We start from the raw sequence: 45,468 nt of genomic DNA on the forward strand, positions 1-45,468 counted from the left end.
GACGGGGGAGTCCCGGCGTGCGGCCGTCTCCTCCTTCGGCGTCAGCGGCACCAACGCCCATGTGATCCTCGAACAGGCCCCGAGCCTGCCGGATCCCGAACACCCGGCGGGCCCCCCGTCCTCCGTGCTGCCGTGGATCGTCTCGGCGCCGGACCCGCAGCAGCTCCGTACCGTGGCCGACCGGCTGCGGGCCCACGTGGAGCGCCGCCCGGAACTCACGACGGCCGCTACGGCTGCCACGCTCGCCTCCCACCGAACCTTCCTCGACCAGCGCGCGGTGGTGGTGGGGGCCGATCGGTCGGCTCTGTTGTCGGGTCTGGCTTCGGTCGCTGCGGGTGAGCCGCACGCGGCGGTCGTCACAGGTACGCCGAACGGCCCGGGGAAGGCGGTGTTCGTGTTCCCCGGGCAGGGTGCGCAGTGGGCCCGTATGGGGTTGGAACTCGCTGATGCCTTCCCGGTGTTCGATACATCGTTGCGGGAGTGTGCTGCGGCTCTTGCACCGTTCGTGGGGTGGGATCTGCGGGTGGAGTTGGCGGGTGGTCTGGGCCGGGTCGATGTGGTGCAGCCCGCGTCCTGGGCGGTGATGGTCTCCCTGGCCCGGTTGTGGGAGTCGTTCGGTGTTTCCCCGGCTGCGGTGGTGGGTCATTCGCAGGGTGAGATAGCCGCGGCTGTGGTGGCGGGTGCGTTGTCGTTGGAGGACGGCGCCCGGATCGTCGCTGAGCGCAGTCGGGTGATCGGTGAGCGTCTGGCGGGGCGTGGGGGTATGGCGTCGGTCGCGCTGCCCGCCGAGACGGTACGCGAGCGGGTTGCGGGCTTCGGCGAGCGCCTCGCGGTCGCCGCCGTCAACGGGCCCTCCTCCACAGTCGTTTCGGGTGAGCCGACTGCGCTGGACGAGCTGCTGGCAGCTCTGGAAGGCGAGGAGGTACGCGTCCGGCGTATCGCGGTGGACTACGCGTCGCATTCCTCGCACGTGGAGTCGATCCGTGAGGAACTCCTCAACGTTCTTGCCCCGATCGTTCCGCGTTCGTCGACGGTCCCGTTCTACTCGACGGTGACCGGTGGTCTGCTGGACACCGAGCAGCTCGACGCCGCGTACTGGGTGCGGAACCTCCGGCAGACCGTCGAGTTCGAGGCCACGACGCGGGCGCTGATAGCCGACGGGCTGTCCGCCTTCGTCGAGTGCAGCGCCCACCCCGTCCTCGCCGTGGGGATCCAGGAATCCGGCGCCACCGGAGCCGTCGGTTCCCTCCGGCGCGACGACGGTGGAGCGCACCGCTTCGTCACGTCGCTAGCCGAGGCCTTCGTCGCCGGACTGCCCATCGACTGGACGCCGCTCCTCGGCGGCGCGGAACCCGCCGAGCTGCCCACCTACCCCTTCAGGGGAACCCGCTACTGGCTGGAAGCGGCAGAGTCCGACGCTCCCGAAGCCGAGCCCGTCGACGCGGCCGAGGCCGGGTTCTGGGAGGCCGTCGAACGGGAGGACGCCGCCTCGATCTCCACCTCCCTCGGGCTCGACCTCGACGGCGACGGTCTGAGCGCCCTCCTCCCCGCCCTCGCGTCCTGGCGGCGGCGCAGCCGTGAGGAGTCCGTGATCGACTCCTGGCGCTACAAGACCGCCTGGCGGCCCGTCGCCACGTCGGAGGCCGTGCTCTCGGGCACCTGGCTGCTCGTCGTCCCCGCATCGCCCTCGGACCCCGCCGGCGTCTGGGCCGACACCGTCGAGACGGCCGTGCGCGACGCCGGGGCCGCCACGCTCCGCGTCGCCCTCCACCCGGGCGCCGAGCGCGCGGAGCACGCGGCGCTGCTCTCCGCGGCCCGGGCGGGGGTCACGGACGTCGTCGGAGTGCTGTCGCTGCTGGCGCTCGCCGAGGACCCGCTGCCCGGCCTCCCCTCGACCCCCGCCGGGCTGGCCGGAACCCTCACCCTGGTGCAGGCGCTCGGCGACGCCGGGATCGACGCGCCCCTGTGGTGCGCGACCCGCGGCGCGGTCTCCACCGCCCCGTCCGATCCGCTCACCAGCCCCTCCCAGGCCCAGGTCTGGGGGCTCGGCCGGGTCGTCGCCGAGGAGAACCCGCACCGCTGGGGCGGACTCGTCGACCTGCCCGAACACCCGGACGCACGGGCGCTCGCCCGGCTCGCCGCCGTACTGGGCGGGACGGACGACGAGGACCAGGTCGCGGTCCGCCGGTCGGGGGTCCTCGCCCACCGGCTGGTCCGGGCGCCCTGGGGCGACGGCCGGGAGCCTCGTGCCTGGCGGCCCGAGGGCACCGCGCTCATCACCGGGGGCACCGGCGCGCTCGGAGGGCACGTCGCCCGCCACTTCGCCACCCAGGGCGCGCCGCACCTCCTGCTGCTCAGCGGGCGCGGACCGGACGCACCCGGCGCTGCCGAACTGGAGCGCGAACTCACCGGCCTGGGCGCCAGGGTCACCCTCGTCGCCTGCGACGTCGCCGACCGCGACGCTCTCGCCCGCGTGCTCGACAGCGTGCCCGACGACCTGCCCCTGCGGGCGGTCGTGCACACGGCCGCCGTGCTGGACGACGCGATCGTCGACGCCCTGACGCCCGCCCAGCTCGACCGTGTCCTGCACGTCAAGGCACGGGGCGCGCACCACCTCGACGAGCTGACCCGCGATGCCGAGCTGACGGCGTTCGTCCTCTTCTCGTCCTTCGCCGGCACCTTCGGTGTGGCCGGGCAGGGCAACTACGCACCCGGCAACGCCTACCTGGACGCGCTGGCCCGCGCCCGGCGCTCGCAGGGCCTGCCCGCCACCTCCGTCGCCTGGGGGCACTGGTCCGGCGGCGGCATCGCCTCCGGCACCGCCGAGGCGCAGCTCCGCCGCCGCGGCGGCTCGGAGATCGAGCCGCACACCGCGCTGCGCGCCCTCCAGCACGTCCTCGACCACGACGAGACCGTGGTGGCGCTCGCACTGATCGAATGGGACCGCATCGCCGCCGGCGCGGCCCACGGCGCGGAAAGCCGGACCCGTCCGTTCCTGCGGGAGTTGGAGGACGTACGGCGTCTGCTGCGGTCCGCGCGCAACGAACCCGCCGCCGACGACACCGGGGGCGGACTCCCCGCGGCGCGCGACCTGGCCGCACTGCCCCGGGCGGAACGCGAACGGGCGCTGGTCGACCTGGTGCGCACGCACGCCGCCGCCGTCCTCGGCCACGCGTCGCCCGACGTCCTGGACGCCGAACGCCCCTTCCGCGAGCTGGGGTTCGACTCGCTCACCTCCGTCGAACTGCGCAACCGGCTCGGGGCGGCGACGGGGGTCACCCTCCCCGCCACGGTGGTCTTCGACCACCCCACGCCCCGCGACCTGGCAGCTCACCTGCGCGGCACACTCCTCGGTGACGAGACCACCGGCACCGACGGCGGGCCCGACGTCGCCGCGCCCGCCCCCGCTTCCGGGGCGGAAGCCGACGCGAGCGACCCGGTGGTCGTCGTCGGCATGGGCTGCCGACTGCCCGGCGGCGTCGACACGCCCGAGGACCTGTGGCAGCTGGTCGTGGAGGAGCGCGAAGCGGTCGGCGGGCTCCCCGACGACCGGGGCTGGGACGTCGAGGCCCTGGTCACGGCAGGGATCGACGTACCCGGCATGCAGTACGTGCGACAGGGCGGCTTCCTGCGGGAGGCGTCCCGGTTCGATGCGTCGTTCTTCGGCATCGGCGACGACGAGGCCCTCGCCATGGACCCGCAGCACCGGCTGCTGCTGGAACTGGCCTGGGAGGCCCTGGAGCGGTCCGGCACCGCGCCGGGCTCCCTGCGCGGTGCGCCCGTCGGCGTCTTCCTGGGCACCTTCTCGCAGGGCTACTGGACGGGCATGCAGGAGGTCCCCGAGGCGACCCGGCCGTATCTGAGCGGCGGCATCTCCCCGGCGCTCGCCGCCGGACGGATCGCCTACGCGCTCGGCCTCGAAGGGCCGGTGCTCACCCTCGACACCGGCTGCTCCTCCTCCGCGCTCGCCCTGCACCTCGCCTGCCAGTCGGTACGCAGCGGCGAGTGCGAACAGGCGCTCGCGGGCGGGGCGTCCGTGCTCGCCAACCCGGCCGTCTCGCCGGGCATGGGCATCGGCGCGGCGAGCGACGGACGTTGCAAGTCGTACGCCGAAGGCGCCGACGGCACCGGCTGGGGCGAAGGCGCCGGCATGCTGCTGGTCGAGCGCCTGTCGACCGCCCGGGCCCGGGGCCACCGCGTGCTGGCCGTGATCCGGGGCAGCGCCGTCAACCACAACGGCACCGGCAACGGCATGGGCGCGCCCAACGGCCCCTCCCAGCAGCGGGTCATCCGGCAGGCCCTCGCCAACGCGGGACTCACGCCCGCCGATGTGGACGTGGTCGAAGGACACGGCACCGGGACCGCCCTCGGCGACCCGATCGAGGCGCAGGCCCTCATGGCGGTCTACGGACAGGACCGCGACCCGGCGCAGCCGCTCTGGCTCGGCACGGTCAAGTCCAACATCGGCCACCCGCAGGCCGCCTCCGGCGTCATCGGCGTCATCAAGACGGTGCTGTCCCTGACGCACGGCAGCCTGCCCCGGTCCCTGCACTCGGACGAGCCGAGCAGCCACGTCGACTGGGAGACCGGGGGAGTGCGGCTGGTGCAGAAGAGCGCCCCGTGGCCGGAGACCGGCCGGCCCCGCCGCGCCGGAGTGTCGTCCTTCGGTGCCAGTGGCACCAAGGTCCACGTCCTGCTCGAACAGCCCGCCGCCGACGACGCCGAGCCCGCCGCGCGGGGCAGCCGCACGGGCGGCCTGCCCGTGGCACCGGTCGTGCTGTCGGCGCGCGGGGCGGAAGCGCTGCGCGAGCAGGCCGCCCGGCTGCGCACGCACCTCACCGCCCGGCCCGGCACCGACGTCGCCGACGTGGCGTGGACCCAGGCGGTGGGCCGCTCGGCCTTCACCGACCGGGCCGTCGTCCTCGCAGCCGACCGGGACGCGCTCATCGAAGGACTGGCCGCCGTGGAACGGGGACAGGAGGGCGACTCCGTGGTCCTCGGAACGCCGGCCACCGGCGACCGGCCGGTCGCCGTCACCTTCGGCGGCGCACCCGTGCCCCCGGGGGCGGCACGCCGGCTCCATGCCGCCCTGCCCGCGTTCGCCGACGCGCTCGACGCGCTCTGCGCCCGGCTCGAACCGCTGCTGGAGCAGTCGCCGCTCGACCTGTTGCTGGCCGAAAGGGCCGAAAGCCCCGGTGCGGCCGACAGTCCCGAGCCCGGGGCCGACGCACCCGCGACGCCCGGGACGGCCGGGACCGGTGCGGTCGCACCGGCGACCGCGCACGCCGCGTCCTACGCGTTCGGGCTCGCCCTGTTCCGGCAGCTGTCCTCCTGGGGCGTACGACCGGTGGCCACCGGCGGGCAGGGCCCGGGGGCGGTGGCCGCGGCCGTCGCAGCCGGGGCCCTGGACGAGGCCGAGGCGGCACCGCTCGTGCTCGCCCTCGCTACGGGCGAGCACCTGGAGGCCGCCGTCGCGGCACTGACACCGCCGCCGTCCGGGGCCGCACTGCCGCCGGTCGACACCGAGGGCGTGGAACCGGGTTCGGCCGCCTACTGGGCCGCCGCCTGGGACGGCGGCAGCGGTGCGGCACCCGCCGGGGCCGTGGTCCTCGACCTCGGTGGCGCCCCGTCGCCGGAGCCGGCGCGGGACCGTGTCGCGCTGCCCGTCACCGGAGACGGTACGGCGGACGCCCTGCCGGCCGCCCTCGCCCGGCTGCACACACACGGTGCCGCCGTCGCCTGGGACCGGGTCTGCGGCGAGGCCGCACACCGGCTGGCCGACCTGCCGACCTACGCGTTCCAGCGCTCCGGCTACTGGCTGCGCACCCCGGTGCACCTCTTCACGGCCGGAGCCGCCGCCGGAGCCGTCGGCGCAACCGAGGCCGGCGGAACCGCGGCCGGCTGACCCTCCCCCCTGCGCCCTCGCCGGTGCCCGCGGGTGCCGAAGCCGGCGGGCACCGGCGAGGGCGCACACCGCACGACGTCAACACGCAACGCACGACGCACGACGACAGCCACCACGCACGACGCACAAGGCGCACGACACGCACAAGGCGCACGACACGCACGACACGCACCACAACCAGGAGGCACCACCGACCATGCCGTCCACCGACACGCACACGGACCTGTGGATCCGCAGGTTCGCCCCCGCCTCGGCCACCCCGCCCGGAGTCCGTCTGATCTGCTTCCCGCACGCCGGTGGGTCGGCCTCGTTCTACCACCCGCTGCACCGGGCGCTCGGGTCCACGGCCGAGGTCCTCGGCGTGCAGTATCCGGGCCGCCAGGAACGCCGGGCCGAGGTCCCGCCCGCCGATCTCGCCGTCCTCGTGGACGGCGTCCGCAAGGAACTGGAGGAATGGACCGACCAGCCGTACGTCTTCTTCGGGCACAGCATGGGCGCGGTGATCGCCTACGAAGTGGCCCGTCGGCTGGAGCAGGAGACCGGGGCGGGACCGCTCGGGCTGATCGCTTCGGGGCGCCGCGCCCCCGGCGTACTGGTCGAGGAGACCGTCCACCTGCGGGACGACTCCGGCCTGGTCGCGGAGGTGCGGGCGCTGAGTGGCACCGCCGCGAGCCTGCTGGACGACGCGGAGGTCCGCGAGATGATCCTGCCGTCCCTGCGCGCCGACTACACGGCCGTCGAGACGTATCGCCATGTCCCCGGGCGCGAACTGGGCTGCCCCGTCACCGTGATGGTCGGCGACGCCGACCCGCGGGTCGACGCGGACCACGCCCGCGCCTGGTCACATCACACCACCGGTGCCTTCACGCTGCGCACCTTCCCCGGCGGCCACTTCTACCTCGGGGACCAGTGGCCCGCCGTCGGCGCGGCCGTGAGCGCCTGTCTGACGGCGTTCGGCGCGGAACCGCGCTGACCCGCCGCGCGGCCGGCACCCGCCGGGCGCGCCCCGACCCACCCCCACACATCCCCACCATCCGAGACGGAGAGTGATGCCGTATGAGTTCAGCCCAGCCCGAGGTCCTGCCCGCGCACGCGCCCAACATCGTCCTGCGCGGCGGTCCGGCCTGGCTGCCGGACGAGCAGCGCACCCGCTACGCGACCGACGTCGAGGGGAACCTGAAGGTTCTCTTCGGCAATGCGTACGAGCACTTCCTCCCGACGGCCGAGACCGTGGAGCAGGAGGGGGTGCGGCTGAGGGTGTTCGAGTGGTCGCGTCGCACCTACGTCGCCGAGTGAACGGCCACGGAGCGCACGGGAACGGAGCGCACGGGAACGGAGCGCACCGGGACCGGATCGGCCGGGACCGGGTGGACCGGGAACGGATGGACCGGGACCCGCTGAGCCCGGACCGCGCGAATCCGCGCCGTGTGAACCCGCGTCCGCTGTGACGTCAGGAGGGGCCGAGCCCATCGGGCTCGGCCCCTCCCCGCGTGTCACCGCCGTCGCGGCGGGCGTCCCGTCAGCTCTCGCGGGCCGTCGCCGGTTCCGGCTCCTCCGCCTTCTCGACGCTCTCCGGCTGCCGCGCCTTCCCGGTCCGCTTCATCCCCGGCCGCCACCACGCCCGGTCGCCCATCAGGCTCATCACGGCCGGTACCAGCACCATCCGGATCACGGTCGCATCCATGATCACGGCTGTCGCCAGTCCGATGCCGATCATCTGGATCAGCGTCTCCGGTACCGAGACGAAGCTGAGGAAGACCACCGCCATGATGATGGCCGCCGTGGTGATCACCCGGGCTGTCGAACCGATGCCGCGCACCACGGCCCGCTGCGCGTTCCCGTCACGGTCGTACGCCTCCCGGACGGCGGACAGCAGGAACACCTCGTAGTCCATGGAGAGTCCGAACAGGACCGCGAACAGCAGCATCGGCACGGCCGACATGATGGGCACCGTCTTGTCCAGGCCCAGCAGGTCAAGGCCCCAGCCCCACTGGAACATCGCGATGATGACCCCGAACGACACGCCGATCGACAGCAGCGTCATCACCGCGGCCTTGAGCGCGATCAGCGGCGCCCGGAACATGCCGTACAACAGCAGCATGCCCGCGCCGACCACCGCGAGGATCACCCACGGCAGACGTTCGCCCACCACGTCCGCCATGTCGATGACCACGGCGGTCGCGCCGCCGACCATCGCCGTGCCGCCGGTCGGGCCGAGCGCCTGGGGGGCGAGGTCGTCGCGGATCCGGTGCACCAGCTCGCTGACCTGCTCGTCCTGCGGTGCGTGACGCGGGATCACGGTCACCACGGCGGCCTCGCCGTCCTCGCTCGGCGCGGGCGGCATGACGATCTCCGCCTCCTTGTCCGACTCCAGCGCCTCCTTGAGCCGCCCGAGTCCGGCCTCGTCGGCGCCGTCGACCGTGATGACCAACGGGGCGTTCCAGCCCGGCCCGTAGTGCTCGGCCACCAGGTCGTACGCCTTGCGCTGGGTGAGTTCGGCCGGCTGGATGCCGTCGTCGGGCGTTCCGAGGCGCAGACTCAGCACGGGGATCGTCAGCAGCAGCAGGACGGCGGTGGAGCCCACCGCGTACTGCACCCGGTGCCGATGCACATGACTGCCCCAGCGGTACGTCAGGGTGTTCTCGTCGTCGGGATCGGGCCGGGGCGTGCCGCGCTTGCGCAGCCGCGGCACGGGGAGGGCGTCCACCCGGTGGCCGAGCAGACCGAGGAGTGCCGGGAGCAGCGTCACCGCGGCGACGACCATCACGCCCACCGTCAGGGCCCCCGCGATACCCATGGCGCCGACGAAGGGGATGCCGGCGAACATCAGGCCGAGGATGGCGACGACGACGGTCCCGCCGGCGAACACCACGGCGTGTCCCGCCGCCGCCGTGGCATGCCCGGCGGCCTTCACCGGTGGGTGCCCGTGGGCCAGTTCGACCCGGAAGCGGCTGAGCACGAAGAGGGCGTAGTCGATGCCCGCGCCCAGGCCGAGCATCACCGCCACGATCGGCGCCGAGGTCGGGATGTCCATCACGAGGCCGACCAGCAGCACCAGCGCGGTGCCGGCGACGATGCCGATGAGCGCCACCGCGAGCGGCAGACCGGCGGCGACGACCGAGCCGAAGGCCACGATCAGGACGATGAGCGCCGTGCCCACGCCGATGATCTCGGCGCCGCTGGTGGACGGTTCGGTGCCGAGGTCCACCACCATGCCGCGGAACTCCACGGTGAGACCGGCCTTCTGGGCCGGCTCGGCGGCCTCCCGCAGCCGCTCGTAGTGCGAGGCGTCGAGTTCGCCCAGCTCCTTGTCGTAGTCCACGTTGACCATGGCGGCTTCCCCGTCGGGACTGGGGAAGGGATCGTCCACGCCCGCCACGTCGGGCTGTTCCCGGATGTCCGCGAGCATCCCCTTGACGGCCGCGGTGTTCGCCGGGTCCTCCAGTTTGCCCCCGGACGCCTTCCAGACGACCTGGGCGTTGACCACGCCGTAGTCGGGGAAGTGCTCACGAGCCACGTCGGTGGCTTCCTGAGACTCGGCGTTCGGCACCCGGAAATCGTTGACGAAGGTGCTGCCGGCTGCCTGTCCGACGACCAGCAGGGCCGCGGCCATCAGCAGCCAGGCGGAGATCGTGCGCCACGGGCGCCGGGCGCAGAGCGCACCGAGCCGTTCCAGTAAGCGTTCCATGCGTCCATCAAATCGCACTCAATGCAATTTTTCAACGCGTGCGAATATGCGGCAGCTGTAGATAAAATGTGCCCATGACAGACATCCCCGCCACCATCGCTCCGCACGCGACCTCGCCGCACACCACGAGCTCCGGAGAGCAGGTGCCCGCCCCCGGACTGCGCGAACGCAAGAAACAGCGGACACGTGCCACGCTGATCGCCGCCGCGGTGGAACTCATGTACGCCAAGGGGTACGACGAGACGACGGTCGCCGAGATCGCCGCCGCGGCCGAGGTCTCCACCCGCACCTTCTTCGCGTACTTCCCCAGCAAGGAGGACATCCTGTTCGCCGAGTCCGGCGTGCGGATCGATGACGCCGTACGGCGCGTGACGGAGCGCCGAACCGGCGAGGGACCGGCCGACGCGCTGCTGCGCGCCCTGCGGGACACGGTCGACAGCGGGGCCGCCGGACAGGACCTCTCCGGCGAGCTCGCCTCCCGGCGCATCCGGCTGGTGCTCTCCACACCCGCGCTCCAGGCGGGTGCCATGCGCCGTATCACCGGCGCCCAGCGCGCACTCACCGACGCCCTGCGGCGCACCTTCCCGGACGAGATCACCCCGGCGGAAGCGGCTGCCGCGGTCGGGGCCCTCGTCGGGGCGCTCGTCAACACCGCGCTCACCGTGCTGCCGGACGACCCGGCCTCTGAGGAGCTCCTCCACGCGATCGGCACCGCTGCCGCCGTGGCCCTGCGGGGCATCGGCACGCTCGGTGCCGCTCACCCCGCCCCGGGCCGGCCGGCCGTCTGACGCGCCGCCGGACCGCCCCGGAGACCTGCGGCGTCCCCACCCCGGGGGCGAGGGCGCCGAAGACCCCCGGAAAAGTCTGGGGGTGTGGCCGGGGGAGACCACGGGGGCCGTGCCGCAGGTACCCGCACACAATGACGAGCGGTGCCCGAAGGGTGCCGTACGGCGTCAGAAAGCCGCACCACCAACGGAACCACCTGGTCAGCGGGGGCTGAAGGCATGAGGAACGACGAGTCGACGGCGCACGGATCCGGCCCGCGGACCACGGCGGACCGACCCGCCCCGGGGCCCGGGGAGCCGACGGCCGGGGCACCGGCGCCGCAGGCGGCGATGCCCGAGGCGTCGACGGCAGTGGCCCCGACCCTCGGGGCCACTCCGGGGACATCGGCTTCAGGGACGTCGGCTCTCAGGGCATCGGCCCCCGAAGCGCCGGCCCCCGAGACGTCGACCGCCACGCCCCCGCCCGTACCGCACGAGCACGACGCGCCCGTCGCCGTGATCGGCGTGGCCTGCCGCCTGCCCGGTGCCGACGGCCCCGACGCCTTCTGGGAACTGCTCCGCACCGGCCGCGACGCCGTACGCGAACTCCCCGCCGGCCGCCGAACCGAGGGCGCCCCCGCGGTCGCCGGCTACCTCGACCGCATCGACACCTTCGACGCGGAGTTCTTCGGCATCTCCCCCCGTGAGGCCGCCGCCACCGACCCCCAGCAGCGACTGCTCCTCGAACTCGGCTGGGAGGCCCTGGAGAACGCGGGCACCCTCCCCGCGGGCCTGCGCGGCAGCCGGACGGCCGTGCTGGCCGCAGCGATCTGGGACGACTACGCCGAACTCACCCACGGGGGAGGCCCCGACGCCCTTACCCACCACTCGTTCACCGGGACCCGGCGGGCGATGCTGGCCAACCGCCTCTCCCACACCCTCGGGCTGACCGGCCCCAGCCTCACCGTCGACACCGGGCAGTCGTCCTCGCTCGTCGCCGTGCACCTCGCGTGCGAACTGCTCAGGAAGAACGAGGCCACCACCGCGCTCGTGGGCGGCGTCAACCTGATCGCCGGACCCGGCTCCACCGCCGCCTCGCAGCGCATGGGCGGTCTCTCTCCCACCGGCCGCTGCCACACCTTCGACGAGCGTGCCGACGGCTACGTGCGCGGAGAGGGCGGCGCCGTCCTCGTCCTCAAGCCGCTCGACCTGGCCCGCGCCGACGGGGACCGGGTCCTCGGCGTCATCCGCGGCAGCGCCGTCAACAACGACGGCGGCGGCGACGCGCTCGGCGTGCCACGCCGCGAGACCCAGGAGGACGTTCTCCGCCTCGCCCACCGGCGGGCCGGCACCGTCCCCGCCGACCTGCACTACGTCGAACTCCACGGAACCGGGACGCCGGTGGGCGACCCGGTCGAGGCCGCGGCCCTCGGCGCCGCCCTCGGTACGGGGCGACCGGACGGCGACCCGCTCACCGTCGGCAGCGTCAAGACCAACATCGGCCACCTGGAAGGCGCGGCCGGCATCGTCGGCCTGCTCAAGGTCCTGCTGAGCGCGGGCCACCGCCAGGTTCCCCCGACGCTGCACCACGCCACCCCCAACCCCCGCATCCCCCTCGACGCGCTCAACCTGCGCGTTCAGACGGACCTGACGCCCTGGCCCGGCACCGGACGCCCCCCGTTGGCCGGGGTGTCCTCCTTCGGCCTCGGCGGCACCAACTGCCATGTGGTCGTGGAAGGCCCCGCCCTCGCGGAACCCGCCGAACCCGGCCCCGCCCTCGCCGCCGACCGCGTGCTGTGGCCGCTCTCCGCCACCAGCCCGGCCGCCCTGCGCGCCCAGGCGGCACGTCTGCGCGACCACCTGGCGCGCCACCCGGACGCCGCACCCGCGGAGGTCGGCCACTCCCTCGCCACCACCCGAACCGCCTTCCGCCACCGCGCCGTCGCGTGCGGCGACGACCTCGGCCGCCTCACAGCCGCCGTCACCGCCCTGGCGGAGGACCTGCCCGACCCCGACCTCGTCATGGGCGCGCCGGCCGGCGCGCCGTCCCCCGTCTTCGTGTTTCCGGGGCAGGGTGCGCAGTGGTCGCGTATGGGGTTGGAACTCGCCGATGCCTTCCCGGTGTTCGATGACGCTCTCCGGGAGTGTGCTGCGGCTCTTGCGCCGTTTGTGGGGCGGGATCTGCGGGTGGAGTTGGCGGGTGGTCTGGGCCGGGTGGATGTGGTGCAGCCGGCGTCGTGGGCGGTGATGGTCTCCCTGGCCCGGCTCTGGGAGTCGTTCGGTGTTTCCCCGGCTGCGGTGGTGGGTCATTCGCAGGGTGAGATAGCCGCGGCCGTCGTCGCCGGTGCGCTCTCCCTGGAGGACGGTGCCCGGATCGTCGCTGAGCGCAGTCGGGTGATCGGTGAGCGTCTGGCGGGGCGTGGGGGTATGGCCTCGGTCGCGCTGCCCGCCGAGACGGTACGGGAGAGGGTTGCGGGCTTCGGTGACCGCTTGGCGGTCGCCGCCGTCAACGGGCCTTCCTCCACGGTCGTTTCGGGTGAGCCGACTGCGCTGGACGAGCTGCTGGCGGCCCTGGAAGGCGAGGAGGTGCGGGTCCGGCGTATCGCGGTGGACTATGCCTCGCATTCCTCGCACGTGGAGTCGATCCGTGAGGAACTCCTCGACGTCCTGGCCCCGATCGTTCCGCGTTCGGCGACGGTCCCGTTCTACTCGACGGTGACCGGTGGTCTGCTGGACACCGAGCAGCTCGATGCCGCGTACTGGGTGCGGAATCTGCGGCAGACCGTCGAGTTCGAGGCGACGACGCGGGCGCTGATAGCCGACGGGCTGTCGGCCTTCGTGGAGTGCAGCGCCCACCCCGTCCTCGCCGTGGGGATCCAGGACTCCGGCGCCACCGCCGTGATCGGGTCACTGAAGCGGCACGACGGCGGCCGGGACCGCTTCCTCGCCGGGGTCGCAGCCGCGTGGGCGAGCGGGCTGACCGTGGCGGCCGACGCCCTGTTCCATCGGCCGGGCGCCCGACGCCACCCCCTGCCGACCTACGCCTTCCAGCGGCAGAGCCACTGGCTCCCGACAGCCGGCACCACCGCGCCCACCACCGCGCCCCCCGCCCCCGGCCCGCTCGCGGAGACCGCGCCCGACCCCGACGTCACCCCCACCCGCACGTCCGCCACCACCCTCGCCGGGCGGACGCCCCAGCAACAGCGCCGCGCCCTGCTGGACCTCGTGCGCCGCCACGCCGCCGTCGTCCTCGGCCACACCGACGCCACACACGTCGAGAACGACCGGACCTTCAAGGACACCGGGTTCGACTCCCACATGAGCCTGGAGCTCCAGCAGAGCCTGTCGCGCGCCACCGGCCTCGCGCTCCCCTCCGGCGTGCTGTTCTCCCATCCCACCCCGCACGCCCTCGCCGACCGGATCCACCAGGACCTCCTCGGCACCACGGCCCCGGGCACGCGCCCCGGCGACGCCGACGCCCCGGGGGCGAAGGGCGACGCGGTCGCCGTCGTCGGCATGGCCTGCCGTTTCCCCGGCGGGATCGCCTCGCCCGAGGACCTCTGGCGCCTCGTGGACCAGGGCGGCGACGCCATCGGCCCGTTCCCCACCGACCGGGGCTGGGACCTCGACGCGCTGTACCACCCGGACCCCGAGCACCCCGGCACCTCCTACGTCCGCAAGGGCGGATTCCTCGACGGGGCAGGCGACTTCGACGCCACGTTCTTCGGCATCTCGCCCCGCGAGGCCCGGACGATGGACCCGCAGCAGCGGCTCCTGCTGGAGACCTCCTGGGAGGCCGTCGAACGCGCGGGAATCCTCCCGGCCGCCCTGCGCGGCACCCCGACCGGAGTCTTCGCGGGCGCCATGGCCATGGAGTACGGCACCCGCCTCCACGAAGCACCCCAGGACTTCCAGGGCCAGATGCTCACCGGCACGGCGGGCAGCGTCCTCTCCGGGCGCGTGGCCTACGGTCTCGGCCTGCGCGGCCCCGCCGTCACCGTGGACACCGCCTGCTCCTCCTCACTCGTCGCCCTCCACCTGGCCGCCCAGGCGCTCCGCCAGGGCGACTGCTCCCTCGCCCTCGCCGGCGGGGTCACCGTCATGCCGCACCCCGGCATGTTCCTGGAGTTCAGCCGGCAGCGCGGGCTGTCGCCCGACGGCCGCTGCAAGGCGTTCGGCTCCGGGGCCGACGGCACCGGATGGGCCGAGGGCGTCGGTGTCGTCGTCCTCGAACGGCTCGCGGACGCCCGCCGCAACGGGCACCGGGTCCTCGCCGTGCTCCGTGGCTCCGCCGTCAACCAGGACGGTGCCAGCAACGGCCTCACCGCGCCCAACGGCGACGCCCAGCAGCAGGTGATCCGGCAGGCGTTGCGCGGGGCGGGACTCGCCCCGGACGACGTGGACGCCGTCGAGGCGCACGGCACCGGCACCCGGCTCGGCGACCCCATCGAGGCCCAGGCGCTGCTCGCCACGTACGGCAGCGACCGCGACCCCGAGCACCCCCTGCGGCTCGGCTCCCTCAAGTCCAACATCGGCCACGCCCAGGCAGCAGCGGGCGTCGGCGGCGTCATCAAGACCGTCATGGCCCTGCGCCACCGCACCCTCCCGAAGACGCTCCACGCCGACGAGCCGTCCCCGTACATCGACTGGGACGCGGGCGCCGTGTCCCTGCTGACCGAGGCCATGGCCTGGCCCGAGCGCGGCCGCCCCCGCCGCGCCGCCGTGTCGTCCTTCGGGATCAGCGGCACCAACGCCCACGTCATCCTGGAAGAGGCCCCGCCGGGACCGGACGACGGCCCCGCCCGGCGACGCACCGACGCCCCCGTCGCCTGGAGCCTCTCCGCCCGCACCGCCCCGGCGCTCGCCGCCCAGGCCCGGCGCCTGCACACCAGCCTCGGCGCCGACGACGCCCCCCACCCGGCCGACATCGGGTTCTCCCTCGCCACCACCCGGGCCGCCCTCGACCACCGCGCCGTCCTGATCGGCGACGGCCCGGACGAACTGCTGCCCGCCCTCGCCGCGCTCGCCGACGGCACACCGGCCGGCACCACGGTCACCGGGACCGTCGGTTCCCCCGCCGCCGGACCCGTCTTCGTCTTCCCCGGACAGGGCGCCCAGTGGTCCGGCATGGGACGGGAACTGGCCGCCGCGTTCCCCGTCTTCGACGCGTCGCTCGGCGCCTGCGCCCGGGCGCTCGCGCCCTACACGGACTGGGACCTGCGGGCCGAACTCGCCGGAGACCTGTCCCGCGTGGACGTGCTGCAACCCGCGACCTGGGCGGTGATGGTGTCGCTGGCCCGCCTCTGGCAGTCGTTCGGCGTCACCCCGGCCGCGGTGGTCGGCCACTCGCAGGGTGAGATAGCCGCGGCCGTCGTCGCCGGTGCGCTCTCCCTGGAGGACGGCGCCCGCGTCGTCGCCGAACGCAGCAGGATCATCCGCCGCAGCCTCGCCGGGCGCGGTGGCATGGCGTCCGTGGGGCTGCCCGCCGACACCGTACGGGCGCGCCTCGCCGAAGTGGGGGAGGGGCTGGAGGTCGCCGCCGTCAACGGGCCCCGGTCCACGGTCGTCTCCGGCGACCCCGCCGCCCTCGACCGCCTCCTGGCGCTGCTCGAACCCGAGGACGTCCGGGTCCGCCGCATCGCGGTCGACTACGCCTCCCACTCCTCGCACGTCGACTCGGTGCGCGACGAGCTCCTGGAGGTGCTGGCCCCCGTCCGGCCGCGCCCCGGCGACGTACCGTTCCACTCGACCGTCACCGGGGAGGCCCTTCGCACCACGGAGCTCGACGCCGCCTACTGGGTGCGCAACCTGCGCAGGACCGTCGAGTTCACCACCGCCGTCGAAGGACTCGCCGCCGAAGGCCACAGCCTGTTCGTGGAGATGAGCCCGCACCCCGTGCTCACCATGGCCGTGGAGGAGACCGCCGACGGCTCCCTCTCGGCCGTCGGCTCCCTGCGCCGCGACGACGGCGGGCCCCGGCGCTTCCTCACCTCGCTCGCCGAAGCGCACGTCCACGGCACGGACATCGACTGGGCGCCCGCCTTTCCCGGCGCGAACGTCGTGGACCTGCCCACCTACGCCTTCCAGCACCGGCACCACTGGCTCGACGGCGCCACAGCGCGCCCCACCGTCGCCGACCACCCGCTCGCCGCGACCGTGGAACGCCTCGCCGACGGCGACGGCGCCCTGCTGACCGGACTCCTCTCCCGCTCCACCACGCCCTGGATCCCGGATCACGCCGTCGCCGGCGAGGTCCTGCTGCCCGGCACCGCCTTCGTCGAACTGCTGCTGCGCGCCGGTGAACAGGTCGGCTGCGCCCGCCTGGAGGACCTCACGCTCCAGGCCCCGCTGCCCCTGCCCGGCGACGGGTCCGCGGTACGCCTCCAGATCTCCGTCCGCGAAGCGGAGGAGGGCACCGGCTCCCGCCCCTTCACCGTGCACACCCGCCCGGCGGGCAGCGCGCCCGACTCCCCCTGGACCCGCCACGCCACCGGCACCCTCGCCCCCGCCCGGGCCGCCGCCCAGGCGCCCGACCCGGGCCTCACCAACTGGCCGCCCCCGGGCTCCGAACCGGTCGCCCTGGAGAAGCTGTACGGCGAACTCGCCTCCCTCGGCTACGCGTACGGTCCGGCGTTCCGCGGGCTCACCGCCGCCTGGCGCCAGGGCCGCACCGTCTACGCGGAAGTCGCCCTGCCCGCCGACCGGCATCCCGAGACGGCCGGCTACGGCATCCACCCGGCCCTCCTGGACGCCTGCCTGCACGCCGCGCTGCTGGACCGCCTCGACACCGACGCGGCCCGGCCGGCCCTGCCCTTCGCCTGGTCCGGCGTCGAACTGCACGCCACCGGCGCCACCGCGGCCCGCGTCCGCGTCGTCCCGGCCGAGCCCGGGTCCGACACCGTCGCGGTCACCGTCGCCGACGCGAGCGGCCAGCCGCTCGTCGGGGTCGAAGCCCTGGTGCTCCGCGAGGCGCCCGTCGCACCCGGCCCCGCCGACGCCCTCCCGGAAGGGCTGTACCGCGTCACCTGGACGCCCGCGCCCACCCCCGCACCCGCCGCCGCCCCGCCCGGCGAGTGGTGTGCGTACGGCGACGAACTGCCCGACCCCGTCCCGCCGACCGTCGTCGCCCGGGTCCAGACCGGGCCCGACGTGGCCGACGCCGTCAACCACGCGCTGCGGACGGTCCAGCGGTGGCTCGCCGACGAACGGTGCGCCCGCTCCCGGCTCGTCCTCGCCGTCCGCGGCGACACCCCGGCCGAGGCCGCCGTCGCCGGTCTCGTCCGCTCCGCCAGGACCGAGCACCCCGGCCGCTTCGTCCTCGTCCACCTGCCCGCCGACGCGTCCGACGCGGACGCCGCCTCCGCCGCATCCGGCGACGAACCGGAGATCCGGTCCGGCGCGGGCGGCCCGACCGTGCCGCGGCTCGCCCGCGTCGGCGCCGACGGCGTCCTCGCCCCGCCCGCCGAAGGGCCCTGGCGGCTGGACGTCACCGACACCGGCGGCCTCGACCGGCTCGCCCTGCTCCCCTCACCGGCCGCCGCCCGCACCCTGGCACCCGGCGAGGTGCGGGTGAGGATGGCCGCGGCGGGGCTCAACTTCCGGGACGTCGTCGTCTCCCTCGGCATGGTGCCCGGGCTGGAGGGCGTCGGAGTGGAAGGCGCCGGGGTCGTCGCGGAGACCGGACCGGGCGTCACCCGCCTCGCCGTCGGCGACCGGGTCATGGGCCTGCTCCCGCAGGCCATGGCCCCCGTCGCCGTGGCCGACGCCCGCACCCTCGTACGCGTCCCCGACGGCTGGACCCTGCGCCAGGCCGCATCCGTCCCCGTCGCCTTCCTCACCGCCGAACTCGGCCTCGTCGAGGGCGCGGGCCTCGGGCCCGGCGACCGCGTGCTGGTCCACACCGCCACCGGCGGACTGGGCCTCGCCGCCCTCCAGTTGGCTCGCCGCGCCGGCGCCGAGGTCTTCGCCACCGCCAGCCCGGGCAAACACGCCCTCCTGCGCCGGCTCGGCCTCGACGACGACCACATCGCCTCCAGCCGCGACCTCGGCTTCCGCGAACGGTTCCTGGACGCCACCGGCGGCGCCGGCCTGGACGTCGTCATGAACACCCTCAGCGGCGAGTTCACCGACGCCTCCCTCGACCTCCTGCCGCGCGGCGGCCGGTTCGTCGAGATGGGCAAGACCGACATCCGCGACCCCGGCACGGTCGCCGCCGACCACCCGGGCGTCGACTACCTCTACTTCGACCTGCTGGCCGAAGCACCCGACCGGATCCGCGACGGCCTCGACCGGCTGGCCGCCCCCCTCGCCGACGGCGACCTGACCCCGCCGCTCAGCAGCAGCCGGGACATCCGGCACGCCCCCGAGGCATTCGCCACCCTCCGCGCCGCCACCCACCTCGGCAAGATCGTGCTCACCCTCCCGCACACCTGGGACGCCGAGCGGACCGTCCTGGTCACCGGCGGCACCGGGACCCTGGGCAGGCTCCTCGCCCGGCACCTCGTCACCCGGCACGGCGTGCGCCACCTGCTCCTCACCAGCAGGCGCGGACCCGAAGCCGAAGGGGCCGGCGAGCTCGTCGACGACCTGCGCGGACTCGGCGCCCACGCCACCGTCGTCGGCTGCGACGCCGCCGACCGCGACGCGCTCGCCGCCCTGCTCGCCGGCATCCCCGCCGACCGGCCGCTCGGCGCGGTCGTGCACACGGCGGGTCTCCTGGACGACGCCACCGTGGAGGGCATGACGCCCGCGCAGGTGGAACGGGTCCTGCGGGCCAAGGTCCGGTCCGCCGAACTGCTCGACGAGCTGACCGAGGGCATCGACCTCGACGCGTTCGTCCTCTTCTCCTCCGTCGCCGGGGTGCTGGGCACCGCGGGGCAGGCCAACTACGCCGCCGCCAACGCGGCCCTGGACGCCCTCGCCGTCCGCCGCAGGCGGCAGGGGCGTGCGGCGGTGTCGGTCGCCTGGGGGCTGTGGGAGCAGTCCAGCGGCATGACCGGGCACCTGGACGGGCAGGACATCGGGCGGCTCGCCCGCACCGGAACGGCCCCCCTCGCCTCCGCCGACGGACTGGCCCTGTTCGACGCGGCCCTCGCCGTGGACGAGCCCGGTGTGGTCGCGACCCGCCTCGACCACGCGGTCCTGCGGGAGCAGAGCCCCGCCACCCTGCCGGCCGTGCTGCGCACCCTGGCCGGCACCGGACGCCGCCGCGCCACCGCACCCGCCCCGGGCGTCGAGAGCGACGACGCGACCCTCGCGCGGCGTCTCGCGGACGCCGCCCCCGCCGAGCGCCGGCACACCCTGCTGGAGCTCGTCCGCAACCAGACGGCGACCGTCCTGCGGCTCTCCGGGGCCCACGATGTGGAGGACGAACGGCCGTTCCGGGAGGTCGGATTCGACTCGCTCACCGCGGTGGAGCTGCGGAACCGGATCAACGCCGCCACCGGACTGCGGCTGCCGAGCACCGTCGTCTTCCGCCACCCCACCCCCGCGCAGCTCGCCGACCGGCTGCACACCGAGCTGGTGCCGGAGCAGGACACCGACGGGGCCGCCACGACCGTCCTCGCCGACATCGGCCGCCTGCGCACGGCGGTCGCCGGCATCACCGACGAGGAGAGGACGGCCGTGGCCGAGGAGCTGAGCCGGCTCCTCACGGAGGTCGGCGGCGTCGAGGACCTGCTGAACTCCGCGGGACAGAGCGACCTCGCCGCCGCGACCGACGACGAGATGTTCGCGCTGATCGACAAGGAGCTGGAGATGGAGTGAGGGCGCCGCCGCCCGGGCCCGCGGCCGTACGAACCCGCGGTCGTGCGCTGCCGTGCCTGCCCGCGGCCGTACGCGCCGCCGCCCGGGCCCGCGACACGGCACCGCTTTCCGGGCTGCGCGAGCCCGGAACGCCGCCGCCCGGGCTCCCGGGCGGCGCCGTCGCCGGTCACGCCCCGCCCGGCACCCCCCGCTCGCCCTCCGCGTCGCCCGCGGTCGTCGGCACCGGCCGCTCGTCCTTCATATGGGCGGGAGCCATCACGCGCAGGGCGTGGTAGCCGGTGATCACGACGATCGTGCCGAGCGCGATGCCGCCCAGCTCGAAGTTGTCGGTGATCTTCAGGCTCACCCCGCCGACGCCGATGATGATGCCCGCGGCCGCGGGGACGAGATTGAGCGGATTACGCAGGTCCACCCGGCCGTTCAGCCAGATCTGCGCCCCGAGCAGCCCGATCATCCCGTACAGGATCACGGTGATCCCGCCGAGGACCCCGCCGGGGATCGCGGCGACGACCGCGCCGAACTTGGGGCACAGGCCGAACAGCAGCGCGAAGCAGGCCGCCGCCCAGTACGCGGCGGTGGAGTAGACGCGGGTCGCGGCCATCACGCCGATGTTCTCGGAGTAGGTGGTGTTGGGCGGCCCGCCCACGGCGGTGGAGAGCATCGACGCGGCCCCGTCCGCCGCGATGGCGGTGCCGAGCTTGTCGTCCAGGGAGTCGCCGGTCATCTCGCCCACGGCCTTGACGTGTCCGGCGTTCTCCGCGATCAGGGCGATCACCACCGGCAGCGCCACCAGGATCGCGGACAGCTCGAAGCTCGGCGCGTGGAAGGACGGCAGCCCGATCCAGTCGGCCGAGCCCACGGCGGACAGGTCGAGGCGCCAGTGGTCGGTGGCGTCGCCACCGCCCACCGGCGAGTGGATCTTGCCGAACGCCAGGTCGAGGACCCAGGACAGCAGGTATCCGAAGATCAGCCCCAGGAAGATCGCGATCCGGGCGAGGAAGCCGCGCAGGCACACCACGGCGAGGCCGGTGAACAGCATCACCGCCAGCGCCGTCCACTGGTCCTGCGGCCAGTACGTCGACGCGGTCACCGGCGCCAGGTTGAAGCCGATCAGCATCACCACCGCGCCCGTCACCACCGGCGGCATCGCCGCGTGGATGATCCGCGCGCCGAACCGCTGCACGGCGAGACCCACGAGGAACAGGGCCACCGCGACCACGAAGACCGCGCCCGTGATGGTGGCGGCGTCGCCACCGCTCGCCCGGATCGCGGCCGCGACGCCGACGAAGGAGAGCGAGCAGCCCAGATAGCTGGGCACCCGGCCCCTGGTCGCCAGCAGGAAGATCACGGTCGCGATGCCGGACATCATGATCGCGAGGTTCGGATCGAGGCCCATCAGGACCGGAGCGACGAACGACGCCCCGAACATCGCCACCACGTGCTGTGCGCCGAGTCCGAACGTACGGGGCCAGGAGAGCCGCTCGTCGGGGCGGACCACCGCCCCGGGCGCCGGTGTCTTCCCGTCGCCGTGCAAGGTCCAGCGCACGCCGAGGCTCATGGATGCTCCCTGAAGGTCTGCTCGGTGTGCCGGCCGGTCTGCGACCCGGTCTTCGGTGTTCACCTGCGGAAAAGATCAGCGCCATGGTAGTGGTGCGCCGAGCGGCGGTCGCGCGGAGGTCTCCCACCGCGCGACCGCCGCACCGCGTTCCGCCCCGGGCGCCGGTTCCGCACCGGGTCCCGGGCGGCCGTACGGAGGAGCTGCGCCCCGTCCCGCCGCCCGGCCCCGTCAGCTCCCGGCCGTGCTTTTCGCCGTCGTACCGCTCCCGGCCGCCGAGCCGGTGACCTTGCGGTCGGCCGACCGCAGCACCCCGGCGCCCAGCACCAGGCCGAAGGCCAGCGCCGTCACCACGCCGAACGACACCACCAGCGAGGTGGCCTCGGCCAGCGAGCCGATCGCGGAGGGGGCGATCAGGCTGGAGGTGTACGTGATGGTGGCGACGCCCGCGATGGCCTGGCTCGGGTTCGGCCCGCTGCGCCCGGCCGCCGCGAAGGCCAGCGGGACCACGACCGCCACACCGAGGCCCAGCAGGACGAAGCCGCACATCGCGGCGGCGGGGGAGGGCGAGAACACGACCAGCAGCCCGCCCGCGGTGGCCATCAGCCCGCCGGTCCGTACCGTGCGGACCGCCCCGAACCGGTCGACGATCCGGTCCCCGGCGATCCGGGCCAGCGCCATCGTCAGGGTGAACGCCGTGGTGGACGCCGCGGCGAGACCGTCCGAGCTGTCCAGCACATCCCGCAGGTAGACCGCGGACCAGTCCAGGCTCGCGCCCTCGGCGAACACCGCGCAGAAGCCGACCGCCCCGATGATCAGGGCCGACTTCGGTGGCAGCGTGAAACGCGGCGGCGGGTCCTCGTCCGGGCTGCTCTGGAGATCGAGGACGTCCCGGCAGGCGATCAGCCCCAGGGTGGTGAGCGCCAGGGCCGCTACCGCGTGGTGCAGCCGGGCGTCGGTCGCGGTGTGCGCCGCGACGGTGCCCGCCGCCGAACCGATCAGCGCGCCCACGCTCCACATGCCGTGCAGCCCCGACATGATCGACTTGTCGAGGCGGTTCTCCACCTCGATGCCCAGGGCGTTCATCGCCACGTCGGACATCCCGGCCGTCGCCCCGTAGACGAACAGCGCCGCGCACAGCGTGACCAGGCTCGGCGCGAGCGCCGGCAGGACCAGCGCCAGCGTCCACAGCGCCAGCAACCCCCGCAGGGCGGTCCGCGCGCCGAACCGGTGGCTGATCCGGCCGGCGAGCGGCATCGCGATCGACGCGCCGATCGCCGGGAAGGCCAGCGCCAGACCGAGCTGGCCGGCGCTCACCCCGGCATGGTCCTGGATCCACGGCACCCGGGTCGCGAAACTGCCGGTCACCGCCCCGTGGACGGTGAAGACCGCGGCGATGGCGATCCGCGCCCGCTTCACCTGTTCCGTGCTGTAGACCGTGACGGTCGGGTCGTCCCTCATGCCGTCGTGCCCCTCCCCTGGGAATTCTCGGATGCCGGTGGTCCCGGCGCCCCCGTGCGACGATGCGGGCCGTAAACTATCAGGAACCCTGCCTGATAAATAGTCATCACCTCGCGGCCCCGGAAAGCGGCGGGGCGACGATCTGGAAGGATCCCGGTATGCCCGCCTCACCGAGCACGGCTCGCGCCATCAACGACCGGCTCGCCCTGCGGCTGCTCCAGCAGGACGGCCCGCTGACGGCCACCCAGCTCAAGACGCTGACGGGACTCTCCCGCCCGACCGTCGCCGACCTCGTCGAACGGCTCCGGGGGGCCGGGCTGATCCAGGTCGTGGGGGAGTCCGGGGCCGTCCGCCGCGGACCCAACGCCAAGCTGTACGGGATCGTCGCCGACCGGGCCCATCTCGCGGCGCTCGACGTCCGGCTCGGCAGCGTCAGCGTGGTCGTCACCGACCTGCTGGGGGCCACGCTCGCCGAGGGCTCCCTGCCCATCGGCAGCGACACCGGCACCGAACCGGCCGTGGAGCGGGCCGCCGCCCTCCTGGAGCGCACCGCCCGCGCGGCCGGGGCCGTCCCCCTGCACAGCGTCGGGATCGGAGCGCCGGGTCTGATCGATCCCGCCACCGGCGAACTGCGCGACAGCTCCGGCCTGCCCGCCTGGCACCGGGGCCTGGTCCGGGAGCTCCAGCGCAGGCTTCCCGCCGCCGTCCTGGTGGAGAACGAGACCAACCTCGCCGCCGTCGCGGAGCACCGGACGGGCGCCGCCCGCGACCGGGAGACCTTCGTCCTGCTCTGGCTCGGTCAGGGGATCGGGGCCGCCGTCATGCTGGACGGCAAGCTGCGTCAGGGGGCGTCCGGCGGTGCGGGCGAGATCGGTTTCCTCCCCGTCCCCGGAGTGAGCGGGCTGCCCTCGGCGGTCAACTGCGAGGGAGGCTTCCACTCCCTGGCCGGCTCCGCCGCGCTGTGCGGGCTCGCCGTCGCGCACGGCCTCGTGGACCCCGGCGCGGTGACCGACGGCCGGGAGGAGGCGGCGGCCGTGGAAGCGGTGCGGACGGCCCTGGGAGCGGGGGAGGCGGGCGAGCCCTTCCTGAAGGAACTGGCGGACCGCCTCGCGCTGGGCTCCGCCGCCGTCGTCTCGGTGCTCGACCCGGGCTGCGTCCTGCTCGCCGGGGCCGTCGGCCACGCGGGCGGGGCGGCGCTCGCCGCCCGGGTCGAGGAGCGGCTGGCCACGATGTCGCCCCTGCGCACCGAGGTCCGCGCCGGTTCGCTGGGCGACGGGGCGGTGCTGCGCGGCGCGCTGATCGCCGCCATGGACGCGGCGCAGGAGGCGTTGTTCACCCCGGAGAGCTGATGGTGCGAAGCTAGCTCCCGACCGGCGCGGGAGCGGGCGCCGGCCGACCGCCCCGGCTCACCCCGGACGGCGGTGGCGGCGGTCGAGGAACTCCTCGAACGTCACATTCCCCGTGGCGTGTTCGGGCGCCAGGTGGTCGCCGCGCCGGTAGCCCGCGTACGCCCGGCCGGCCAGCCGGACCGGCACCACCCGCCGCCTGCGTCCGGTGGCCCGCAGGAACGCCCCGGCCAGGTCGTCGAGTTCGCGGACCTCGGGGCCGCCCAGATCGGGCACCCGGCCCGCCGGGCCGCCCGACGCCAGGGCCGCCAGCCGGTCGGCGACCTCTCCGCTGTCGACCGGCTGGACCCGGACCCCGGAGGGCACCGGCAGCACGGGCAGTTTCGCCGCTCCGGAGAGGACCCGCAGGACCAGGTCGTGGAACTGCGTGGCCCGCAGGATCGTCCAGCCGAGCCCGGAGTCCTCGATCATCCGCTCGACCCGGTGCTTGAGCGTGTAGTAGCCCAGCGGCAGCCGGTCCACGCCGACGATCGAGATGTAGAGGAGGTGCGGCGTCCCGGCCCGCCGGGCCGCCTCGATGAGATATCCCGCCGCCAGATCGTCGCCGCCGCGCGGGGCCGTGGCGCAGTGGACGATCGCGTCCGCCCCCTCGACCGCCCGGTCCAGGCCCTTGCCGTCGCGCAGGTCGACGGCGTACGAGGGGGAACGGCGGCTGAGACCGCGGACGTCGGCCCCTTCGGTGCGCAGCCGCTCCGCGACCTGTCGGCCCAGGGTTCCGGTGGCGCCGGTGACCAGAATCGTCGTCATGGGGCCAGCCTGCCAGAACGGGGCCAGGCCCGCCGGAGGGCGCCCGGCGACCGGCACCGGCGACCGGCCCCGACGGCGTGCCGCCCCCTGCGCTGCGGCGGCCCGGCAACGCCCGCGGCCCCGGCGGGGAACGCCGGGGCCGGGGGCGACCGGGCCGGTCGCCCGGTGGTGGACGACGGAGCCGGTCGCCCGGTGGTGGACGGCGGGGTGGAGCCGCTCACCACCGGGCGGTCGGAGCGGGGTTCAGCAGGCGCCGAGGTCCTTCCAGGCGCCCCACTGGCCGGCGGATCCGGGCGTCTCGCCCTTCGTCCACCACGAGGCCTTCCACTGGTGGCCGCCGTGGCTGACGGTGGAGCCGCCGCCGTACTCGGTGGCCGCGTTCCAGGCCGGGGCCGTGCAGCTGCCGCCCGGCTGCGTCGGGGTCGGCGTCGGCGTCGGGCCGGTGGGGGTCGGCGTCGGGGTGGGGTTGGTCCCGGTGCCGGGCTCGACCACGGTGGTGCCGCGCGCCAGGTCACCGGTGAGGGAGTAGGACTTCCCGCCGAAGGTCACGGTCCAGTTCGACGGCGTCGAGGTCGGCAGGTAGTAGACGAAGTCCAGCTCCACCGAGGCGCCCGGGGCCAGCGTCTGCCACGCCGGGAGCTTCAGGGAGACCCGGTTGTAGGGGCCCTTGAGCCCGCCGACGTTGTTGGCGGCCGTGTGGTCGCTGCGGACGATCGACGTACCGAAGCCGGACTGGTCCTTGGCGTTGGCCGGGGCGGAGGTGGAGTAGTCGAACTGGAACTCCGTGCCGCCGGGCAGCGTGGCCTGGGTCCGGTTGGTGATCTTCAGCTTCGGGCTGATCGGGTAGTTGGAGTCACCGAGCGCGAACTGGTTGAAGGAGACGTCGATGTTGACGGCCTCGGTGGGCAGGGTCACCGTGGAGCGCTTCGCGCCGTACGGGGCCGCCGACTTGAAGGCGTCGTACATCGCGGTGGTCAGCGTGTCGCCGGTCTCGTACTGGCCCTTGGTCGCGTTCCACCGGTAGTCGCCCGCCAGCTCCCAGATCATCGTGCCGCCGATGCCCTTGTCGACGACGTAGTCGGCCTTGGCCTTCACCGACTGCTCGTCCTCGGTGGAGAGGAACACCTTCTTCTGGGCGTTCCACAGCCACGGGGCGACCAGCGTGGAGTCGTACTTGCGGACGTAGGTGCCGGTCAGCTGGGTGTTCGCGGGGAAGCCGTAGCTGGCGAGGTAGTCGCCGGCGATGCCCTTCTCCAGGTTCTTGGCGTGCCACATCGGGTTGGAACCGGCCGGCGATTCCTTGCCGTTGTCGTCCTTGTCGTGCCACAGGTTGTCGATGCCGACCGCGCCGTCACCGCACTTGGTCAGACCCGCGCCCGCCGGGCAGGTGGTCGTCGCCGCCTTGCCCCAGAGGCCGTCGGTGCCGCCCTGGACGTTCTTGAAGCCGCGGGTGTAGTACGGCAGGCCGATGTTGATGCGGCCGGCCGGCATCGAGCCGCGGAAGTAGTGGTAGGCCCAGTCGGTGTTGAGGTAGCCGACCCCGCCGTACTGCGAGGTGGTGTAGACGCCCGCCTGCGCCAGCTCGTTGTCCTTGCCGTCGTCGAACAGCTGGGCGTTCGGGCCGACGTACTCGTTCCAGGCGCCGTGCAGGTCGTAGGACATGATGTTGACGTAGTCCAGGTACTTCTGCATCTGGTACGTCTCCATGCCCCGCAGCAGGTAGCCGGAGGACGGGGCGGCGACGGTCAGGAGGTAGTGCTTGCCGTCGGCGGCGCCCGCGCGGTCCAGCTTCTCGCGCAGGGTCTTCATCAGGGCGTCGTAGCCCTTCACCAGGCCCGCGCGGCGGCCGTTGGCCAGCGTGTGGTCCATGGGGTTGCCCGCGTCCTTCATGGACGTCGCGTACTCGTAGTCGATGTCGACGCCGTTGAAGCCGTACTTCTTGATGAAGGTGACGGCCGAGTCGGCGAAGGTGTTGATGCCGGTCTGGTTGACCGAGCCGTCGGCGTTGGTCGCCATCGAGTAGAAGCCGCCGGAGTTGACGCGCTTGCCGTCCGGGCCGAAGTAGCCGCCGGTCTCGGCCCAGCCGCCCACGGAGACCAGGGTCTTCACGTCGGGGTGCTGCTTCTTGTACTTGGTCAGCAGGTTGAAGTGACCCTTGTACGGGAGCGTCGGGTCCATCTCCGCGCCCGCCACACCGGGCCAGGTCATTCCGGTGGAGGCGTTGTCGGCGCTGTCGGGGCCGACCGAGAGCTTGTTGGAGCTGTCGACGTGCGCGAAGGCGTAGTTGAGGTGCGTGACCTTGTCCCAGGGGATGTTGGGGACCAGGTAGGCGTCCTTGCCGTCCTTGCCGGTACGCCAGTTGGTGAAGTAGCCGATGACGCGGCGCTTGTGGTCGGCGCCCATCTTCTCGCGTCCCTCACCGTCGTAGACGGTGCAGTACGCGGTGTCGGCGCCCGGGGTCTTGTACAGGCCGTCGGGACGACAGGACTCGTGGTCGGTGGCGGCTGCCGACGGAGTCGCGGCGAGCGAGGTCATCAACAGGCCGGCGACAGCGGCGCCGGCGGCGAGGAGCGTGGCTCTCGCTCGGGTGGGGGACAGCATGTGGACGTTCCTCCTGGGGAGGTCGGCAGAACACAACTGGCAAAGGGGGGTGGGTCGTGTCGGGGTCCTGGTGTGCGCACACCGCCGGACCGAACCTCGGAGGTGACGCAGAGATTAAGAGGACTAGACCAGTGCGTCAATAGGTCTGGACCTTTAAGGGTCAACTTTCCCGATGTGTGCCCCCGACCCCCCGAATGACTACGTTGTCGACTTCGCGCCAGCGGAAACGCGCCAGGTTTTCTGTGACCCAGCCCACACTGCTCACCCGCATGGCTGTGAGGCGTCCGTGGCAGACTGGTTCCGTACCAGTAGCAGCGCACTCCGGGGTCGGTGCAATTCCGAACCGGCGGTTATAGTCCGCGACCCGTCCGCAGCCAGCGGCCGGTTGACCAGGTGAGATTCCTGGACCGACGGTGAAAGTCCGGATGGGAGGCAGTGCGCGGCGGGTCGTCATCGGTACGCCGCCGTCGGCGGACGCATGGCCGGGATTCTCCCGTGACGCCGTGCGTTCCTGGCGTTCCCGTCCGCGGGTTTTCGGCGTTTCCGCTGGTGAGCCGCTCTATCTGTCGTCATCGACAGACCCCGGAGTCCGTGCCCGAAGAGGCAGGAGGACCCGGTGGACACCGCAGCCGACATCACCGCCATGCGCCGAGCGATCTCGCTCGCGGCGCGCGGTCTCGGCTCCACCAGCCCCAATCCGGTCGTCGGATGTGTGATCACCGACGCCGCCGGAGCCGTCGCCGGTGAAGGCTTCCACCAGCGCGCCGGAGGGCCGCACGCCGAGGTCCACGCCCTGCGCGCGGCCGGCGGGCGGGCCCGCGGCGGCACCGCCTACGTCACCCTCGAACCCTGCGACCACACCGGCCGCACCGGCCCCTGCTCCCAGGCCCTCCTGGCCGCCGGGATCAGCCGCGTCGTGTACGCGGTCGCCGACCCGAACCCGGGAGCCGCGGGCGGCGGCGACACCCTGCGCCACGCCGGGGTCCGCGCCGAGGGCGGACTCCTCGCGGACGAGGCGGAGGCGGGCAACGCCGCCTGGCTGACCTCGGTGCGCCGGGGCAGGCCGTACGTCCTGTGGAAGTACGCCGCCACCCTCGACGGCCGGATCGCCGCCGCCGACGCCACCAGCCGCTGGATCACCTCGCCCGAGGCCCGCGCCGACGTCCACCGGCTGCGCGCCGAGGCCGACGCCGTGCTCGTCGGCTCCGGCACCGCCCGCACCGACGACCCCCAGCTGGCGGTACGCGGCATCGACGGCGCCACCCAGCCGCTGCGGGTCGTCGTCGACACGAACGCCACCGCCGTGAAGCCCGGCGCCCGGGTCCTGGACGCCACCGCGGCCACCCTGGTCGCCGTCGCCGACGACGCCCCGGCCGGCCACCTCCCCGAGGCCGCCGTCCTGCGCCTGCCCCGCGCCGCCACCGGCCCCGGCCTCGACCTCGACGCCCTCCTCGGAGCCCTGCACGAGCGCGGCGTCCGCTCCGTACTCCTCGAAGGCGGCCCCACCCTGGCCGGCGCCTTCGTCGCCGCGGGAAAGGTCGACAAGGTCGTCGGCTATCTCGCCCCGGTGCTGCTGGGCGCGGGCCCGGCCGCCCTCGCCGACGCCGGAATCTCCACGATCGCCGGGGCGTTGCGCCTCGATGTGACCGAGACCGTGCCGATCGGCCCCGATCTGCGTATCACCGCCGTCCCCGCCCCTGCTCGGAAGGGAAACTGAGTGTTCACCGGAATTGTCGAAGAACTGGGTGAGGTCACCGCCGTCGAGCAGCTGGCCGACGCCTCCCGCTTCCGGCTGCGCGGCCCCCTCGTCACCGAGGGAGCGAAGCACGGCGACTCCATCGCGGTGAACGGCGTCTGCCTCACCGTCGTGGACACCGGCGACGGCGAGTTCACCGCCGACGTGATGGCCGAGACGCTGAAGCGCTCCGGCCTCGGCGCGCTGGCCCCCGGCTCCCGGGTCAACCTGGAGCGCCCGATGGCGCTCGGCGGCCGGCTCGGCGGACACCTCGTCCAGGGCCATGTGGACGGCACCGGCACCATCGTCGAGCGCACCCCCTCCGAGCACTGGGAGCTCGTCAAGGTCTCCCTGCCGCCCGAGCTGAGCCGGTACGTCGTGGAGAAGGGCTCCATCACCGTCGACGGCGTCAGCCTCACCGTCGTCGAGGCGGCGGCCGACTTCTTCACCATCAGCCTCATCCCCACCACCCTCGCCCTGACCACGCTCGGCCACAAGCAGCCCGGCGACCCGGTCAACCTGGAAGTGGACGTCATCGCCAAGTACGTCGAGCGGATGCTCGGCGACCGGGCCGGACAGGACCCGCGATGAACCTCGCGAACTGGCTCAACTCCGAGGCCTTCACCGTGTTCGGCCAGCACATCAAGTGGTCGGACATGATCGGCAACATCATCGGCCTGATCGCCCTGGCCCTCGGCTGGCGGCGCTCCATCTGGACCTGGCCCGCCCAGCTCCTCTCCGGAGTGATCCTGCTCGTCGCCTTCGCCTCCGCGCACCTCTCCGGCAGCGCGGGCAAGCAGCTGGTCGTCATCGTCGTCGCCCTGTGGGGCTGGTGGTCCTGGAACCGCGGCAGGCAGCAGGCCCAGGACGGCTCCATCGCCGTCCGCTTCGCCACCTGGCGCGAGCGCGGCCTGCTGATCGGCGCCGCCGCCGTGGGCACCCTCGCCGTCGGCGGCCTCTTCACCGCCTTCCCGTCGCTGTCCTGGGACCCGTGGCCGGACGCGTACATCTTCGTCGGCACCGTCGTCGCCATGTACGCCCAGGCCCGCGGCATGGTCGAGTTCTGGTTCGCCTGGCTGCTCGTCGACCTGGTCGGCGTCCCGCTGAACTTCGCCAACGGATTCGCCTTCTCCGGCTTCGTCTACGTCATCTACGGCGCCCTCGTCCTGTGGGGGATGCGCGACTGGTGGCTGCGTACGCGGACACCCGCTCTGGAAGGAGCCACGGCATGACTGCCCAGCCCACCTGGCTGCACCCCGACCACGACCCGCTCCCCGAGGACCTCTCGCTGGACCCGGTCGAACAGGCGATCCGCGACATCGCGGCGGGCCGCCCCGTCGTCGTCGTGGACGACGAGGACCGCGAGAACGAGGGCGACCTCGTCATCGCCGCCGAGAAGGCCACCCCGGAGATCGTCGCCTTCATGATGAGCGAGTGCCGCGGTCTGATCTGCGCGCCCATGGAGAGCGAGGAGCTGGAACGCCTCGACCTCCCGCAGATGGTCGAGCACAACACCGAGTCGATGCGGACCGCGTTCACCGTCTCCGTCGACGCCTCCGCCGCGCACGGCGTCACCACCGGCATCTCCGCCGCCGACCGCGCCACCACCCTGCGGATGCTCGCGGGCGGCGTCGCCGGTCCCGGCGACTTCGTCCGGCCCGGCCACGTCTTCCCGCTGCGCGCCCGCTCCGGCGGAGTCCTGGCCCGCGACGGCCACACCGAGGCCGCCGTCGACCTCGCCCGGCTCGCCGGACTCCGCCCCGCCGGAGCCATCGTCGAGATCGCCGGCGAGGACGGGGTCATGCTCCGGCTGCCCGAGCTGGTCCCCTTCGCCCGCAAGCACGGCCTGACGATCATCTCCATCGAGGACCTGATCGCCTACCGCCGGAGCGACGAGCCGACCGTCCGCCGCGAGGCCGAGACCCGGCTGCCCACCGCCTTCGGCGACTTCACCGCGTACGGCTACCGCTCCAGCGTCGACGGCGTGGAACACGTCGCCCTGGTCCACGGAGACATCGGCGACGGCGAGGACGTCCTCGTCCGGATCCACTCCGAGTGCCTGACCGGCGACATCTTCCAGTCCCAGCGCTGCGACTGCGGCCCCCAGCTGCACGCCTCCATGCGACGCGTCACCGAGCAGGGCCGGGGCGTCGTCGTCTACCTGCGCGGCCACGAGGGACGCGGCATCGGCCTGCTCTCCAAGCTCCGCGCGTACGAACTCCAGGAGCGCGGCGTGGACACCCTCGACGCCAACCTGGAGCTCGGCCTGCCCGCCGACGCCCGCGACTACGCGGCCGGCGCGCGGATCCTCGCGGACCTCGGCGTGCGCAGCCTGCGGCTGATGACCAACAACCCCGACAAGACCGCGGCCGTCGTCCGCCACGGCCTCGCCGTCACCGGCCGGGAACCCATGCCCGTCCAGGCCGGCGAGCACAACCTCCGCTATCTGCGCACCAAGCGCGACCGCATGGGCCACGACCTGCCGTGGCTCGACGGAACCCCGGCGTCGACCTGCGCCAACCAGTAGACGTACACCTCTGAACCAGCAACAGGAGAGACATGAGCGGCAAGGGTGCACCCGAACTGTCCGTACGCAACTGCGGCGACCTGCGCGTGGCCGTCATCGCGGCCCAGTGGCACGAGAAGGTCATGGACGGTCTCGTCGACGGCGCCCTGCGCGCCCTGCACGAGCTGGGCATCGACGAGCCGACCCTGCTCCGCGTCCCGGGCAGCTTCGAGCTCCCGGTCGTCGCCAAGGTGCTCGCCGGACGCGGCTACGACGCGATCGTCGCCCTCGGCGTGGTCATCCGGGGCGGCACGCCCCACTTCGAGTACGTCTCCCAGGGCGTCACCCTCGGCCTCACCCAGGTCACCGTCGACACCGGTGTTCCCGTCGGCTTCGGGGTACTGACCTGCGACACCGAGGAGCAGGCGCTGGACCGGGCCGGCCTCGAAGGGTCCAACGAGGACAAGGGGCACGAAGCGGTCACCGCCGCCGTGGCCACCGCGGCCACGCTGCGCACCGTCAGCGAACCCTGGCGCTGAGTGCCCTCCGGCGACCCCGTATTCTGAGGACCATCATGGCCAACAAAACCTTCGAAGAGCTTTTCACCGAGCTCCAGCTCAAGGCCGCCGAGGGCGACCCCGCGACCTCCCGCACCGCCGAACTGGTGGACAAAGGCGTGCATGCCATCGGCAAGAAGGTCGTCGAGGAGGCCGCCGAGGTCTGGATGGCGGCCGAGTACGAGGGCAAGGAAGCCGCCGCCGAGGAGATCTCCCAGCTGCTCTACCACGTCCAGGTGATGATGGTCGCCCGCGGCATCTCGCTCGACGACGTCTACGCCCATCTCTGAGCCGACCCCGACGCCGCCGCCCGGGCCCGGCCCGGGCGGCACCACCGCGAAAACGCCCGCACACTCCCTCCGCACGAAGGAAGCCGACCTCATGCTGCGCATCGCCGTTCCCAACAAGGGTTCACTCTCCGGGCCTGCGATGGCGATGCTCCATGAGGCCGGCTACCAGCAGCGCAAGGAGTCGAAGGAACTGGTCCTGGTCGACCCGGCGAACGAGGTCGAGTTCTTCTACCTCCGCCCCCGCGACATCGCGATCTACGTCAGCTCCGGCAAGCTCGACATCGGCATCACCGGCCGCGACCTGCTGCTGGACTCCAAGGCCGACTCCGAGGAGATCCTCCAGCTCGGCTTCGCCCGCTCCACCTTCCGCTACGCCACCAAGCCCGGCACCGCGGCGGGTCCGCAGGACTTCGACGGCATGACGATCGCCACCTCCTACGAGGGCATCGTCGCCTCCCACCTCGCCGAGGCGGGCGTCAAGGCCTCCGTCGTCCACCTCGACGGCGCGGTCGAGACCGCCATCGAACTGGGCGTCGCCCAGATCATCGCCGACGTGGTGGAGACGGGCACCAGCCTGCGCAACGCCGGACTCGAAGTGATCGGCGACCCGATCATGACCTCCGAGGCCGTCGTCATCCGCCGCAACGGCGCCCCCGCCGACGACCCCAAGGTGCAGCAGTTCCTCCGCCGCCTCCAGGGCGTCCTGGTCGCCCGGTCCTACGTGATGATGGACTACGACTGCCGCGTCGAGCACCTGGAGCGCGCCGTCGCCCTCACCCCGGGCCTGGAGTCTCCGACCATCTCCCCGCTGCACCACGAGGGCTGGGTCGCCGTCCGCTCCATGGTCGCCGCCAAGGAGGCCCAGCGGATCATGGACGACCTCTACGAGCTCGGCGCCCGCGCCATCCTCACCACGGCCATCCACGCCTGCCGCCTCTGACGGCCCCGGCCCGCCCGCACAAACCCGAGAGAAGACCCGATGTCCGCGCCCAGGCCCGAACAGCCCACCCTGCCGGTCACCTTCCGGCCCACCCTCACCCGGGTGGTCCTGCTGAGCACGGGCCTGGCGATGTTCCTCGTCATCACCGTCATCGCCCTGATGCTGGAGCGGCTCAACCCGGGGGAGCGGATCACCTTCGTCTTCGTCGCGGCGCTTTTCTTCGGCGTCCTGGCCCTCCTCAGCAGGCCCAGGGTCACCGCCGACGACACCGGGGTCACCGTCGTCAACCTCACCCTGACCCGCAGGCTGGCGTGGGAGGAGATCCTCCGCGTCAACCTGCGCTCCGGCGACCCCTGGGTCTTCCTCGACCTCAGCGACGGAACGAGCCTGCCCGCCCTCGGCATCCAGCCCGGACTGGCCAAGCAGCAGGCCATCCGCGACGCCCGCGCCCTGCGCGCCCTCGCCGAGTCGCGCGGCTCCGGGAACGACGGCACACAGCCCGGCGGCTGACCGGCCGACCGGGCCGAGGTCACCCGAAAGCCCCTGCGCCCCTGCCCGTCGCGGGGGCTTCCTGGCTACTCTGGTGGGCGGCGGCGCCCCGCGCGCCCCGCCCCGCCCGTTCCACGGCCCCATCCCGGGCCCGCGGGGCCTTCCTGCGACCCAAGGAGTGACTCCCTCCAGCAATGGACGGATCGTCCGGTAGTACCTGCGCCGCCCCTTCCCCGGAGGCGGCGGCCTCATGACCACCCCCCTGCTGCTCCTCGGAGCGGCCTTTCTCCTCATCCTCGCCAACGGATTCTTCGTGGCGGCCGAATTCGGGCTCGTCACCGTGGAGAAGCCCGACGCCGAGCGCGCCGCGGCCGAAGGCGACCGACGGGCCCGTACCGTCGTCGCGGCCCTGCGCGAACTCTCCTTCCAGCTCTCCGGCACCCAGCTCGGCATCACCATCACCTCCCTGGTGGTGGGCATGCTCGCCGAACCGGCCCTCGCCCAGCTGCTCGCCGGACCCCTCACCGCCACCGGACTGCCCGCGGGCGCGGTGTCCGGCGTCGCCGTCGTCATCGGCATGCTGCTGGCCTCCGCCGTCCAGATGATCGTCGGCGAACTCGTCCCCAAGAACTGGGCCGTCTCCCGGCCACTCCAGGTGGCCCGCTTCGTCGCCGGACCGCAGGCCCGCTTCGCCGCGCTCCTGCGACCGGTCATCACCCTCCTCAACGCCCTGGCCAACCGGCTGGTGCGGCTCCTGGGCGTCGAGCCCACCGACGAACTGGCCTCCGCCCGCACCCCGGGCGAGCTCGTCTCCCTGGCCCGGCACTCCGCCGAGGCCGGAGCACTCGAACAGGACACCGCCGACCTCTTCGTCCGGACCCTCTCGCTGGCCGGTCTCACCGCCCAGCACGTCATGACCCCCCGGGTGAAGGTCAGCGCCCTGCACTCCACCGCGACCGCCGCGGACGTTCTCAACCTCACCCGTGCCACGGGCCTCTCCCGCTTCCCGGTGTACCGGGACCGCATCGACGAGGTCATCGGCATGGTCCACCTCAAGGACGCCCTCGCCGTACCGGCCCCCGAGCGCCTGCGTACCCCGGCCGGACGGATCGCCGTCCCCCCGCTCCTGGTGCCCGGGACCCTGCCGGTGGAGACGCTGCTGCGGCGGCTGCGCCACGAACAGCCGATAGCCGTCGTCGTCGACGAGTACGGCGGCACCGCCGGCGTCGTCACCCTGGAGGACATCATCGAGGAGCTCGTCGGCGAGGTCCGTGACGAGCACGACGCCGAGGGCGCGGCCCGCCCCGAGCTGACCGCCGCTCCCGGCGAGGACGGCCACCCCGCGTGGGACGCCGAGGGCAGCTGCCGGGTGCACACCCTGCGCCGCAGCGGACTCGATGTGCCCGACGGCCCCTACGAGACCGTCGCCGGGCTCGTGGCCGGCCTGCTGGGCCGCATCCCCACCCCCGGCGACCGGGCCGAACTCCCCGGCTGGCGGATCTCCGTCCGCCAGGTCGCCCACAACCGCGCGGAACGGGTCCGCTTCACCCGGGTGCCCGACCCGCTGCCGGACGGGCCAGTGCCGGCCCTGCTGGAGGCCGCGCGATGAGCCTGCTCCAACTCCTCCTCGCCGCCCTCCTCGTGCTGGCGAACGGGTTCTTCGTCGGCGCCGAGTTCGCGCTGGTCTCCGTCCGCCGCAGCCAGATCGAACCGCTCGCCGCCCAGGGCTCCGGCCGGGCCCGCACGGTCCTGCACGGTCTGGAGAACCTGCCGCAGATGATGGCCGCCGCCCAGTTCGGCATCACCGTCTGCTCCCTCACCCTCGGAGCCGTCGCCGAGCCGACCGTCGCCCACCTCCTGGAGCCGGTCTTCCACGCGGCGCACCTCCCCGACGGACTCGTCCACCCCCTCGGCTTCGCCCTCGCGCTGCTGTCGGTGGTCGTCCTGCACCTGGTCATCGGCGAGATGGTCCCGAAGAACCTCGCGATGGCCGCACCCGAGCGGACCGCGCTGTGGCTGAGCCCCGGCCTGGTCGCCTTCGCCCGGCTCTGCCGTCCGATCACCACCGCGCTGGGCGCCTGCGCCGGGCTGGTGCTGCGGCTGTTCGGCGTCGAGCCGAAGGACGAGGTGGAGGCCGTCTTCACCAGCGAGCAGCTCAACCGGCTCGTGGAGGACTCCGGACAGGCCGGCCTCCTCGGACCGGAGGCGGCGACACGCCTGGAGGACGCCCTCGAACTCGGCAGCAGGCCCGTCGCCGACGTCCTGCTGGAGCGGGCGTCCCTGGTCACGGTCGACCCGTCCGTGACCCCGCGCCGGATCGAGGAGCTGACGGTCGGCACCGGCTTCTCCCGCTTCCCGGTCTGCGCGGACGGCGGCGGCCCCTTCATGGGCTACCTCCACGTCAAGGACGTCCTGGAGCTGGAGGACACCGACCGCGCGGTCCCGCAGCAGATCTGGCGCCCGATGGCGACCGTACGGGCCGAACTCCCACTGGACGACGCCCTGACCGTGATGCGCCGTGCGGCGACGCACCTGGCGCAGGTCGCGGACGCCTCCGGCCGGATCCTCGGCCTGGTCGCCATGGAGGACGTCCTGGAGACGCTGGTGGGGGAGGTCCGCGACCCGGCCCACCGGGCGGTCTCGGTACCCCGCCGCACGGTGGACGCGCCGAAGCCGCCGGAGCTTCCGGCGCCCGGGGCCCTCGTGCACTGAGGCACGGACGCCGCGCCGGGAGCGAACGGCCCCGGCGCGGCGTCACACCGCGCCCGGCTCCGGCTTGCCCCGGCCCACCGGGCCGCGCCCCGACAGCACCTCGCCGTAGGCCTGCATCAGATCCGCCAGCCGCAGCGTCGACAGGTCCTCCCGGGTCAGCTCGCCCGGATACCCGGAGAGCCGCAGATCACGGTAGGCGCAACTCTTCTCGTAGAGCGTCCGCAGGAACCGGCCGTTGCCCAGCTCGTCGATCCAGCCCTGGTCCACCACATGACCGCTGATCGAGCGCAGCTCGTCGACGGCCTCCTCGTCCCACAGGTCGTCGTTCTCCGCGGCCAGCACGGCCCCGATCGCGGTGAGTTCGAGCGGCCGGTAGCTGGGGAAGTCGACCCGGCTGGTGAAGCGCGAGGAGAGGCCGGGGTTGGTGGCGAGCAGCCGGTCCATGCCCTCCGGGTAGCCCGCGAGGATGACGACGAGGTGGTCCCGGTTGTCCTCGGCCCGCTTGAGGAGCACCTGAAGCGCCTCGTCGCCGTACGCGTCGCCCTTGCTGTAACCGGAGTTGGCCAGGCTGTACGCCTCGTCGACGAACAGCACCCCGCCCAGCGCCGAGTCGATCAGCTCATTGGCCTTCACCGCCGTCTGCCCCAGGAATTCCCCGACCAGATCGGACCGTTGGGCCTCGACCAGATGGTCGCCGCCGAGCAGCCCCAGCGCGTAGAAGACCCGGCCCAGGATGCGCGCCACGGTGGTCTTGCCGGTGCCGGAGGGGCCGGAGAAGACGAAGTGGCGCTTCGGCGGCTGGACGGGGAGACCCTGCTCGGCCCGCAGCCGGGCCATGTTCAACTGCGCCGAGAGCGCCTTGACCTGCCGCTTGACCGGTTCGAGACCGACCATGCGCTCCAGCTGCGCCAGCGCCTCGGCGAGCAGGGCGGGATCGCTGGGCCCGGCCGGAAAGGCCGGTGGCTTACGGGTCCTGGTCCGACGGGCGCCCTCGACCGGGACCGACGGGCCGGGGGCCGGGTCGTCGCCGAGCAGCCCCGGGTCGCTCACCGGCCAGGGCTCGCGCCCGTCCGCCGGATCGGCGCCGAGCAGCGCATCGCCCTCCGGCTGCGCCCCCGCCTCCGACGCACCCGAACCGAAACCGGTCAGGGTCACGGCGGCCAGGTCCGCCGACTCCTCGTACCCGTCGCCCTCCACCAGAGCGGCGAGCCGGGCGGAGGTGTCCATGAACGCCGGGTCGACCCGGTGCACCGCCCGGTACAGCGGCAGGGCCGCCGCGCTGCGCCCCGTCCCCTCGTGGGCCCGCGCCAGCCAGTAGCGCAGCTCCTTGCGCTGCGGCTGTTCGCTGCGACAGCGCATCAGCGCGGCCGACAGCAGGGGCTCCGCCTGCCCGAACATCTCCAGCCGCACCCGCGCCATCCCGCCGAACAGACCCGCCTCGATGCCCAGCATCGGATCGTCGACGAGCTGCTCGGTGCAGCGCACCAACTGCTCCCAGTCCTTGACCAGATAGGAGCGGCAGGCGTGCAGGAACCGCACCTGCGCATCCGTGTCCACCGGCGGCAGCCCGGCCAACGCCCGGTCCAGCTCGGGCACATGGCGCCCGTCCAGCCAGTGCGAGGCGTGCGCGAGCAGCAGATCGCGCCGGCTCTCCAGCACCGGCTGAACCCACCAGCCGAGCCAGTACCAGGAGTTGAGCGTACGGCGGTGGCGTGCGCGCTGTTCGCCGAAGCGGTCGCGGTGCCGGTACATGCGCAACAGGGCCGTGGTGGTGTCGATGCGGAGCGCGTGGAGGCCGAGCCAGCCGTCCGCCATGCCCGGATCGAACCGCACCGCGGCTCTGAACTCCTCCTCGGCCTGCGAGTAGGCGCCCATGGTGTAGGCGTCCATGCCACGCAGCCAGGCGAGGTCGGCAGGGGCTCCAGCGCCCTGTGTGCCGATGTCCATCAGGTCCCCCACAAACCGTGCCCCCAGGATGTCCCGCCCGCACAGCATGCCCACCGGAGCGTGCTGAATCACGGCGTGGAGGAAGGGAATTGACCACACCGAGGTGCATCGTACCCGCGCAAGGGGAGGCGGCCCGCCCGATGACAGGCGACGGAGACGGTGACCCAGGGTGAGTGAATCGCTCTGCGTGGTCGCCGGGGCGACGGGGGAGCACAGGGCGAAGCCCCCGATCACGGGGGAACAACCGGGGGCTTCGCGTCCATGGGGGCTCCGAAAAGCCGCACAATGAGAACGTAAGACCAGTAAGGCCCCCCGGTCAAGCAGAGTTGGGGCACTTCCGGGCCGATTTCCGACTGCTCAGTATGGCGGGGCGTTCCGGCTACCGTGCGTGACGGACCGGTTCGCTCCCGCTGTCGCGCGGGGCCCCTCCAGCCACGCGTACCCCTCGGGCAACTGGCGTACCAGAGCGTCGGCGTACGGCCGCGAGGGGTCCTCGGTGAAATGCCGGTCCTCGGCAACCGTCCACCCGTCCCAGAAACCGGTGAGCCCGGCCCCGTCCCGCCGCCGGCCCCGCTCCCAGGACGTCTCCCGGTCCAACTCCATCCAGCACAGCGCCGCCAGCCACGGGCGCACCCGACGACGCCCCGCGCCGACCCCCTCCACCAGCACCACCGGGGCCGGGTCCAGGGTCCGCGCCGGGCCGAAGCGGCGCTCCGTCCAGTCGTACGGGGCGTAGCGGGCGCTCTCGCCGCGGGAGAGGGGCAGGATCACCTGCTCCCGCAGCCGCCCCGTCCAGCCGAACAGCTCCTCGTGCGTGGCGAGGTCGTCCAGATGGAGGACCGGCGCACCGTCCAGCACCGCCGCGAGGCGGGCGGCGAAGGTGCTCTTGCCCGAACCGGCGTGCCCGTCGACCGCGACGAGCCGCACCGGCCCGCAGGAGGGGGGCAGTGCGGCGAGGTCATCGGCGTGGCGGGCCAGGTCGTCCATGGCTCCAGGGTACGTTCCGGCACGGAGGCGTCCTGGGTCCACCGCAGGTCACGCCAGTGGTCCAGACCTCTATTCGGTCCGACGGGCCACTGCCGGGCACTGGCCCGACCCGGCCGCGAACCGGGATAGTTGGCGCACCGCACCGCACCGCACCGCACCGCACGGCACCCGCAGACCACCTTCCGCATCCGACCGGGGGTCACGACCATGACCAGTCCGACTTCGCGCAGAACCGTTCTGACCGCCGCGCTCGCCGTGGCGGCGTCCGCCGGCACGGTGGGCTCCGCCGCGTCCGCCGCCGCCCCGACCTCGCCCACCGGCTCCTCCGCCGCCGCCCCGGAGGCCCTCGTGGACAACCGCTTCTGGCACACCTACACCGACTGGCGCCGCGGCACGGGCGACGGGACCCGGGTGCTTCCGGGGCCCCGGCCCGGCGTCGCGATCGCCGTCCCGGCCGGCCGCACCGACTACACCGACCCGCACACCGGCACCACGGCCTCCTGGGACTACGCCACCTGGACCTCCGCCGCGCACCGCTCCACCGTCCCCGCCACCGAGGTGATCGCCTCCTGGAACGCCCGTACCCCGGCCGGCACCTGGATCCAGGTCGAGCTGAGCGGCGTCTACGCGGACGGCACCGCGACGCCCTGGTTCGTGATGGGCCGCTGGGCGGCGGGCGACGGCGACATCCGCCGTACGTCCGTCGACGACCAGGGCGACCCGCACAGCTCCGTGTGGACGGACACCTGGTCGGTGGACGACCCCGCGAGCGGCGTCCGCCTGGTCTCCCACCGGCTGCGGCTCACGCTGTACCGCACCCCGGGCAGCCGTCTCACCCCGACCGTCTGGCGGGTCGGCGCGATGGCCTCCGACGTGCCCGACCGGTTCACCGTGCCCGCGAGCACGCCCGCGCTCGCCCGCGAACTGCCCGTGCCCCGCTATTCGCAGAACATCCACATCGGGCAGTACCCCGAGTACGACAACGGCGGCGAGGCGTGGTGCAGCCCCACCTCCTCGCAGATGATCATCGAGCACTGGGGCCGCCGCCCCACGGCGGAGGACCTCGCCTGGGTCAAGCCGGGGCTGCCCGACCCCCAGGTCTGCCACGCCGCCCGGAACACCTACGACTACCAGTACGCGGGCTGCGGCAACTGGCCGTTCAACGCGGCCTACGCCGCGACGTACCGCGACCTGAACGCCGTCGTCACCCGGCTCGGCTCGCTCACCGACGTGGAGCGGCTGATCCGCGTCGGCATCCCCGTGATCACCTCCCAGTCCTTCCTGAAGGAGGAACTGACCGGCGCCGGATACGGGACGGCCGGCCATCTGATGACGGTCATCGGCTTCACCCCCGAGGGCGACGTCATCGCCAACGACCCCGCGTCCCCCGACAACGACGCGGTACGCCGGGTCTACCGGCGGCGGGAATGGGAGAACATCTGGCTGCGGACCAAGCGCTACGACGCGGCAGGCAAGGTCAGAAGCGGCACGGGCGGGGTGTGCTACGTCTACTGGCCGACCCGGACGACACCCGGTCAGTGGCGCGTGCTGAGGGCGCTCGGCCTGCTGTGAGCGGTCGCCCGCGGGCGCGCGGCCCTCCCGCTCACGTCCGGCCGGGCCCCGCCGCGCCCCAGCGATGCCCGCAGGCGGACCACTTGCCGCGGCCGCAGGGGCAGGCGCGGTTGCCGCGCGTGGGGTGGAAGGCCCGCCAGTAGGTACGGCGGGTGAGCGTGGCCGCCGAGGTCGTCAGGCCGAAGTCGTCCACCACGGCCAGGCTGTCGTCGAGAAGGTCCACGATGTGCGTCCCCGCGGCGATCAGGGAGTCGGCGACGGCGAGGGCGACGGTCGGTTCCAGGTACTGAGCGGATCCGCCGTCCGTGAGCGACATGGGGGACCGGGCGTAGCTGCGCACCATGACGGCCTTCGACTCGTGGCGGAACCCGGGGGTGGCGTAGGCGATCCTGGCTCCGAAGGCCGGGTGCGCGGCATCGGAGAGCAGGTCGTACCACTTCGGGAAACGGTCCTCGCCCGTCTCCCTGGTCAGCTTCTTGACCAGGGTGAGGACGTTGGTGGCCTGGAGATCCGCGTGGCTGTTCTCCATCCGGGAGCCGAACCCGGCCTTCAGGAGCACGGGGTCGAGCGCCTCGCGGACCAGGGCCGGCCGTTCGACGGAGCCTTCGGCGGCGGCCTTGCCGACCTCCCAGCCCTCGACGACGGCACGGTGCTCCTGCACCAGGGCTCCCGCCTCCTCGATGACCGCCCGCGCGGTCACGGCGCCGGAGGCGATACGCCACCGGGTCAGGCTGTCCAGGGTGTCCGCGAGCAGGTCGGCGCTCCGCCAGGCGTGGACGAGCCACCAGCTGACCAGTCGGGAGTGCAACTCGGGATAGACGACCGCGGCCGCCGGGTCACGGTGTCCGGCTTCGGACGCCTCGTCCACGGCGAGGACGGTGGCCTCGTCCTCGGTGAGGACGAAGACCCAGCCCTCGGCCTCCTGCCGGGCGAGGCGTTCCCACTTTCGCCTGGCCGGGCCGGTCAGCGGGGTCAGCAGCACATCGCTGGTGCCCGCGTGCTCGCTCATGTCGCGCAGGCCGGCCACCCGGCGGGCCAGTTCGGTGAGGGCGGCGGTGCGCCGCGCTCCCAGCGCCTCGGCAATCTCGCCGGTGGGTCCGGATGCATTCTTGTCCACCGGACGAGACCTTAGCGGGATCCCTCCCGGCGGGCGAGGGGAGGGTGACGCGTCCGCGTCCGCCGGTCCAAAGCCTCCTAGGTCCGGGGGAGTTGTGGAGAGCCGCGCTATGTTGAACAGGTGACCGACACCAACTCGCGCATCGACACATCCCGCCCGCACACGGCCCGGATATGGAACTACTGGACCGGCGGCAAGGACAACTACCCCGTCGACCGGCGGGCCGGGGACGAGATCCGGGAGCTGCACCCCGGGATCGGCGCGTACGCGAAGGCGGACCGCCTGTTCCTGGGGCGGGCGGTGCGCCACCTGGCCGAGCGGGAGGGCGTCACGCAGTTCCTGGACATCGGGACGGGGCTGCCCAGCGCCGACAACACCCACGAGGTCGCCCAGCGCGTGACCCCGGACGCCCGTGTCGTGTACGTGGACAACGACCCGCTCGTGCTGGCGCACGCCCAGGCCCTCCTGGTCGGGACGCCCGAGGGGCGCATCGACTACCTGGACGCCGATCTGCGGGACGTCGACGCGATCCTCGCGGCAGCGGCGAGGACGCTGGACTTCTCGCAGCCGGTGGGGCTGATGCTGCTCGGGGTCGTCATCTTCATCGAGGACGACGAGGAGTCGTACGGGATCGTCCGGCGGCTGCTGGACGCGCTCGCCCCCGGCAGCCACCTCGTCCTGTCCCACACGGTCACGCACCCCGACATGCCGGACGTCGACGAGGCGGTGGCGTTCTGGAACGAGCACGGGACACCGAAGCTCACGCAGCGGACCCCGGCCGCCGTGGCGCGCTACTTCGAGGGCCTGGACCTGCTGGAGCCCGGGGTGGTGTCGTGCTCCGCGTGGCGGGCCGCGACGCCGTCGCCCGACGTCGCGATGTACGCGGGCGTCGGCCGCAAGTAGAGGACGGCACCCGGTGGTCCGGGTCCGTCGCCCCACCGGTCGGGTCACGGGGGCAGGGCGCGTGAAGAGGGCGGGGCGCCGTCCGGCGCCCCGCCCCTTCCGTCGGTTCCGCGGATGCTAGCGAATCGCCTTGATCAGCTCGCCGTTCCCGGTGTCACCGCTCAGCTCCCAGAAGAACGTGCCTCCCAGGCCCTGTTCGTTCTTGTAGTCCATCTTGGTGCCGATGGTCTCCGGGGTGTCGTAGCTCCACCAGTCGGTGCCGCAGTGCGCGTACGCCGTACCGGCCACCTTGCCCGTGGCGGGGCAGCTGTTCTTGAGGACCCGGTAGTCCTCGATGCCCGCCTCGTACGTACCCGCCGCCGCACCGGTCGCGCTGCCGCCCGGCTCGGACTGGGTGACGCCGGTCCAGCCGCGGCCGTAGAAGCCGATGCCCAGCAGCAGCTTCTCCGGCGGGATGCCGAGGCCCTTCAGCTTGGCGATCGCCGCGTCGGAGTTGAAGCCCTCCGTCGGGATGCCCGGGTAGGAGGTCAGCGGGGAGTGCGGCGCCGTCGGCCCCTTCGCCTCCCAGGCGCCGAAGAAGTCGTACGTCATCGGCAGGTACCAGTCGAGGTGCTTCGCCGCCCCCGCGTAGTCGACCGCGTCGATCTTGCCGCCGTCGGAGCCGTCCGCCGTGATCGCCGAAGTGACCAGGTCGGTCCCGAAGGACTTGCGCAGCTCGCCCAGCAGCCTGCCGTACGCGTCGCGGCCGCTGGTGTCACAGGTGAGACCGCAGGCGTTGGGGTACTCCCAGTCGATGTCGATGCCGTCGAAGACATCGGCCCAGCGGGGGTCCTCCACCAGGTCGCGGCAGGACTTCGCGAACGCGGCCGGGTCCTGCGCCGCCTGGCCGAAGCCGCCGGACCAGGTCCAGCCGCCGAAGGACCAGAGGATCTTGAGGTCGGGGTGGAGCTTCTTCAGCTTGCGCAGCTGGTTGAAGTTGCCGCGCAGCGGCTGGTCCCAGGTGTCGGCGACGCCGTCGACGGACTGGTCGGCGGTGTAGGCCTTCTCGTAGTCGGCGTACGCGTCACCGACCGTGCACTTGCCGCCGGTCACGTTGCCGAAGGCGTAGTTGATGTGGGTGAGCTTGTCCGCGGATCCCGACGTCTCGATGTTCTTGACGTGGTAGTTGCGGTCGTACGTACCCCAGTTGGTGAAGTATCCGATCACCTTGTCTCCCGCCGCCGTGGGGGCGGCCTCGGCCGCGGCGGGGGCCGCGGCCGGCTGTGCGACGGGGGTGGCGCCGGCCGGGGACGTGCCCGCGACGCCGAGCAGGGTGGCGCCGAGGGCTGCCGTACAGGCGGCCGCGGCGAGCGCCCGGAGACGGGCGCGGGGGCGGTGCGGCTTGAACATCGTGGCTCCTCGTGGGGGAGGGCTGGTGCGTGGGGGGTGCGGGGGGAACTGCGGGCGGGAGCGCCCGATTTGACATGGACGCGCTAGGCGTCCGGTGGAACCGTAGAAGGACTAGACCAGTTGGGTCAATGGTTCGGACCAATTCGCCGGTGGTTCACGCCCCCGTGGGGCCTCCGGCCTGCGCGGTTGCCCTCGTGACGGGAGCCCGCCGATCGGGCATACTCGACCCGCCACAGCCGATCACCACGCCACCCGTGACCCGGGAAGGCAGGATCAACTGGGCAGTCTGTCTTTCCCGGGCCACTTCCGGGAGATCACCCGGCGGCGCCTCTCCCACCCTGAGCGCGTGACCGCCGCAACGCCCGACAGGGAGGAGAGCGCCGTCATGTCCGACCGTGCCCCGCAGCCGGTGGAACGCCGTCTGCCCACGAG

Annotated in this window: 27 protein-coding genes and 1 riboswitch; of the genes, 18 read left to right on the top strand and 9 right to left on the bottom strand. The window is 73.4% G+C overall.

Annotated features, from left to right (window positions below; genetic code table 11):
* The 3 genes from DTB53_RS08510 to DTB53_RS08520 form a co-directional block, all read left to right on the top strand.
* The coding region (locus DTB53_RS08510; protein WP_112416007.1) for a type I polyketide synthase at window positions 1-5,905 on the top strand (5,905 nt) is incomplete at its 5' end.
* A 196-nt stretch (window positions 5,906-6,101) separates the two neighbouring features.
* Window positions 6,102-6,878 (top strand): thioesterase II family protein, encoded by a 777-nt coding sequence (locus DTB53_RS08515; protein WP_003970394.1) that lies wholly within the window; start codon window positions 6,102-6,104, stop codon window positions 6,876-6,878.
* Between the two features lie 83 nt (window positions 6,879-6,961).
* Window positions 6,962-7,201: a DUF5988 family protein gene (locus DTB53_RS08520; RefSeq protein ID WP_003970395.1), complete on the top strand. Its 240-nt coding sequence runs from the start codon at window positions 6,962-6,964 to the stop codon at window positions 7,199-7,201.
* Window positions 7,202-7,424: 223 nt separating this feature from the next.
* On the opposite strand, the gene DTB53_RS08525 is transcribed toward DTB53_RS08520, so the two are convergent.
* Entirely contained in the window at window positions 7,425-9,593 is a 2,169-nt protein-coding gene (locus DTB53_RS08525) for an MMPL family transporter (RefSeq protein WP_003970397.1), read from the bottom strand.
* Between the two features lie 74 nt (window positions 9,594-9,667).
* On the opposite strand from DTB53_RS08525, the gene DTB53_RS08530 reads away from it, so the two are divergent.
* A complete protein-coding gene (locus DTB53_RS08530) occupies window positions 9,668-10,381 on the top strand; it encodes a TetR family transcriptional regulator (protein WP_003970398.1) in 714 nt (237 codons plus the stop codon).
* Window positions 10,382-10,708: 327 nt separating this feature from the next.
* Entirely contained in the window at window positions 10,709-20,122 is a 9,414-nt protein-coding gene (locus DTB53_RS08535; RefSeq protein WP_012381700.1) for a type I polyketide synthase, read from the top strand.
* Window positions 20,123-20,288: 166 nt separating this feature from the next.
* On the opposite strand, the gene DTB53_RS08540 is transcribed toward DTB53_RS08535, so the two are convergent.
* Both DTB53_RS08540 and DTB53_RS08545 read right to left on the bottom strand, forming a co-directional pair.
* Window positions 20,289-21,680: a uracil-xanthine permease family protein gene (locus DTB53_RS08540; RefSeq protein ID WP_012381701.1), complete on the bottom strand. Its 1,392-nt coding sequence runs from the start codon at window positions 21,678-21,680 to the stop codon at window positions 20,289-20,291.
* A gap of 228 nt (window positions 21,681-21,908) precedes the next feature.
* Complete coding sequence (locus DTB53_RS08545; RefSeq protein ID WP_012381702.1) at window positions 21,909-23,138, bottom strand: MFS transporter; 1,230 nt, start codon at window positions 23,136-23,138, stop codon at window positions 21,909-21,911.
* Window positions 23,139-23,296: 158 nt separating this feature from the next.
* Between DTB53_RS08545 and DTB53_RS08550 the strand changes: the two genes are divergently transcribed.
* Window positions 23,297-24,487 carry an ROK family transcriptional regulator gene (locus tag DTB53_RS08550; protein WP_012381703.1) on the top strand — a complete coding sequence of 397 codons (1,191 nt, stop codon included), beginning with the start codon at window positions 23,297-23,299 and terminating at the stop codon, window positions 24,485-24,487.
* Window positions 24,488-24,544: 57 nt separating this feature from the next.
* Here DTB53_RS08550 and DTB53_RS08555 read toward each other — a convergent pair whose 3' ends face one another.
* Window positions 24,545-25,291 carry an SDR family oxidoreductase gene (locus DTB53_RS08555; RefSeq protein WP_012381704.1) on the bottom strand — a complete coding sequence of 249 codons (747 nt, stop codon included), beginning with the start codon at window positions 25,289-25,291 and terminating at the stop codon, window positions 24,545-24,547.
* A 243-nt stretch (window positions 25,292-25,534) separates the two neighbouring features.
* On the bottom strand, window positions 25,535-27,892 hold the full coding sequence (locus DTB53_RS08565; protein WP_012381705.1) for a chitinase C-terminal domain-containing protein: 2,358 nt from the start codon (window positions 27,890-27,892) through the stop codon (window positions 25,535-25,537).
* Between the two features lie 312 nt (window positions 27,893-28,204).
* A riboswitch (FMN riboswitch) is annotated at window positions 28,205-28,335 on the top strand.
* 173 nt (window positions 28,336-28,508) lie between these two features.
* On the opposite strand from DTB53_RS08565, the gene ribD reads away from it, so the two are divergent.
* The 10 genes from ribD to DTB53_RS08615 all read left to right on the top strand — a co-directional run bounded on the left by ribD (window position 28,509) and on the right by DTB53_RS08615 (window position 37,121).
* Window positions 28,509-29,609, top strand: a complete 1,101-nt coding sequence (gene ribD, locus DTB53_RS08570; protein WP_012381706.1) for a bifunctional diaminohydroxyphosphoribosylaminopyrimidine deaminase/5-amino-6-(5-phosphoribosylamino)uracil reductase RibD — start codon at window positions 28,509-28,511, stop codon at window positions 29,607-29,609.
* Window positions 29,610-30,218, top strand: coding sequence for a riboflavin synthase (locus DTB53_RS08575; RefSeq protein WP_003970406.1), 609 nt, complete (start codon window positions 29,610-29,612; stop codon window positions 30,216-30,218).
* A complete protein-coding gene (locus DTB53_RS08580; RefSeq protein WP_003970407.1) occupies window positions 30,215-30,859 on the top strand; it encodes a nicotinamide mononucleotide transporter family protein in 645 nt (214 codons plus the stop codon). The genes DTB53_RS08575 and DTB53_RS08580 overlap by 4 nt, the downstream gene beginning before the upstream one ends.
* On the top strand, window positions 30,856-32,154 hold the full coding sequence (locus tag DTB53_RS08585; RefSeq protein WP_003970408.1) for a bifunctional 3,4-dihydroxy-2-butanone-4-phosphate synthase/GTP cyclohydrolase II: 1,299 nt from the start codon (window positions 30,856-30,858) through the stop codon (window positions 32,152-32,154). The genes DTB53_RS08580 and DTB53_RS08585 overlap by 4 nt, the downstream gene beginning before the upstream one ends.
* 32 nt (window positions 32,155-32,186) lie before the next feature.
* Window positions 32,187-32,672, top strand: coding sequence for a 6,7-dimethyl-8-ribityllumazine synthase (gene ribH / locus DTB53_RS08590; RefSeq protein ID WP_003970409.1), 486 nt, complete (start codon window positions 32,187-32,189; stop codon window positions 32,670-32,672).
* Between the two features lie 35 nt (window positions 32,673-32,707).
* Entirely contained in the window at window positions 32,708-32,980 is a 273-nt protein-coding gene (locus DTB53_RS08595; protein ID WP_003970410.1) for a phosphoribosyl-ATP diphosphatase, read from the top strand.
* 91 nt (window positions 32,981-33,071) lie between these two features.
* On the top strand, window positions 33,072-33,920 hold the full coding sequence (gene hisG / locus DTB53_RS08600) for an ATP phosphoribosyltransferase (protein ID WP_003970411.1): 849 nt from the start codon (window positions 33,072-33,074) through the stop codon (window positions 33,918-33,920).
* A gap of 39 nt (window positions 33,921-33,959) precedes the next feature.
* Complete coding sequence (locus tag DTB53_RS08605; RefSeq protein ID WP_003970412.1) at window positions 33,960-34,430, top strand: PH domain-containing protein; 471 nt, start codon at window positions 33,960-33,962, stop codon at window positions 34,428-34,430.
* A gap of 229 nt (window positions 34,431-34,659) precedes the next feature.
* The gene (locus DTB53_RS08610; protein ID WP_012381708.1) at window positions 34,660-36,018 is read left to right on the top strand and encodes a hemolysin family protein; all 1,359 of its coding nucleotides are present in this window, start codon (window positions 34,660-34,662) and stop codon (window positions 36,016-36,018) included.
* On the top strand, window positions 36,015-37,121 hold the full coding sequence (locus DTB53_RS08615; RefSeq protein ID WP_003970414.1) for a hemolysin family protein: 1,107 nt from the start codon (window positions 36,015-36,017) through the stop codon (window positions 37,119-37,121). Before DTB53_RS08610 ends, DTB53_RS08615 begins: the two co-directional genes overlap by 4 nt.
* Before the next feature lie 42 nt (window positions 37,122-37,163).
* Here the strand turns inward: DTB53_RS08615 and DTB53_RS08620 are convergent, their stop codons facing one another.
* The gene (locus DTB53_RS08620) at window positions 37,164-39,068 is read right to left on the bottom strand and encodes an AAA family ATPase (RefSeq protein ID WP_012381709.1); all 1,905 of its coding nucleotides are present in this window, start codon (window positions 39,066-39,068) and stop codon (window positions 37,164-37,166) included.
* A 357-nt stretch (window positions 39,069-39,425) separates the two neighbouring features.
* Entirely contained in the window at window positions 39,426-40,055 is a 630-nt protein-coding gene (locus DTB53_RS08625; RefSeq protein WP_012381710.1) for a uridine kinase family protein, read from the bottom strand.
* A 207-nt stretch (window positions 40,056-40,262) separates the two neighbouring features.
* Here DTB53_RS08625 and DTB53_RS08630 point away from each other — a divergent pair, with 207 nt between their 5' ends.
* Entirely contained in the window at window positions 40,263-41,627 is a 1,365-nt protein-coding gene (locus DTB53_RS08630; RefSeq protein WP_012381711.1) for a C39 family peptidase, read from the top strand.
* A gap of 31 nt (window positions 41,628-41,658) precedes the next feature.
* Here the strand turns inward: DTB53_RS08630 and DTB53_RS08635 are convergent, their stop codons facing one another.
* The gene (locus DTB53_RS08635; protein ID WP_063744775.1) at window positions 41,659-42,744 is read right to left on the bottom strand and encodes a hypothetical protein; all 1,086 of its coding nucleotides are present in this window, start codon (window positions 42,742-42,744) and stop codon (window positions 41,659-41,661) included.
* Between the two features lie 120 nt (window positions 42,745-42,864).
* Here DTB53_RS08635 and DTB53_RS08640 point away from each other — a divergent pair, with 120 nt between their 5' ends.
* On the top strand, window positions 42,865-43,647 hold the full coding sequence (locus DTB53_RS08640) for an SAM-dependent methyltransferase (protein WP_012381713.1): 783 nt from the start codon (window positions 42,865-42,867) through the stop codon (window positions 43,645-43,647).
* A 117-nt stretch (window positions 43,648-43,764) separates the two neighbouring features.
* On the opposite strand, the gene DTB53_RS08645 is transcribed toward DTB53_RS08640, so the two are convergent.
* Window positions 43,765-45,036, bottom strand: a complete 1,272-nt coding sequence (locus DTB53_RS08645; RefSeq protein WP_012381714.1) for a glycoside hydrolase family 18 protein — start codon at window positions 45,034-45,036, stop codon at window positions 43,765-43,767.
* Window positions 45,037-45,468: the final 432 nt, after the last annotated feature.

This window comes from Streptomyces griseus (assembly GCF_900460065.1).
GTDB classification, from domain to species: Bacteria; Actinomycetota; Actinomycetes; order Streptomycetales; family Streptomycetaceae; genus Streptomyces; species Streptomyces griseus.

Excerpts from the sequence above, each read along its gene's own strand:
- DTB53_RS08585 (WP_003970408.1), top strand. The coding sequence starts at position 30,856 with ATGACTGCCCAGCCCACCTGGCTGCACCCCGACCACGACCCGCTCCCC.
- DTB53_RS08565 (WP_012381705.1), bottom strand. The coding sequence starts at position 27,892 with ATGCTGTCCCCCACCCGAGCGAGAGCCACGCTCCTCGCCGCCGGCGCC.
- DTB53_RS08550 (WP_012381703.1), top strand. The coding sequence starts at position 23,297 with ATGCCCGCCTCACCGAGCACGGCTCGCGCCATCAACGACCGGCTCGCC.
- DTB53_RS08605 (WP_003970412.1), top strand. The coding sequence starts at position 33,960 with ATGTCCGCGCCCAGGCCCGAACAGCCCACCCTGCCGGTCACCTTCCGG.
- DTB53_RS08535 (WP_012381700.1), top strand. The coding sequence starts at position 10,709 with ATGCCCGAGGCGTCGACGGCAGTGGCCCCGACCCTCGGGGCCACTCCG.
- DTB53_RS08545 (WP_012381702.1), bottom strand. The coding sequence starts at position 23,138 with ATGAGGGACGACCCGACCGTCACGGTCTACAGCACGGAACAGGTGAAG.
- DTB53_RS08610 (WP_012381708.1), top strand. The coding sequence starts at position 34,660 with ATGACCACCCCCCTGCTGCTCCTCGGAGCGGCCTTTCTCCTCATCCTC.
- DTB53_RS08540 (WP_012381701.1), bottom strand. The coding sequence starts at position 21,680 with ATGAGCCTCGGCGTGCGCTGGACCTTGCACGGCGACGGGAAGACACCG.
- DTB53_RS08530 (WP_003970398.1), top strand. The coding sequence starts at position 9,668 with ATGACAGACATCCCCGCCACCATCGCTCCGCACGCGACCTCGCCGCAC.
- DTB53_RS08580 (WP_003970407.1), top strand. The coding sequence starts at position 30,215 with ATGAACCTCGCGAACTGGCTCAACTCCGAGGCCTTCACCGTGTTCGGC.
- DTB53_RS08515 (WP_003970394.1), top strand. The coding sequence starts at position 6,102 with ATGCCGTCCACCGACACGCACACGGACCTGTGGATCCGCAGGTTCGCC.
- DTB53_RS08520 (WP_003970395.1), top strand. The coding sequence starts at position 6,962 with ATGAGTTCAGCCCAGCCCGAGGTCCTGCCCGCGCACGCGCCCAACATC.
- DTB53_RS08525 (WP_003970397.1), bottom strand. The coding sequence starts at position 9,593 with ATGGAACGCTTACTGGAACGGCTCGGTGCGCTCTGCGCCCGGCGCCCG.
- ribH (WP_003970409.1), top strand. The coding sequence starts at position 32,187 with ATGAGCGGCAAGGGTGCACCCGAACTGTCCGTACGCAACTGCGGCGAC.
- DTB53_RS08555 (WP_012381704.1), bottom strand. The coding sequence starts at position 25,291 with ATGACGACGATTCTGGTCACCGGCGCCACCGGAACCCTGGGCCGACAG.
- DTB53_RS08645 (WP_012381714.1), bottom strand. The coding sequence starts at position 45,036 with ATGTTCAAGCCGCACCGCCCCCGCGCCCGTCTCCGGGCGCTCGCCGCG.
- DTB53_RS08625 (WP_012381710.1), bottom strand. The coding sequence starts at position 40,055 with ATGGACGACCTGGCCCGCCACGCCGATGACCTCGCCGCACTGCCCCCC.
- hisG (WP_003970411.1), top strand. The coding sequence starts at position 33,072 with ATGCTGCGCATCGCCGTTCCCAACAAGGGTTCACTCTCCGGGCCTGCG.
- DTB53_RS08595 (WP_003970410.1), top strand. The coding sequence starts at position 32,708 with ATGGCCAACAAAACCTTCGAAGAGCTTTTCACCGAGCTCCAGCTCAAG.
- DTB53_RS08615 (WP_003970414.1), top strand. The coding sequence starts at position 36,015 with ATGAGCCTGCTCCAACTCCTCCTCGCCGCCCTCCTCGTGCTGGCGAAC.
- DTB53_RS08630 (WP_012381711.1), top strand. The coding sequence starts at position 40,263 with ATGACCAGTCCGACTTCGCGCAGAACCGTTCTGACCGCCGCGCTCGCC.
- DTB53_RS08620 (WP_012381709.1), bottom strand. The coding sequence starts at position 39,068 with ATGGACATCGGCACACAGGGCGCTGGAGCCCCTGCCGACCTCGCCTGG.